Origin of the sequence: Mesorhizobium sp. M7A.F.Ca.CA.001.04.2.1, assembly GCF_003998485.1 — a bacterium.
Lineage (GTDB): Bacteria > Pseudomonadota > Alphaproteobacteria > Rhizobiales > Rhizobiaceae > Mesorhizobium > Mesorhizobium ciceri.
In genome coordinates, this window is record NZ_RZQT01000004.1 from 57,986 (window position 1) to 114,395 (window position 56,410).

Genomic DNA, 56,410 nt, shown 5'->3' on the forward strand with positions numbered 1-56,410 from the left:
GCGGATTTGGCCATGACAGGTCCTCGATCGATACTGGAAGGTTGAAGTGGCAAGCCATCAAACTGCCGGTGAACGGCTTTGTTCCCGTAAAAAAGCGGACGCTGTTAGATACCACTGTCGAAGGAGGCGTCGCTGCTGCGGCGATGGTATGCGCCGATCGCATGACAGACATCTCCGCCCGCGAAGAATTATGAAGAGTTGTCTCCAGCAAGAGGAACGAACCAAACTTCCATGCATTTAGCTGAGGCTGCGTTCACACACTCTTTCTGCTGGGAGCTGGACCATTGTCATCCGGAGGCTGCCTTTTGGCCGACCAGGAAACCAATGAAGTTTCCATCGTTGACCTGATACCCGCCCTGCGGGCATTCGCGCGCACCTTCTGCCGCGTCCCCGACGATGCTGACGATCTCGTGCAGGAGACACTGACCAAGGGTCTCGCCAACATCGACAAGTTCGAACCCGGTACGCGAATGAAGTCGTGGCTCTTCACCATCATGCGCAACACCTATTATACCCGGGTCAAGATCGCTGCCCGGGAGGCGCCAGGCCTGCTCGACTGCGCCTCTTCGAGACCAATTTCGGAAGCCACCCAGGAATGGACTGTTCAGAGCAGGGAAGTTCACGGCGCCATTCAAAGACTGCCTGAACACCAACGCGAGGTGCTGATGCTGATCGGCGTTTTGGGAGTGAGCTACGAGGAAACCGCCGATATATGCGGTTGCGCGGTCGGGACGGTCAAAAGCCGCCTGAACCGTGCGCGCGCCAACATCCTTGAACTCCTAGGGGAGAGTTCGCTGGAGACATTGATGGAGAGGAGAAACCAGCTGTCGGACGGTCAGCTCGACGTCGAGGTCGACAGCCGCAGATAGTCAGTTGTTCACGTCGCGCCGACGCTTCTCGACGAGCGCGTTCTGCAATTCGATCGCCAGCTTGGTGAGGCGGTCCGGAATCTTTTCCTGCTCTATGGCTGCCAGCAGGGAGGCAATCTCCCGATCCACCGCCATCTCGACATGCGGATCCGCGGTATCGTCGCTCGAACGAGACATCACATTCTCTTGATAGCGGTCCCTTGATCGTAGTGTGGTGATAAGCGCCCGGCATTACAAGCCTGTGTCCACCGCCGAGAAGCTGACCGGCGGACCCTTGCACAGGTTTATTTCCTTGCTCCTTCGTCGCCCCGCGGACCACAGGCCCGCGCGCTGGCGTTCAGTCCTTCGGCAATCGATTAGCGGCGTAATCCTTCGGACTTGATCCGATTGCCGTCCAGCCCGCGCTCCTCCTTCGAATCGAGGACACTCGTTGGTGCCCTTTGCTCGACGTCCGAACTGGCATCGTGCTGTAATGTTCCGTCTCACCGAGCGAGCAAAAAAGCGTTGCCATCCCATGATCGAAACGGCTTCTCACCGTCGATGAGGACCCGCAATTGATGAGCTTGCGCCAGACGGCCGATATCGTCGCGGTCTGAGAAAAGCGATCCGCGATAGGAATAGTTCAGCAAGGCGAGCCAGCCCGGCCGTTTCAGAACGCGGGCAATTTCTTCGAAATGCCGCTCTGCCATGCCGGCCAGAACCAGATAGGGAAAGCTGTCGACCGCCAGCACGCAATCGAAACTGGCATCGTCGAAATCGGCCAGATCGAGACCGGAGGTTTGTCGTAACTCGACATTGCCGAGTGCGGCGCATTGCTCTGAGGCGATGGAGATCATTCGCGACGATATATCGATACCGACCATCCGCTTGAAGGATTTGCACAGCGCACGCTCGAAACGGCCGATGCCGCAACCGATGTCGAGAATGCTCCGTTCCCTTCCGGTGAATTCTCGCGCTTCCAGCCATGCGACGATTTCGTTGGTCGTGGCTGTGAGCCTTTCCTCATCGCCGAAGGATGCCAGTTGGACACTCGCGGCTCCCGAAATCGCTGCCGCGGCATCGAAGCTGGAGGCCAGCCGCATGACGACAGCGGCATTCGTTTCGTCCTCATTGCGCTCATGGCGAACGGCGCCGCCCGTCGCTCGCAACATGGCAAAGACGTCTGGTTTGCAGCGCAGCAGTCCGGCGACCTTCCGCAATCTTGCCGCGTCGCCGGTATCCGCCGGACGGACTTTCAGCACGACCTCCGCCAATTCCGCTGCCCCAATTGTGGGCGGCAGGTGGAGCGCCAGCCTGACGAGAACACCTTCGGCGCAAATACCGTCGGCCATGCAGTCTTCAACCGCCAGCCTGACCGATGTCCGGCGCTGGGCGCCTTTCGGTGCGGTTACACTCATGGGTCAACTCCGCGTCCAGACCCTGCGCATCGTCCACCTGTCGGCGGCGCCCCAGCCATATTTGTAGGCCTCCTGGCCGCGCAGGAAATCGAACTCGCGCGCATCTTCGCGGATCGACTCCACGATTGCATGGCCAATCAGGATCGCGCCCGGGCTCTCCTCGGCATAAGCAGGGTCGAACCCACCCAGATAAGCGTAGGCACGGCCGCGGTGGTAAAATCCGTAATAGGCACCGATGGTCCTGTCATCGATCGCGAGCAGCCAGCATCGCACCAGACCATGAGCATCGAGCAAGGGAAGCGAGAGCCGATGGAATTGCTCGACGGCGGGGTTGGCCAACACCCCCCCTCCGTGTTCGGCCCATCGCACATTGTGCAGGCGGATCAATTGATCGAGGAAGGTTTGCGGACTGCCGCTTGCCGATGACAGCGCAATCCGGCCGCATCTTGATGCGGCCTGGCGCGCCCGACGCAACTGGCGTCTGCGTCTTGCGGGGACGCAGCCTGCCAGCGTTTCGTCGCCGGCGATGGCGAGCACGGGGCAGGCGGCATGGGCGGTCGGCCGATCCATCTCGGGATGCTTCATCGCAAGGGCGACGCTGTCCTGCGGCAAGTCCGACAAGATCCACTGCGCCCACCCGATCGAGAAGATCGACTCGGCGATAACGCCGACAACCTCGGCTTCGATCCCAGGGACAGCCAGGATGTCCAGATAATCGCTGAGCGAAATGCCGACCGGAAGCAGCTTCGAACCAGCCGTCCCATGCTCCAGGTAACACGGCGCCAGCCCGACCAGATCCCCGCCGCGCCAGACCGCGACTGTCGCCAGTTCACCGGGTGCGAATGCGTGCCACCATGGCACCAGCCAGGCGGGAGATTGAAACGGCGTCGCCGAGGGACTCTGCTGCCACAGTTTCCACCAGTGCGGCGTCAAGGCGTCGAACTGCGCGGGGTCACCGATGATTTCGCAGCGCAGCACCGCTTTGCTCACGGCGTCGCAGCCAAGCGCCGGCGACCAGTGCCAAGCTGTGCCAGCGCCTGATAGGCATCCATGTAAGACGAGATCATCCGTTCCAGCGAAAATCGCCGTCGCGCCTCCGCCCTGCATGTCTCGGCATCCAAGCTGGGCGCCGCAAGAATGGCTTGGGCCATCTCGTCGACCGTGTCGACGAGAAAGCCCGTTCTGCCGTGCTCTATGACGTCGGGAAGCGCACCATTTGGAAAGGCGACTACCGGGGTCCCGCAGGCGAGGGCCTCCATGGCCACAAGCGAGCTGGTCTCGGCTGCGAGGCTCGGAATGACCAGACAGCGCGCTGCGTTGAGAAAGCGTCGCTTGGCGGTGAAGCCGAGCGGACCAAGGAAGCGGCGGCGGCCATCGAGGCGAGATTGGACCTCGTCGCGAAAGTACCGCGTATGCGTTTCGTAGGGATAGACCTTACCGCCGACGACGAGCGGAACGCCTGCCAGTTTGGCTGCATCGAGCGCCAGGTGAATGCCCTTCTCCGGGCAAATCCGGCTCAGAACCAGGGCAAAGTCGCGCTTCGGTTGCGGCAGGTTCAGTGCTTGGATGTCGACGCCGTTCGGAATCGGCGCCGTCAGCCTGGCGCCTGACGGCGCGGTTTTCTGCTGGCTGGGCGAGACCGCATGAAGCCAGAGGTCGCCACGCGTCGGGCGCAATGCCGCGGCCGGATACCAATCCAACGGCAGGTGGAGGGTCACCAAGGTCGGACCATCGTCAGGCAGATAAGCGTCGAAATCGATGCCGTGCAGATGAACCACATCGATGGGCCATCGGGCGCGGGCAGTGGCGATCGCTTTGCGATGGGCCTCTTGCGCGCGGCGCTTCGCCGCCTCGTCGAGCATGCCGTTTTCGGCCGGTATTTCCACAAGCGTGCCGCTCGTGCTGGAGCCACGGCAAGCAATGACGATAGATCGATGGCCGGCGTGAACCAATGCCCGATCGAGCATCGACAGAACCTGTTCGGCACCGCCGACAGCGTCGGGTCCGACGGGCGCGAGAGGGTAGGCGACATTGAGGACGGCGAGTGTCGCGGCCGGTTGCGTCCCGGTGCCCTGCGCCGCATCCCCACCTGTCAGTGGTGTCGCGAAGTCCGGCATCTGATGCATGGGCAGCATGACGATTTCACGCGGCCGAGGCCCGCCGCGTGGGGAGCGAGGCGGATGTCATGCCAGGCGCATAGCGGCGGATCATGGTTGAGCAGAAATCCGCGAACTCCTCCGGCACCAGTGGCGGGCTGGTGTGGTGGGGCATCATTCCGCGATGCTGAGGTGTGAAGCAGAAGGTGACCGTCACGTCGAAATCGGCGAGTGCTTCCATCTGCCGGTCAAACCAGTCCAGCGCATTCGGCCGAAAACTGTCCGCCCAGGAAAGCCCGGTACGCATATTGGTGACACCCAGCCGCTTCATCCAGGCGACAGCGTCGTCCAGCCGCGGATCTTCGAAATGAAACCACTGCACCAGTCCCATTGCGGGTGTATAGCGCAGGAATTCCTCCAGCGCGGGCTTTGGCGTGCCGTCCTGGCGCAGCAGCCCCATATGGAAATGACGGTAATAAGAGGAGCCTTCGGCTTCGCGGTGACGCGTCGTTGCTTCCCATTCACGCGGAAGATCGTAGAGGCTGTACCACTGGACGCGTGGTGCATTGCCGAGCAGCAATTCAGCTGTTCGCTTGAGCCCCCAGACCTGGATTTCCTCGGCGCCGAAGGTCGATACGCCGACTTCGCTGACCCAGATGGGAAGGTCGGTGACGGTCGCGATCTCGCCGATCTTCTGCGGCCATTCCTGGATTTGCCACAGGTTCCAGTCGAGCGGAAAGCCGTGCACGGCGACGGCGTCGACATGATCCAGCACGCCGAATTCCTTCATGCGAGTGATGAATCCCGGGTCTATCGGCGAGATGCCACCGAGCACTTTGGTCAAAGCCGGGTTTTCAGATGCGATTGCGTCCGCCGCCAGGATTGCCATCCTGGCGAAGCGGCTCCAGTCGGGGTCGAGCTCGGGATCCCAATGCGATTTGTTGTTGGGCTCGTTCCAGATCATCGCGGCTTCAATCATGGCGCTGTCCTTTCGAGGGGTAGACGGGACCGCCACTGGCCGGGTCGCCTGCGGCCCGGCAGAAATAGACCTCCTGCTCAGGGTGCAGAACGATCTCGAAACCGGCGCTGCGCAGCATCGCTTCGGTGCAGGCTCGATTGGGTATCCACCAGTTGGTCGGGTCGTCGGCATAGCGGTGCTCGATGAAATGGAGCTTGGGAAATTCCGGCCGGTCGAACAGGTCATGCGTCCAGAAATGATAGTTCTCTTCCATCTCGGGAAGATCGGTGCTGCCGCGCTGCATGGACTGGAAGATCATCAGATCACCGGCGACATGCTCACGGATAAGGTCGAGCGCAAGCAACGGGTGGCGCAAGTGATAAAGCACCCCCATGAACAGCACGATATCGAATGTTTCGCGCAGGGCGCCGACGTCGTAGACCGACAGTTTCTGGAATTCGATCTCGCAATTGGCGATCTCGGCGGCAAAGCGGGCCTGCGCCAGATAAGCCTCATCGAAATCAATGCCGAGGACACGGGCAGCACCTCGCCGTTTCATCTCGATGGAATAGAAGCCGGCATTGCAGCCGATATCCAACACCGTCTTGCCTGTCAGATCCGCGGGAATGGCCTCGGCGAATTTGCGCCATTTGATCAGCGGGTAATTGCCGAGAAAATGGTTGGGAGCGGTTTCGACACCGGCCAGTTCCATGTTGTGGAACCATGGGCCGAGAGCATCGATACGGCGGCGGATTTCGGCATGGGAATGCAGCATGGTCAGGCTCCTTCGCCGGGAACGACAGGCACATGCGGGTGTGCTCCACCCACAAGCATGGCGGTTTGGCGTTGTTCGGATGCGACGCCCTCTTCGAGCAGCCGAAGAGCCGTGCGATAGCCGTTGAAGGTGCCGACATCGACGTAGGAGACTCCGGCCCTGACACCGTAGGCTTCACCGCCGGCAGCCAGATAGGCATTGATCAGGGTGCCGATATATTCGTCACGCCGGTCCCGTTCACGCCAGAGTGCAGCGAGTTGGTGCAAGATCCGGCCCGGCATCTTGAACGCCCCCCAGATCCAGTTCGTGGCAGCGTCTTGCCGCTTGACCTGAATTTCCTTCACCCGATCTCCCTCGTCGAGAACCACGGCATCGAAAAATTCCGGGCGGTCCACCGGGAAGAGCAGAAACGATAGGGAACTATCCGGCAGGCAGGAGAAGCCGTCCTCGGGGAACCAGATCGTATCGGGCAAACCAATCAAAACCGTCTCGTCGGGCGCGACGAGAGGCGCTGCCCGAAAAATCGCATCGCAAAGTCCAACAGGGTTGGGCTGCACCACGAACAGAGCGGCAGCGTCACCATAGCCGGCGGCGTAATATTCGAGAATGTCGGATTTGCCCGATCCGATGATGAAACAGATCTTGTCGACGCCGGCGCGCACCATCCGCCGCACCAGGTACTCGCTCACCGCGCAGGGACGCTCCGTCTGTCCATCGATCCGACTGCCTACCGGCAGCAGCTCTTTCGAGAAGCCGAGCGGTTGAATGCGGCTGCCGCGCCCGGCAGCGGGCACGATGCCCAACATCAGACTGCTTCCATCATCGGTTCGCGGGGAGATCTTTGAAAGGCGTCGTTTAGAATGTGGTCCAGCTCCGCCGCGCGCCGGGCAGAAGTGTGTTCGTCCAGAACCCGTTCGCGCGCACGGGTTCTGATGGCATCGAGTTCATCTGCCGGCAAGGCGAGCGCCGCGACCACGTCATCGGTGTCGTGGGCCAGCAGGATCTCGCTGCCGGGTTCGAAGAAGCTGCTCAGGCCAGGCCAGGTGTCGGTTATGATCGGCACCCCGCATGCCGCCGCTTCGAACAACCGGCCCGAAGGACACCAGCCTTTTTGCACCATCGCCTCGCGGGTGACATTCAGCGTCAGTCGGGAGGATGAGAAAAACGCCGGATGATCGGCCGGTGGCAGATGCCTGACGAAGAAGATGTTGTCGCCCCACGGGAATTCCTGCGGATACTGTGCGCCGCCGATGATGAAGCGCTGATCCGGTAGACGCGCGGCGGTGCGGACCAGCAGCTTTTCGACGCCGGCCTGGCGATCCGCCGCGTAGGTCCCGAGATAGGACAGATCACCGGCGAATTCGGCCCGCTTCTCTGCCGGCCGGTGTTGGTCGGGATCGACGTGCCCATAGAGCGGCACCACATGGCGCGCACCCAGAACCGTCTTCAGCGCGTCGACCGCCGAGCCGCCGGTGTAACTCAGGACGAGGTCGAAATCGGCAAGACCCTCAGGGCCGAAATAGGGTGGACGCTCACCTTGTTCGATGCGGGCAAGCGTGACCGGAGTGTCCAGATCGTAGAACACACGCAGTCCGCGGCCTGCCTGCTGCGCCAGCCGCGAGGCGTCCACGGCGTCGGGACAATAAGAGGTGACGATAACGACATCCGATTGTTTGACTGTTTGCTCCGCGACCCGGCGGATGTCCTCCCAGTCCGGGTAGAGCACGACGTTGCCGCCGTTCAGGCGATCAAGATCGCGCGCTCCGGCATAGTAGGGCGTGTCGCGTTCGAAGAAGGTAACTGACCAGCCGCGCCGGGCGAGGGCTCGGATCAGTCCCCTCCATAAGGTGGCATGGCCGTTGCCCCATGAAGACGTGACGGTAAGACCGAAAATGACCATCTGCATCCGGCAAATCCTCGTCAGGCAACTTCGTTCAATCGGATCAGCTTCGCCCCCCAGTCCCCCGACACGATCGTCGTGATCGAAGCGGGATCGATGTCGAAGCGAAAGCAGTCGCCGGCCGGCAAGCCAAGGACCTTGCAGACGGCGGCCTTGATCACATCGGCGTGGCTGACGAGGGCGACACACTGATTCTGATGCTTCTCGTGGACAGCATTCATCACCGCGACGACGCGCTGCTGGACATCGTGCATGGTCTCGCCACTCGGTGTCCTTGCCACTTGCCGCTGATCATTCCAGGCTCGCCAGCTGGCGTCGCCATTCAGTTCATCGAAAGTCTTTCCCGACCAGTCGCCGAAGTCGATCTCGTCAAGTTCGGCGCAGATCGCGATTTCTCCGACACCGCAGGCGAGCGCAACTGGCAGCGCCGTCTCTCGGGTACGCTCGCGCGGGCTGCACAAGATCGCGACGATGGGCTCCCGGGCCATGCGGCAGCCAAGCTGCGTTGCCTGCGCCTTACCGGCATCGCCGAGGCAAACGCCGTCCATACGGCCTGCCAGATAGGAGCCGACATTTTCGTGTGCCGCATGGCGGATCAGAAAGAAGGTCGTCGTCATTCTGCGGCATCGAGCAAAGGCTCGTCCTTGCCTGCGATAAAAGCGAGCGTGCGCTGCCGCGCTTCGGCGTCGGTGAACTGTTCGGGAGGCGACTTCATGAAATAACTGCAGGGACCGGTCAGCGCGCCGGCTATGCCGCGATCGAGCGCCAGCTTGGCGCAGCGTACCGCATCGATCACCACGCCGGCCGAGTTGGGCGAATCCCAGACCTCCAGCTTGAGCTCGGCATTGAGCGGCACGCCGCCGAAGGTCGTGCCTTCGACCCTTATATAGGCCCACTTGCGATCGGTGAGCCAAGGCACATGGTCGCTCGGGCCGACATGGATGTTGCCCGGCTCCAGGGGAACATCGAACTGGCTGGCCACGGACTGTGTCTTGGAGATTTTCTTCGATTCCAGCCGCTCGCGTTCCAGCATGTTGAGAAAATCGGTGTTGCCGCCGAAATTCAGTTGATAGGTGCGGTCGATGCGTACGCCGCGTTCACGGAAGAGATTGGCTAGCAACCGATGCACGATGGTCGCGCCGACCTGGCTCTTGATGTCGTCGCCGACCAGCGGCAGCCCGCGCTGCTCAAAGCGCCGTCGCCATTCCGGACGTGAGGCGATAAAGACCGGTATGCAATTGACGAAGGCGCAGCCGGCCTCGAGTGCGCATTCGGCATAGAAGCAGGTCGCCTCCTCGGAACCCACCGGCAGGTAGGAAACCAGCACGTCAGCGCTGCTGTCACGCAGGATCTCGGTGACATTGGCAACCGGCTCGGGAGCTTCTTCAATCTCGTCGCGCAAATATTTGCCGATCCCGTCCAGCGTCGGTCCGCGCTCGACGCGAACGCCGGTTGTCATGGCGTCGGCAAAGCGGAACGTGTTGTTGGGGGCGGCGTAGATCGCTTCCGCGACGTCGAGGCCAACCTTGCTCTTGGCGACATCGAATGCGCAGACAATCTCGATGTCGTCGACATGGTAACCGCCGAGGTCGGCATGCATCAGCCCAGGGATTGGTTCGTTGCTTTTAGCGTGACGATAGAACGAGAGGCCCTGCACCAGGGAGGATGCGCAATTGCCGACCCCAACGATACCAACACGAACCTTTTTCGATCCCACGAAACCGCCACCCTATGTTGTTCAAAGGTAAGTTCCTGGCGCCGAACCATCAGCTTGCCGGAATGTTCCTCCGCCCATCGAAAAATTGCGCGAGACAGCATGGATCGAAGCCGCATCCGATGCGTTCCCGCACGGCAAGCATTGGAAACCGATCGATGATCGTCTACGGCGACCACAAGCGGACGCAGGACGCACAACAGCTTCGCGAAGCAGCAGGCGAAATGGCCATAAGACTTGATCGGATGTCTCATGGCATCCGACGCCATGCTGCATTGGTCGGACTGTTCATCAGCGTGTCGGAGCTGGTTCAGGCGCTTGCCGACGTCGATTTCGGAACCGGCGGCATCGACATTTTTTCGCCACGGCAACAGCAAGGCGCCAGGCTGCTGGTCGGACTTGCGGCAGAGGTAGCGAAGTCGTGGCGAAGCGGTTTCAACGTTGGCGGTGGCATCGATCCGGGACTTCTCAAGCTGCTGGCCGGGCTCGACTGTCAGGCCGAGGTTCTGACCGGCTCCGCCGAGGGTTATGCGCATTATGCGCTTTATCCCGAAAGCTATTTGGACGCGGCGCAGAAGTCGGGGCTCGATGCGAACACATGCGTTATCGGTGTCCGCAGCATTGGCCTTGGGCTCGCAGCTATGGTGGCGGCCTCGATTGGCGCGCCGGCGCCATTCAGCGTTCGTCCGATCGGCCATCCCTTCCACAGGCACATCAACGCCGATCCGCGGTCGATCACCGCCTGGAAGAACAATCCATCGGCGCGTTTCGCCGTTGTCGACGAGGGTCCCGGCCTGTCCGGCAGTTCGATGCATGCCGTTGTCGTTTGGCTGCGTGAACTGGATGTCGATACGGACCGCATTCACCTGTTTCCCAGCCATTCAGGCGGCCCGGGCAGCGAAGCGTCGCCGGAGGCTCGGGAAACGTGGTCGCGCTGTCCGAAACATGTGGCGACGGCGTTTGAATCCACCTTCTCCGAAAGCTCGAAAATTCCCACGCTGCGCGATTGGGTGGCCGAGGCGGTCGGCAGGCCGGAATTAAACCTGACCGAACTATCTGGTGGCGAGTGGCGGGCCGCCCACTATGCCGACGAAGGACGCTGGCCGCCGAGCCCACGCGGTACCGAGCGGCGTAAATTCCTGGCGTCCGCAGGGCGTGACCGCTGGCTCGTCAAATTCGCCGGCCTCGGCGAAACCGGACTGCGCAAGAAACGAGCCGCGGCGATGTTGCACGAAGCCGGGTTCGGATCGCAAGTTGTCGCGCTTTGCCATGGCTTTCTGGTTGAACGGTGGATTGATGGCAGCACGATGGATCAGGCGCCGCTGCCCAGGGAAAAACTGATCGCGGAGCTCACAAACTACCTGACCTGGCGTGCGCTCAATCTTCGAACTTGCGAACCGGGTGCATCATTGCTTGCGCTCGCGGAGATGGCTGTTTCCAATGCCTCGGAAGCCTTGGGCGAGAAACGCGCAGCGACGTTGCGCGGTTGGCTCTCGAAACCGACCTCCGCGCATGTGCTGCAGCGCGTTGAAATCGACGGAAAGCTTCAACCGTGGGAGTTTCTCGTTCGTGCAGATGGCACGGTGCTCAAGACAGATGCTGTTGACCACTGCCGGGCACATGATTTGATCGGCTGCCAACCGATTGAGTGGGACATTGCCGGCGCCCGCGTCGAGTATGGACTGTCCGACAGCGATGTGAGGACCTTGGTCGAGGGAATGGAACTTGCCATCGACCGTGACCACATCGGCTTTTTCGAACCATGCTATTTGGCATTCCAACTCGGGCTCTGGAGCACGGCTGCGCAATCCGAAAACGGCGGGGAAAAAACAAGACTGGCCGAGATGGCAGACCGATATAGGATGCCGCTGATACGGTTCCTGGACGAATGCCGGATATGATCGTTCCGATCAGTCCAGCCTTCGCAGCATGTCTGCTTCCTGCTCGAGAATAGTGGCCACTTCCTCGCGCTGCAGATGCGTCATCATCAGGCTGACGCAGCACTCGAGATAGGTAATCGAGGCGCGCCGCAGATAGGCAGCGGTCTCGCGTTCGGCCATCTGGTCGATATCCCTCGAGGGGCGCTTGGGTTGCATGAGGGTGATCCTCCGTATCGGGTCCTCCTGCCAAACCACAAGCCTGGGCGGATGTTCCGCACGATCTCGGGAAAGGTTCGGTACCATCTCGCATCACGCCGGAAGGTTCTGCAGCCCTCCGGGTGCGGGCCTCGCTCTTTTGGCAAAGCCCGTCATCTGATCGCCGATGCGGCTGCCTTCGAGAGCTGCGAAATAATCGATCGTCAGCTTGAGCCCTTCGTTGAGGGGCACCTTCGGCGTCCAGCCGAGCAGCGCTTTTGCACGCGAAATATCGGGCTGCCTGCGCCGAGGATCGTCTTGCGGCAGCGGTAGAAATCTCAGATCCGATTTGGTACCCGTCATCGCCTTCACCAACGCAGCCAGTCGCACGATGGTGAATTCTCCGGGATTGCCCAGATTGACCGGCTTGCCTGGATTGGGATCGATATCCATCAGGCGCCTCAATCCATCGATCTGATCGGAGACATAGCAGAAGGATCGCGTCTGCAAGCCGTCGCCGAAGATCGTCAGGGGACGTTTCTCGAGCGCCTGCATGATCAGGTTCGAGACGATGCGGCCGTCCGCCGGATCCATTCTCGGACCGTAGGTGTTGAAGATGCGCGCGACGCGCACGTCGGCTTTGCCGGCTCTCAGATAGTCGAAGCAAAGCGTTTCGGCGGTGCGTTTGCCCTCGTCGTAGCAGGCGCGCGGACCGGTGCAGTTCACGTGGCCGACATAATCCTCCCTCTGGGGATGCTGTTCCGGATCGCCATACACTTCGCTCGTCGAGGCCTGTAGCAGCCGCGCGTCATATCGGACAGCGAGTTCGAGCAGGTTGAGCGTTCCAATCACGCAGGTTCGCGTGGTGTGGATAGGGTCGGCCTGGTAACGCGGCGGCGAGGCAGCGCATGCCAGGTTGAAGATACGCTCCACGGGCTCGCCGAGATCCAATGGCCGGCAGATATCCTGCTCGATCAACCGGAAACCCGGATGGTCCATGATCGAGATGATGTTCTCCATGCGCCCAGTCAGAAAATTGTCGGCGCAGATCACGCGCCAGCCGTTGCGGAGCAATGCTTCGCAAAGATGCGAACCGAGGAATCCCGCACCGCCGGCAACAAGCACTGCCTTTGCCCTTCGCGCGTTTCGTGTTTGTCGCATCGCCGTTTTCTCCTGTCTGCTGGTCATGCTGCGCTTCCGATGTCGAAATCGAGGGCCGCCGCCCTTGGCTGTGTCAACGCCGCCACGAATTCGCGGGCCCTGGCCGCACCGGTGTGGGATGCGAGGACGCGTTCGCGGGCCCGGCGGGCCATGGCGAGGCGTGTGCGCTCGGACTCGCCGAAAAGGATCTCGACGACATCGTCCGTTTCCCCGGCGGTGTGGATCGCGGAAGCGGGAAAGAAGCTGTCGAGCCCTGGCCAGCGATCGCTGATGATGGGCGTGCCGCAAGCAGCCGCTTCGAACAGGCGCACACTGGGCGACCATCCCGCGGCGATCATTGAACTGCGTGTGACGTTCAGCGTGTAGCGCTGACGGTTGTAGAACGCGGCATGATCGGCGGGCGGCAGATGTTCGATACGTTCGACATTGTCCGGCCAGATGATGTCGGATGGGTATTGCGAACCGGCCACGACGAAACGCCGGTCCCGCATATGCCGTGCGGGCTCGAGCAGCAGCGCGTTCAGCGTTGCCTGCCGGTCGGCACTGTAGGTGCCGAGATAGCCGAGATCCCAGCGGATCGGATCGCCGGTCCGGTGGTGCCGTTCCGGGTCGACCGAGCAGTAGAGCGGTTCGGCGCGGCGCGCACCGAAGTCCTCCACCAGACGGCCAAGCATCGGCCCGCCGGTGAACGAGAAGTAGACGTCGAAGTAAGGAATCTGCCGCCAGCTCAGATAATCGCAATCGTCGGCTGAAAGCTGCGCCACGGTCACCGGCGTGTCGATGTCGTAAAAGCAGAAGCGCCCTTTGCAAAGCGAAGCGACGATGTCGATGACCACGCGCCCTTCCGGCACAAACGAGCCGATGACGACGATGTCGGCCTGCTCCAGGCACCGGGCGTAGTCGCGTTGCAACTCCGCAGTGGTTTCGTAGTAGCGCAAGGCGCAGAAATCCGGATCGCGCAGATCGCGGTGGTTTGCGTACCACGGCACCTCGCGCTCCAGAAAGGTCACGCGGTGGCCGAGTTCGTGCAGACCTTTCAGCAGGCCTCGAAACGTCGTGGCGTGGCCGTTTCCCCAGGACGAGGACAGCGACAGGCCAAGAAAGACGATGTCCAATTGCTTGGTCATTCCGCTGCCTCCACGGTCCCCTGCTCGAAGTGACGTTTGAAGACTGCATCGGCCACGTCCGCCCGCAACGCGTAGGTGTGATCGGCCAGCACGCGGCAAAGTGCGGCCTGGCCGATTGCCTTTGCCCGACTGGAGGTCAGCGAGCACATGATCTCGGCGACATCGCCGCCGTCGCGCGCCACCAGGATCTCCTCGCCTGGCTTCAGGAACAGTTCCACGCCCAGCCACGCATCGGTGATGAGGCAGGCGCCGGCGCCGGCCGCCTCGAAGACACGCGTGGCCGGTGAAAAACCGTTTACGGCCATGCTGTCGCGGCTGATGTTCAGAACCGCCTTGGGTGTGACGTTGAAGGCATTGTGATCGCGGGTGCCGACGTGACCGAGCCAGCCGACATTGGCGGGAAGCGGCTTGTCCCCCCAGCCCGATCCACCGAGCAGAAAACGCTGTTTCGGCAGCTGGCATGCGGGATCGAGGAAAAACGCTTCGACCCGTGCCTCACGATCCGGCAGCCTGTTGCCAAGGAACGCCAGATCGCAAGCGAAACGCGCATTGCTGGTGACCGGATAATGCGTTTGGGGATCGAGCGCATTGTAGATCGGCACGCATTCGTTCGCCCCCATGGCACGGTAGGCCCATACCACGGGGTCGCCGCCTCCATAGGTCAGCACAAGGTCGATTTCTTGCAGGGCGCTATGGAGCGGATGGTCCGGTTCGTCGCGCAACTGGGCAAGGGTTGCCGGAGCGTCCACGTCCCAGAATACCACCAGCGCGTCGCTGCGGGCGTGGTCGAGAACGGCGCGCAGCAGCGCCTCGTCCTCGAAACCGACGCCACTCGCCTTGACGACGATGTCGGCGCTGGCGGCACGTGCCGCGACCTGCATCAGCGCGTGCTGGGTCGCTTCATAAACGACGACAGTGCACCAGTCGGGCGCCTCGATGTCGCGATTCTTCTGCCGGTCGTAGACGTCGGGTTCATAGAAGGTGATTTCGTAGCCCAATTGGGAAAGCGCCTTCAGCAACCCGCGATAGTAAGTCGCGGCACCGTTCCAGTAGGACGACAAAAGACTCGATCCGTAGAATGCCATCTTCATGCGGCGGCTTCCTTTGCGGTGGTGTTGTTGATGGTATGTTCGGTCGTGCATGCCGTGAGCACGCGGAACAGCTCGTCAACGCGGTGCTGGCAGGTATGCCGGGAGCGAATGGTCTCGAGGCCCGAAGTCACCAGGGAAGCCGCGAAATCCGCATCGGCCAATACCGCCCGCAAGTGTTGCCGCATCTGAGAGCCGTTCTCCGCAAACAGGAAGTCGACGCCGGGCCTGAACAACTGCTCGACATCGGACCAGGGTGCTGAAATCAGCGGAATGCCGCAGGCGAGCGCCTCGAACATCCGGATCGTCGGAATTCCAGGCAATCCCTCACGATAGGGGCGCCGTGGGATGTGAACGGTGACACGATGCGCGGCGAACGCCTTCGGCACATCGGCATTGGCGATCCATCCATCATAGCGCAGTCCGGCGGCGGCCAGGTCCGCAAGTGCGGGCTTGGGATAGCGTACGCCATGAACTGTGGCCTCGAGACCGAGATCGTGTACTGGCTCGATCAGAAATTCCTTGAGTTCGGCAGTCCGCTCATCGTCGCCCCAGTTTCCAATCCAGACCAGATCGGACATGGGATGGATCTCTGGGTGCGGCTTGAACAGGCGATCGTCCGCGGCTTCATGCCAGGTGAAGACGCGCTTGCCCCAGCCGGCGCGCAGATAGCTCTCGCGCAAGGTCTCGCCAAAGGCGAGGACGCCGTCATAGTGCTCCAACCGTAGCGCCGAGATTGCCTCGGTCGCCGATACGGCCCGGTGATGGGTGTCATGAAACAGAAGGATGAAGTTGCCGCCAGCGGCCCGGGCACGGCCGATGCGTGCGACAAGCTCCGGATCCGTCCACTCATGAACGATCACAACGTCGGCCTCGGCGATCCAGGCCTCGTGATCGAACCCGGCATTGTAGGTCACCGGCATCAACTCTGGGAAATCCTTGCGGAAGCGTTCGATGGCGAAGGATCCCTTCTCGGCCAACAGGTTCGAACGGCTCCAGCCGTCGGACGGCTCCAGCGCGACTGCCTGGTGCTGGCGCGCGATCAGATCCCGCATGATACCGCGCAGGAAATGGGCATTGCCGTGGTTCCAGTCGGATACGACCGAGTGGGTGTAGAACAAAAAGCGCATGGTCAACGCCCCGCCATAGCCAGGGCCGCCTTGTCGTAGACGCCTCGCATGGCTGCCGCTTGCCTGGCCAGTGTAAACCGGCGGCTCCGTCGCATCGCTGCCTGGCCGAGCTCTCGCCTGAGTTCGGCATCGCTGGAAAGACGATTGAGGCCGGCAGCGAGGTCGTGCGGATTGCGCGCGTCAAAGAACATCGCGGCCCCGTCCCATAGTTCGCGATAGGTTGCGATGTCGGAAAGCACCAGGGGCGTCGCCGACATGGCAGCTTCCAGCGCGGCCAGACCGAATGGCTCATAGATCGACGGCGACACGAAAATGCCGGCGCGCGCCATCAAGGAGCGCACCTCGTGAGACGGCAGTGCTCCCAGAGGAACAGCATAGCTGAAGCTGGTACGCCCGCCGTTCGGACCGTGCATCGAACCGGCGGCAAAGACGGGCCATTGCGTCAGCGACGCGGCCTGGTCGATCACCGCCGCATTCTTCCCCTCGTCCCACCAGCGGGCAGCGGCGAAGACGAGCGGTTGGCGCTTTTCGGCCTTCGGCACCGGACTGGCACTATTTCCCACCACACTCAGACGCGCGATCGGGCCGTAGCAGGTCTCAAGCATGTCGGCGTGGCTGCGGCTCGGCACGATGACTGCGTCGGCCCGATTGAAGCCACGCCTGTTGCGCTCCTTCTGCCAGGCCCATGCGCCATCCACTGCCTGTTTCCTGACGGCGTGGAACCATGTCGTCACGCAGGAATGGGAGACCGCCACGGCTGGGCACGGCGCATCGAATCCCGCCGCCTGCGTCGGCGCGTTGAAATGGACTAGGTCGATGGCGTGGTCGCGCATGGGCGCAAGCAATTCTCGCGGTAGCGCATCCAGGTCGCCGCCGTTGTGGGTCATCCAATCCGGCGGCGTGTTCAACCAGATCAGCGTGGTGAAAGCCTCTGCCTCCGCAGCCTGCTGCCTCGTCGGCTGGGGACCGAGCCCGGCAAGCACCACACTGTCGCCGCCGTTCACAAGTTCCCTTGCCAGATCAAGCGCATAGCGCCATACGCCGCCCACGGCATCGACGGTCATCAGGATGCGCCACGAGCGCGGCGTCAGTGTCCGCAACATGTCGCCTCCAGTTCCGCCAGCGGCCGGGGCCGCTTCTCCTGGATGTCACTGAATTTCTGGAAGGATGCGAGATAGTGGTCATGGGCGCGCTCCCAGGCAAGGTCGTCGGGTTCGCCCCAAAGCTCGCGATAGCTGGGCGAACTCGGATACGGATAAAGCGGAACAGGTTCATTGGCCCATACGCCGTGGTCGATCAGGTGGGTTCGCCAGTGCTCGACCAGGGCGGGATCATCCTCGACCACGCCGATCAGATTGGCTTGAACGAATGGAACGTGACGTCTAGCATCGACGAGCAGCGCGGCAAGTTCCTCGGTGCCCAGCCGGCAGCGCTTGGCCAGCATCGCCCGGCCTTCAACCGTCAGGCTTTCGAGCCCTGCTTCAATGGAGACGCAGCCTGCGGCGCCCAGCAATTCCAGCAGCTCGGGCTTCCACAGATCGATGCGGGTCTGCACGCCGAATTTCACATTGCGATCGACCAAGGCTTCCAGCAACGCTTTTTGCGGCAGGAAGATTTCGTCGATGAAGTAGATGTAGCCGACACCTTGGGCAATCAGCCGATCGATCTCCGCGACCACCGCTTCGTGGTTTCGACGGCGATAGGCATCACGGAAATCGATCTTGGCGCAGAAGCTGCAATTGTAGGGACAGCCGCGCGATGCCTCGACTTCCGCGCCGAACCCGACCTGATTGTCATCGAACCTGTGATGGTGGTGCGAATGGGCTGCGATCCAGTCCGCAGGCCATTCGAGGGGTGGATGATCGACAAACGAGCTGGCGTGGACGCCGCCGTTCGAAACCACCCTGGCATCCCGCAGATAAGCGGTTGAGGGCATTGCGCTCCAATCGTCGCGCCGGGCAAGTTGCTCGACGACTTCTTCGCATTCGCCGCGCACGACGATGTCGACGCCGAGCTTGCGCAAGGTTGGCGCCGGCGTGGCCGAGCCGTGCGGCCCGACGGCGACCGTGCGTCCACCGCGCCCGGCGAGAAGGTTGAGGAAATCGGCCGGCACGCGCAATTCCGGCGGTGCGCAGCGCCAGAACAGATAGGTCGGCGCGGTACTGACGACAGTCATTGCCGGGGCGAAATCGGCCACCCGCTCGCAAAGACCGGAATTGTCGAGCTTCTGCAACTGCCCATCCAGCATCAGCACCTCATGTCCGGCGGCTTCGAGCAGGGCCTTCGAATAGCCGAGTTCCAGCGGCAGATGTGGTTGGCGGCAGCCGAAATAGATGCTGTCATCGTAGGTCCAGAATGGGTTTACCAGAGCGATTTTCATGCGACGTACCTCACGGCTTCGGGGTGAGGCTCGAGCCGGTGGCGCTGCAGCCAGTCGGCCAGGTCGCGGACGCCTTCGCGCCATGAAACCTGGGCCATCCAGCCAAGCGCGGTTTTGATCTTGCGGGTGTCGGCGACGAAGAAGGGCTGGTCGCCGGTGCGTTCGCCATCATGGCGGATTGAAAGCTCATGGCCGGTCAGGCCACGGATCTCGCTCAACAGCGTGCGCAGGCTGAGCGCATTTTCCGGGCCGCCGCCAAGATTGAATGCCTGGCCTTTGGTCGTCTCGATGTGGTCGAGTACGGCCCTGTAGGCGGCGACGGCATCGGAAACATGCAGGATATCGCGCACTTGCCTGCCGTCACCGTAAATGGTGATGGGGCGTCCCGTCAGCGCGCTGAGCAGGAAGTGCGCGACCCAGCCCTGGTCCTCGGTTCCGAACTGGCGCGGTCCATAGATGCAGCTCATCCGCAGCACCGCCGTCGGCATGCCGTAGGATTTGGCGTAGTCGAGCACATACTGGTCCGCCGCGCCTTTGGAGCAACCGTAGGGCGTGCAGAAGTCCAGGCCCCGAGCCTCATCGATGCCGTTCGCTTGGATGACGCTGTCGCAAGGCACATAGCGATCGCCGTCCTCGCGGACCGCGACGTCGGGCAGGCTGCCATAGACCTTGTTGGTGCTGGCGAAGACAACAGGAATACGCTCACCGCTCAGTCGCGCCGCCTCCAGTACGTTGAATGTTCCGCGAAGGTTGATGTCGAAATCCTCGCCCGGCTGGACCAGGCTTGTGGTGACGGCGGTTTGCGCGGCCAGATGGAAAATTGCCTTTGAACCCGTCAGAGCCGGCGCCAAGGCGTTGGCGTCCCGCACGTCGATGGTCTCCACGGTGAGGCGACTGGCGTGTTTTTGTGCCAGCCATTCAAGGTTCTGCTGGACGCCCGGACGGCTGAGATTGTCGATCACCAGCACCGGTTCGCCATCCGACAACAGGCTGTCGGCGAGGTTCGATCCTATGAAGCCGCTGCCGCCGACGATGGCGACCGGCGCGTCGCGTCGATTGCGTGTGTTCATGACACCAGCCCGCGTTCTTCGAGCTCGCGTTTCATGTCGGCGCCGCGGTCGACGGCGGACGTGTTACGCACCCAGGAAACGAAATCGCCGAGCGAATTCTCCAGTTGCCGCACCGGCTCGAAACCGAGCAGCTCACGGGCCTTGGAAATATCGGCGAAGCAGTTGCGGATATCGCCGGAGCGCGCTTTGCCGAGCAGTTCGGGCGAGCGGTTCGGTGTCCCCATGGCCTCGGCCAGCAATCGTGCGACTTCGCTGATCGCGTAGGCTCGGCCGCTGCCGATGTTGATGACATGACCCTTTGCCTGGCGTTGCTGCAGTGCAAGGCGAAAGGCGCGGGCGACGTCATGCACATGGACGAAATCGCGCTTCTGTTCGCCATCCTCGAAGATCATTGGCCGTTGGCCGTTGGCGAGACGCGAAGCGAAGTTGGCCAGCACGCCGGTATAGGGGTTCGACAATGCCTGGCCGGCGCCGAAGACATTGAACAGGCGCAACGCGACAGCATCGATGCCATAGGCTTCGCCGAAGATCAGCACAGCGCGTTCTTGTGCGTATTTTGTCAGCGCATAGATTGAGGCGAGATCGACCGGCTTTTCTTCGTCCGTCGGCAGCGGCGAGAGGGGGGCTCCCTCTGGCGATAGCGGATTCCATTGCCCGCTTTTGATGTCGCTCGCCTTGCGCCGGGCATTGTCGATGCGCCGGCCGTCTGGCGTTGCATAGAGCCCTTCGCCATAGACGCTCATCGACGAGGCGACGACGATCCGTTCGACCGGGTGCTTGATCAGTGCTTCAAGTAGCGTTGCGGTGCCGAGATCATTGGCGCCGACATAGCGCGCGATCTCGTACATCGATTGTCCGACGCCGACTTCCGCCGCCAGGTGAATGACCGCGTCAACACCTTCCAGCGCACTGGCGACCGCCTCCCGGTCTCGGACATCACCCTTGATCAGTTCGGTCCCGGCGGGAAGCGCGACGGCTTCGCCTGCATGCACCTGCTCCAGCAGCGCATCGAGGATGCGAACCGAATAATCCTGCTCGACGAGTTCCTGTGCGACATGCCGGCCGATGAAGCCGCAGCCTCCTGTAACCAATATGCGTTTCACGACGACTCCTCAGACAAGTAACCTCGGCGCCCCGAACTTTTCGGCAAAAGGTTTGTTCCCTTGCTTCAACAAAGTTCCTTTGGCGGACTTCGTTGGGAGCCGGCATCGCGATCACGGCGCGGTGCTGGAACATTGACGCCCTTGTGCTGTTAGGGCGCCCGACAGCCCGCGTGTCCCATGGGGCAACGCCGATCAAAGGAGATTTCAATGTCTCAGTCGCAAACGACCACCGACCACGACGAAATTCGCAAGTGGGCCGAGGAGCGGGACGGCCGGCCGGCAGTGGTGCGCACAAAAGGCGAGGGCGGCATCCTGCGGATCGACTTCGGTGAGCCTGAGGAAGCATTCGAGCCCATCGAATGGGACGAGTTCTTCCGGATATTCGACGAGAACGATCTGGCCTTTCTGTATCAGGCCAAGACCGGGGAGGGGAAAGCCAGCCGTTTCAACAAATTCGTCGAGCGCGATCAGAAGGACTGATGACACAAGCCAAGCGGCTGATCTGTACGGCCCAGTTTTCGAGATGTGGTCAACAATGACGGCCCCGCGGCTTACCACTTCAGCCTGAGAGGGAGGGTAAAACTAATGCATCAGGTTTGCGCCGCGGGTTTTCGCCATCTCTCGCATGATGCCGTTGAGCCAGTTTTCAGTGGATTGACCAAGCTGTCTGCGGTCGACATCCCGGATCGCTTGCTCGAGCGTCCTCTCGACGAGCCGATCCGATGCGTCGACGTCTCCCAGCAAAAGGCGAGCCGCAAGTCGCAGTTTAGGCAAAAGCGCGAAGACATCGTCGGACGGGTCCGGCATGGAACTCGCCCGCCCCGGTGCCTGCGGGGGAAAAAGTGCGTTGAACACCGCCTGGCTGCCCGAGGATTTCCGCAAATTGCTGGCGTAGCGGAGATGATCGGGAATGGCGATGTCGTCATCGCCACTGAAGAACACGAAGGGGATACCCCGGCGCATCAACTCATCGGCGATTGGAAACACACGTCGGCCATTGAGATTGACATCGAGGATTGCAGCTTCGGCCGTTTCGGTATGTTTGGATGCCTGTTCGACGGTTGCGGCGGGCCCGAGAATGATGGCGCCCATATTGCTGAAGAACCGCGCAAGATCTCCCGCCAGCGTCCATTCGTCTTCGACTATCAGAATATGCAGCCCCCGCAGGTCGCGCACATCGTCATCCTTTCTTGCAACGGAGGTTAGCATGCAGCGCATTCGCTTCCCGAATTCTGTCATCCAGGGCCGCCTGCAACCGCTTCGCAAGCATCAGCATGCGATCCGGGACGGGCCCCGCATCGGAATCTGCTAGCGATCCAGGCGCCCCTGACACCACTGGCGCTCGGAGTTTTATGTCAGCAGAGCGTTTCGTCATTGAACCACCATTGATATCGGGTTCAACGTCATCCCTGACGTCTTGTTCCATACGTCTTGCGCGCTATATGGTTGTGTCCTGTTCGATCCGGCCTTGAGGAGACTTCATGTCGGGTCGGCGAAAGGGGGACATGCCGTGACTGCCCGATCGACTAGATTTCCCATCGTTGGCATCGGCGCGTCCGCGGGTGGCATTCCCGCGATGGAAGGCTTGTTCAAAGGCGTTACCAGCCAGCCCGGCATGGCGTTCATCATCATCACGCATCTCAGCCCGAAGCGAGAAAGTCTGTTGCATGAAGTTGTCAGCCGCTACACCGAGATGCCTGTCGTTGTGGCCGAGGATGGCATAGCTGTTGTACCTGACCACGTCTACGTGATGCCACAAAACGTCACTCTGGCGATCGCCAACGGTGTGCTGCGCCTGCGGCGGCCCAACGGGCTTACCCAAGAGCGCAAACCCGTCGACATCTTCTTTAGTGCGCTCGCTGAAGACCAGGGCGAATATGCCGTGGGCGTCATTCTGTCGGGCGGTGATTCCGATGGAACGCTGGGCGCCAAGGCGATCAAGGAGCGGGGTGGCCTCACTGTCGCGCAAGCGCACGACGGCTACGGGCCGCGCAATCCCGACATGCCACAGAGCGCTATTGCCAGCGGGCTCGTCGACGTCGCTGTGCCCGCCGAGGAGATCGGGGCGAAGCTGGAGGCTTTCGCCCGCGGCTTCGACACGCTGGAAGGGCTGGCGGAAGAAGATGGCGACCATACGGCCGACATCGATAAGGTGCGAGAACAGATATACGCCATTCTGCGCAGCCACTCCGGCCACGACTTCTCGGGCTACAAGACCAAGACATTTCTGCGCCGCGTGAAGCGACGCATGCAGATCGCCCAGGTCCATTCCATCAGCGCCTATATAGACTGGCTGAAGAAAGATGCTCGCGAGGTGATGAACCTTTTTCGCGATCTGCTGATCAATGTCACCAACTTCTTTCGCGACCCCGATGCCTTCGAGTTGCTCGAGCGAAAGATCATACCGCAGTTGTTCGAAGGCAAGACCGCCAGCGACACCGTCAGGGTCTGGGTTCCCGGATGCGCCACGGGCGAGGAGGTGTTCTCCATCGGCATCCTGCTGCGCGAACACATGGAGAAGCTTACGGTCGTTCCGCGCGTCCAGATATTTGCCACCGACATAGACGAGCCTGCGCTGGCGGTGGCCCGGGCGGCACGCTATCCCGAAGCCTTGCTGCAAGGGCTTTCACCCGAACGCCGACAGCGGTTCTTCAACGGCGACGGAGAGAGCTATGTCATTAGCAACGAGATACGGGAACTGTGCATCTTCTCGCCGCACAGCGTCATTCGCGATCCGCCTTTCTCGCGCATGGATCTGGTCTCCTGCCGCAATCTGCTGATCTATTTCGGCCCGAGCATCCAGAGCCGTGTCATCCCTGTCTTTCACTATGCATTGAAGCCCGGCGGTTACCTGTTCCTCGGCACCTCCGAAAGCGTTGGGCAGCACGACAATCTGTTTGCCACTGTCGACAAGAAACATCGTCTCTTCCAGGCGCGCGAGCATGCCTCGCCGCATATCAGGCTGCCCGCCTTGATCGGTGAGAGCCGTTCCGGCGTCTTTCCCTCTGAAAGCGCCGGCTTAAGGAAGGGAGCCGCCGGTTATCCGCTGCGCCAGGCTGTCGAGGCGCAGGTGCTGGAGCGCTTCGCTCCGCCGCATGTCCTGGTCAACGCCGAGGGCGATGTCGTCTATTATTCGGCCAGGACCGGCAGATATCTCGAAGCGCCGCAAGGGATTCCCAGCCGGCAGTTGCTGACGATGGCTAGGCGTGGGCTGCGACTGGACCTCCGCGCCGCGTTGCGGGAAGCGACGACGACGCGCCGCACAGTGGTGCGGGAAAACCTCATCGTAGAGGAAGACGACGAACGGGTCCAGCCGATCAAGCTCACGATCGAACCGCTCACCGAACGTGGCAATGGCGAGCCGCTTTATCTCGTCCTGTTCGAACCGTCGGGGCCGACCCAGGCCCGCTCAGAGGAAGACGGCGGCGGCCGTGACAGTGACAGCACCGCCGATCTCGAGCGGGAGCTGCGCGACACCAGGGAGCGCCTGCAATCGACGATCGAGGAATACGAGACCGCGCTGGAGGAGGTCAAATCGTCGAACGAGGAACTCGTCTCCGTCAATGAGGAGGCGCAGTCCACCAATGAGGAACTCGAAGCCTCGAAGGAGGAGATGCAGTCGCTCAACGAGGAGCTCAACACGATCAACGCCGAGTTGACGGCCAAGATAGAGGAGCTCGACCACGTCAACGGCGATCTGCGCAACCTGTTCGAAAGCACCGACATCGCGACCATTTTCCTCGACCGCAGCCTTGTGGTCCGTACCTTCACGCCGGCGGCGTCATCCTTCTTCAGCCTGCGTCCCTCCGATGTCGGCCGGCCGCTGACGGATCTGTCTAGCCAGCTCGACTACCCCGAGTTGAAGCAGCACATCGACAAGGTCTTCGAGACAGGCGAGATCCTGAATCACCATCTGGCACGCGATGCCAGGGGCCTGTTCCACATGGTCCGCATCAATCCCTATCGCGACAAGGGCAACAGGATCCAGGGCGTGGTGGTGACACTTGTCGATGTCACCACTCTGGCACAGGCGGAAGAGCATCAGCAGGTGCTCATCTCGGAACTCAACCATAGGGTCAAGAACATGCTTGCGGTGATCGCCAGCATTGCAAGCCGCACGCGGGAAAGTTCTGATACGAAGGAGGAGTTCGCGGATGCGCTGATCGGCCGCCTGCATGCCATGTCGCGGGCCTACGGCCTGCTGACCCGGGAGAGATGGAAGGAAGCCTCGGTCAGGGAAATGCTCCAGCAGGAGCTCGAACCATTCGGCATCGATCGGATCGAACTCGATGGCAAGGATGTCAAACTAGGTCCGCAACAGGGGCTCTCCCTGAGTATGGCCATCCATGAACTGGCCACCAACGCGGCCAAGTATGGCGCTTTGTCAAAAACCGACGGCAAGGTCAGTGTGCAATGGTCGATCGACGATGACAGTTTCACATTTGGCTGGCGAGAAAAGGACGGCCCTCCTGTCAAGGCGCCGTTGGACAATGGCTTTGGGCTGACCTTGTTGCAGGGTGAAATTGATTACAGGCTGGGCGGCCATGTCGAGACCGCGTTCCACAAGGACGGCCTCAGCGTCCAGATTGCGTTTCCGGCAAACCACAAGGAGGCGCCGTGAGCGACGACAGGCCGCGCGTTCTGGTGGTCGAGGACGAATGGCTGATCGCCGAATACGTCGCGTCTCGCCTGCGTGCGGCGGGTTATCCCGTGATCGGCCCGGTCTCGTCGGTCGCCGCGGCTCGTCAACTTATCGATGCAGGCAAAGTCGACGTGGCGCTGCTGGACATTCAATTGAACGGTGAAACAAGTCTGCCCGTGGCCGAAACACTGTTGGCTCGCGGTATCCCCTTCGCCTTCATGACCGGATTTGGCCCCCGTGACGTTCCCAAACCCTTCCGAAACTGCAAATTCGTGCCGAAGCCGGCAGGCGACGCTGCCCTTCTCAACACCCTGGCCGACCTGGCATCGCTTCGTCCCGACACGCATTCTTCGTGATTTCAGGCAGTGCTGGCCTCGATCGATCCGGTGACTCCGGCCCGCCCGATTTAGGGTTCATTCGACTGTGAACACCTCAGGGACCGCGAAGTGGAACAACTCAAGCCCGTGCGAGTTCGGTAGCCGTGCAGCGTCATCGCTCCCCTCGTTTGATGCTGGACGATCGGGTCCCCCTCAGCCTGATCCGCTCGCGCTTTCTGTTGGAAAGCGCGAGCCTTTAATGATCTCGACGATCATGTTTTTGGACCGGGGTGGGAACAACGTACCGGTTCGGCAGTTCGGCGTGCAGGAGGAACAAAATGCAATTCGCCGAAGAAATCGCGCTCAGGCGCGTAAAAATGCTGGTCGAACAATATGTTGTAGCCAGGAGCAGGAGATATGATTTCGTCTCGACGGAACTTGCCTGCAAAGCCATCCGCCAGGTCGTACGAAGTCCGATTGAAGATGCCGAACTGGACCATCTGCTGGCCAGAAGCGCCGTCAAGCAAGGGCTTTCGGTGCGGTTCGACCGAATAGGTCATTGGCAGGCGGCTTCGCCCGAACTCCAGGAGAAGTCAGCATGAGAGCAGTGCTATTGATGTCGGCGGCATTGCTCGCCTTGGCGGGGTGCAACGATAATGCCGATCCAGCCAAGTCCAAGACGGATACTACGAACAGCCAACCGGTCGACAAGAATCCCACGACCGACACCAACCCGACACCGCAGACCAGCACCGGCGGCGAGCAGCAAGGTACGCAGCCAACCCAGCCGGCATCTCCAAAGCCAAGTGGCGGCTAGGCCAAGTGGCGGCTACGGCCGCTTCTGTGCCCAACGGCGCGGTCGCCGGACACGTCTCTCCGGCCGGAACCGAGGCCTCCGGCCTCAGCAAACAATTCTTACGGGAACGGACTTGACGGCCGGAACGTGGGCCTCCTTGGCGCGATGCCATAGGGGCACCAGGGGATTGAGTTCCGGATAATAGCCGGCGCAGTTGCCTTGCGGCACGGAATAGGGTGTCACACGAAGGCCGCGCACACGCCGCTCCACACCGTCATCGGCATGCGTTTCGAGATCGATCTGCTGCCCCGCGGTCAGTCCGAACCGCTGGATGTCGGCCTCATTCATCAGCAACACCATGCGTGTACCGTGGATGCCGCGCAACCTGTCATCATAACCGTAGACGGTCGTGTTGAACTGGTCGTTGGATCGCACTGTGATCAGCGTCAGCACCTTTTGGCCCGAGACATCGATATCGGGATCTGTCTCCAGCGTGGTGGGCGGCTTGAAATTGGCCTTCTTGTTCGGCGTCTCCCAAATTCGCTTCGATGCCTTGATGTCGCGATGGAAGCCTCCGGGTGTCAGGAACCGCTTGTTGAACTGGCGGAAATGCTGTGGAAAGCAGCGCTCGATCTCATCACGGATGCGAGAATAGTCGGCAATCCACTTATCCCACGGGATCGAACTCATGTCTGGCACGGTGGCCTTGGCCAGCTCCGCGACGATCTTCGGTTCCGAAAGCAGGTTTGGCGAAACCGGCGGGCGCGATCCAAAGGACCCATGGATGCAGGCGGTCGAATCCTCCATGGAAACGGTCTGATCGCCGCTTGCCTGGCGATCTCTTTCCAACCGGGACAGGCAGGGCAACAGATAGGTTACTGCCCCCGGCAGGAGATGACTTCGGTTGAGCTTGGTCGCGATTTCGACATGCAGGCCAAGTCTGCGCCAGGCTTTCTCAACGAGGCCGGTTTCGGGCACGGCGCGGACGAAATTACCACCCAGGCCGACAAAGCCTTTCACCGAGCCGGCGATGACGCCTTCGCAAGTCTCGACCGTATCGAGGCCCTTCTCGCGCGGGGGCTCGAATGCATAGAACTCGGCGAATTTGTCGAGCGGAACGAGTTCAGGTTTTTCGGATATGCCGACGGTGCGCTGGCCCTGGACGTTGGAATGACCCCGCAGGGGCGAAATGCCGGCGCCGGGTTTTCCCATATTGCCCCGCATCAGCAGCAGATTGCACAACATCTGCACGTTTTCGGTGCCATGCCTGTGCTGTGTCAGACCCATGCCATAGTTGCCGATCACCGCATTGGACCGGCTGTAGACTTCGGCGACATGCTCCAGATCCGGTCGCGCAATGCCCGACCGGGCGACGATGTCATCCCACGCGGCAGCGCGCAGATAGGCCTCGAATTCGGCGAAACCATGCGTATGTTCCGCGATGAACCCGATATCGAGGATACGCGAGCTTCCCTGCTCGCGGGCCGCATCGTCGAGCGCGAGCACAGCCTTGGCGATGCCGGTCATGGCGGCGATATCGCCGCCGCCGCGGACCTGGAAGAAGTCGCTGGACATTTTCGTGCCGGGCCCCGGCGACAGCATGTCAACGGGATTCTGCGGGTTCTTGAAGCGCTTGAGCCCTCGCTCCGGCAAGGGGTTGAAGGTGAACACCGGCACATTGCGTTCACGGGCCTCCTGCAGCGGGTGCAACAGCCGCGGCGCCGTCACCCCGGTGTTGTGGCCGAAGAAGAACATCATGTCGCATTGCGAAAAGTCTTCGAGTTGTACGGTTCCAACCGGCGAGCCGATTGATCTGGGAAGCCCGACCGAGGTCGATTCGTGACACATGTTGGAAGAATCGGGCAGGTTCGACGAACCGTAGATGCGCGCGAACAGCTGATACATGAAGGAAGCCTCCAAAGAGGCCCGGCCGGACGTATAGAAAACCACCGATTTCGGATCGAGGCGCCGAAGTTCCATGCCGATCTCGGCGAAGGCTTCATTCCAGGACACCGGCTCGTAGCGGTCGGTGACGGCATTGTAGCGCAACGGATCGGTCAGTCGGCCCTGCTTTTCCAGCTCGCAATCCGGCCAATCGAGCAGTTCGGTGACGGAATGTCGTGCAAAGAAATCGGGGCCGCAGCGCAGCTTCGTCTGATCCCACAGCGTGGCCTTGGCGCCATTTTCGCAAAACTCGAAAGGCCGCGGCTCTGCCGGCTTGGCCCATGAGCATGAAACGCACATATAGCCGTCTGCCTTGTTCTGCTTGAGCAGAGTGCTCCATATCCCAGACATCAGAAGGCCTTCGCCATAGGCTTTACGGATCAAGGAAGACAGGGATCCCCAGCCGCCCGTCGGGTGGTCGTATTTCTTGATTTCGACATGATCGGTAACGGCAGGTTTCATGGCAGAACCTCGCAAGTGCGACTACCAAACCTCGCCGCTCGTTGATTGTTCCCCGCTGCCGGGATGGGAACGTCGCTGGTTCAATCCAATCCCGCCAATCCCGGATCGCCCCACCGCTGGAGGCCAGGCCGGCAAGCGCCAGACCCGGTCCTCACTGAGGGCGCTTGCCTGTGGAACTATTTCCGTCATGGGCTGTTCGGCGATGGAAGGAGCCGGAAAATGGAGCGACGCAACGCAATAATCTCGCTGGTGATAGCGGCGGTCATCATTGTCGGTTTCGTCGTCGGCTTTTTCTACGTTGACATGGGATGGCAGACCTCGCCGCTGAAACGCGCGCCGGAGCAGAACCAGGGCGGCAATGCCCCGGCGGATACCGCCCCGGCTGCCGGCGTCCAGAAAAATCCCAGGGAAAACACGGAAATGCCGGGGCAACAGTGATCGATGGCTGGCAGCAACAGGGGAGGGTGACCTGGCAGTAACGCTGTCGAACTGAGATCAACACAGTACCGATCTGGAGTGCGGATGATGGGCATCCTTTCCGACCTCGACAAGAAGCTGACGGACAATATGTACGAGCATGGCAGCGAACTCACCGATGCGGTTTCGGATCTGCCGGAAGCGGTTGTGGAAGCGGTCGAACGGCTGATGTTTTTCATCCAGCCCGACGCGCGCGACACAGTCAGAAGTCAGGTTCTCGGCCTCATTCACGAATACGGAATCCAAGACGCTTCGAGCGGGGATCGCCCCGATTGACGTTCAGCACCCCACTAGCAATCGAAACCTGATGAGATCGCCTCGTGCTCCGGATCGGGAGGCGCGGTTGTTGACGGACTCGTCGAGTGCTCTAGATCAGATTCAAGCCGGCCGCGGTTTGTTGCGTCGGGGAGACTATCCTGTGGCGCACCAAACGCCTGATTTGATCGTTAGCCGCCGCTATCTCAGGCTCGATTGCCTGTGCCTGCTTTTGCTGATGCTCTCGGCATGCTCATCTTCCGATCAGATCGAGCAGCAATCACGAACCGTGGCGTCCGCATCGCAGACCGTGTTGATGGCGCTGGACGCCTGGGCGGCAGGGGCGGCGCCGACCGCATACACGGTGGACACGCTGCAATCGATCGGCAAGACGCTTGCCGATGTCGGGGCGCAAATCCGGTCCGCCGAAACCAGTGAACCCACCGAGCAAGCTTCTCTGACAAAAGCAGTCAATGATTTGTCGGTCGCGGTGACGCGTGCCGAGGCCGGACTGCAGGCAGATGACCGGCTGGAAGTCCAAGACGCGCAACAGGATTTACGGCTGGCGTCGCGTGCACTCGCTACCGCCTACGCCAAATATTTCGCGCCGAAGCCATGAAAAAGCTCATGGAAATATCCCTCGGCGTCGTCACCAGCGTCGGCGGCTTCCTCGAAGTTGGGTCCATGGCGACGGCGGCGCAGGCAGGCGCGATGTTTGGCTTCCAGTTGATCTGGGCGGTGGTGCTTGGCACCGTCTGCATCATCTTCCTTGTCGAAATGTCCGGCCGGTTCGCGGCCGTGAGCCATCACACGATCTCCGACGGCATCCGCGAAAGGTTCGGTTTCAACGTCTTTCTATGGCCGTTGCTTGCCGCCTTGCTGGTCAATTTCCTGGTGCTGTCCGCCGAGATCGGCGGCGTTGCCATTGCGCTCGAACTGGCCACCGGCATAGGCTTCCGGTGGTGGGCACTGCCGGTGGCTTTGCTGGCGTGGCTGCTGCTCTGGAAAGGCACGTTCGGCGTCATCGAGAAGGGCGTGTCGTTTCTCGGTCTGGTGACGCTGTGTTTCGTCGTCGGAGCGGTGATGCTGAGACCTGATTGGACGGCAGTCGCAAGGGGCGCCGTGCCTTCGCTGCCGGTCCACGATGCCGCCAATTACTGGTTCATGGCGGTCAGCATTCTGGGCGCCTCGATATCGCCCTACCTGTTCATGTTCTATTCTTCGGGGGCCATCGAGGACCGGTGGGACAAAAGCTATCTCGGCGCCAATCGGGCCATAGCGGGGTTGGGCATGACCTTCGGGGGCACCATCTCGATCGGCGTGTTGATCGTGGCCGCTCTCGTGCTCGCCACGCATGGCGTCACCCAGGTGGACGACTATCACCAACTGCCGTTGATGCTGATCCCCATATTCGGCTTCTGGGGCTTCGTGCTGTTTGTTGCTTCTCTCGCCATCGCCTGCTTCGGCGCCGCGCTCGAGGTCGGGTTGCAACAGGCCTATCTTGTGGCCCAAGGGTTCGGCTGGAATTGGGGCGAGGATCGCAAGCCGCGCGACGATCCGGGTTTCAGCGCCATCTACACGATATCATTGCTGTTGGCGGCTATTCCCATCGCGCTTGGTCTTGACCCGCTGAGGCTCACCATCTTTTCCATGGCGCTGACGGCTGCCAGCCTTCCGCTGACCGTCGTTCCGTTCCTGTTTCTGCTGAACGACAAACGTTATGTCGGCGAGCATCGCAACGGCATTTTGTCAAATGCCGCCGTCATCTTCATCATCGCGCTTGGCTTCGTACTGGCGGTGGTGACCATCCCGCTGCAGATATTCGGAGGCACATGATGAAGTTGCTGCGTGATCTCCTGGACAAGCAGGTGGTCGACCGCGAGCAGGTCAAGGTCGGTAAGGTCGACGGTTTGGTGGCGCAGTTGCGGCCTGGCAAGCCGCCTCGGATCATTGCCATCGAACTCGGCTCCATCACCCTGGCGCGTCGCCTCGGCGCACGGCCCGGGCGCTGGATGGCGCGGCTCGCGGTCAAGCTGGGTGGCACGCAGCATGGCGAACCTCATCGGATCGCCTGGCGCAAGGTGAAAGATATCGGCATCGATATCGAGTTCGACATCGATGTGCGAGAAACGTCGATCTTCGCCTGGCAGGACTGGTTGCGCGACCATATCATCGGGCGCATTCCGGGAGCTTGATGATGATCACGGTCAATCTCGAGCATCTGGCGGGGCGGCGCGTACTCTCGCACCGCGGCAAGAATGTCGGTTATATCGAGGAGATCCGCGCCGAACGGGATGGTGACGATTTCGTCGTCACCGAATTCCACGTCGGGGTCTACGCTGCTTTCGAGCGTCTTTCGGCTTCGGCCATAGGCGTGGCGGTGCTGGATCTTTTCCGATTGCGCCGCCGCGACGGTCTATACCGCATTCCTTGGGACAAGCTCGACATCTCCGATCCCGCGCGACCGCGGCTGCTGTGCCCAATGACCGAACTCTCAGGCATGAAGGACGCGCCGGACCTCCAGGAATAGGTCGTGGGTGCTGCATCGTCGGGATTATTCTCATCGCAGCATGCTTGCCGCCAGGAAGACCACGGCTGCTGTCAAAACGACAGCTGCAATCACCAACACCGGCCAGTTGCCGCCAGGCCGCAGTTCCGGCTCGCCTTCGACCGGACGCATGGCATTGGCAAAGCTGGCATCGTTTTCGAATTTTGGACGAGTGCGCGGCGGACTTGTCTTAGCGACCGGATTTTGTGTGTCCGCGGCCTCTGCGTCTGTCTCAAGCGGGGCAATGGCGGGATCGAACCCCGGCGTCTTGTCGTGCGTTGCTCCTGCCTGAACTTCGCCTCTGGCCGCGGCAGGCGTGAGACCTGAAACCTTAGCCATAATCTCTCCCCTTCGAACCGATCTCGGCAGTATCGCACTTGCAGGCGCCAGCGGAACCAAGCTTGCATGCACTGAGGCGACCCGCCACGGTCAGACTTGCTCGCTCAGCAGAATCCTGGCGTCCTTGGCCGCAACGATGAACGCCTGTCGTGCCGCCCTTGTCGGCTTTTCGCCTCGCATGACGGCAAGGCACGCTCTGATCGCGGCAAGACGCCTCTCGGATGTCGGCTTTGGCCAGTCCCGCAGCAGCACTTCGGCTGCGTCCGACACCGAAACCACAACCCTGTCGCGGTCTATCCGGCCAGGTTGAATGACAATCGGCTTTCTGAAATGTCCAGTACGCACATGCCTCTCCAGCGGGATGCACTCTATTCGACACGCCGCTGCAAGAGTGCGCGTCGCGACGCGCTTTAACTCCGCAACCGTCGGTTTGTTCCAGAGCACCTGGCGTTTGAAACAACTAGCCGATGGCCATCCGTGCGCGCCCGTCCCAAGACTTACAACAGGTCCTTGCGAAGGAAGATGCGTGCGTGCCCTGGAATTCCGAATTCGACTTTGCCGAATTCCTCGAACCCATGCTGCATGTAGAATAGCGGCGCCTGGAAACTGCTTGTCTCGACCACGGCTTTTTTGCAGCCACGCTGGTTCATGGTGCCGGCGTTCCTGTCGCCTGTCACTTCTCCACATTTTCCGTCGATGTGGCAGATCTCACGCGAGATAATCCGGCAGCCTCATGCGTGGATCGTGGTGCTGCCGGGCCTGCAGGCATGTCGTCTGGGTATCGGAACAAAGCGCATCTTGGCCTGTTAGGGCGACGCATCCCAGGCAAGGACAAAGCCGATGAAAACACGACAATTTTTCGCATCGCTCGCCGCTGCTTCCATTCTTCTCGCCGTGCCTGCTTTTGCTGCCGACAGCGCCCAGGCCTTCGTCGACAAGGCTGCCATCGGCGGCAAGTTCGAAGTCGACTCGAGCCAGATTGCCTTGGGCAAGGTTCAGGACCAGAGCATCAAGGACTTCGCCCAGATGATGATCCGCGATCACGGCGCGGCCAATGCCAAGCTGGCAACGGTGGCCGGCGAACAAAAATTGAAAGTGCCGTCGGCGCTTGATGCCCAGCACCAGGGCGATCTCGACAAGCTCAAGAATGCGCAGGCACCGATCGATCCAGCCTATGTCGACATGCAGCGCAAGGCGCATGCCGACGCCGTCAAGCTGTTTGAAACCTATGCCAGCGGCGGCGACAACGCCGGGCTCAAGACATTCGCCCAGCAAACGGTCGATACGCTGAAGACGCACCAGCAGATGATCGAAAAGATCGCAGCCGGGCAGGACGCCATCACGGGAGCGACAACACCGGCGGTGAAGACCGACAATACCCCCAATGCCGCCGCTCTCGTTCCCGGCGCAAACAGCTTCACCGAAGCCCAGGCCAAGAGCCGCATCGAGGGTGCAGGCTATACCAACGTGTCGAAGCTTACCAAGGACGACCAGGGCATCTGGCGGGGCCATGCCACCAAGGCAGGCGAAGGCCTCGCCGTCGGCCTGGACTATCAGGGCAACGTCGTTGCCGCCAGCAAGTGAGCACGGATCAGGAGAAATCAATGAAAACGGTAACTGGACTGTTCGACAATTATGACGACGCGGCCGACGCGGTCCGCGAACTGGAAGCCACGGGCGTCCCGCATGCGAACATCAGCATCGTCGCCAACAACTCGGATGACTGGTACGAGGGCGACCGTTCGGAGGCTGCCGAGGATGCCGGGGCTGGCGCGGGGATTGGAGCCGTGATCGGCGGTGCCGGCGGATTGCTGACAGGGCTGGGGGTCATGGCCATCCCGGGCGTCGGACCTGTGGTCGCGGCGGGTTGGCTCGCCGCCACCGCGACAGGTGTCGTTGCCGGGGCGGTGGCAGGCGGTGCGGTCGGAGGCATTGTCGGCGCTCTGACGGAGTCCGGCGTGCCCGAGAACGATGCCCACGTGTATGCGGAGGGCGTACGCCGCGGCGGCACGTTGGTCACGGCCAGGGTGGACGATGAACTCATTGCAAATGCCGAGGAAATTCTGGGGCAATCCAGATCGGTCGATCTTGCCGAACGCCGCAGGGCTTACGAGGCTGGCGGCTGGACCGGCTTCGATGCCAATGCCGGCGAATATATCCCTGACGAGACCGATCGCGACAGCGCTCGGACGATCAATCGGCCTTGAACGAGGAGGTGTGGTCGCACGTACCGAACGACGAGGTTTCACGAAGTGTTACGGTTGGGAACATACCCGCAATTTTCCTAGCCTCTCAAGACGGTTTGCCGGCTTCAAGACGCAGGAAGTCAACTGCCCCTTCGAGGCGGTGGCGGGACTAGGCGAAACGAGATAAGACGGCTTCCGATCCTGACCCACGGAAACCTGGTCAAATCAATCGTTCCTGCGCCTCCGGACGTGGCCTGGCAGCTTGGCGTGACGGGCCATCGGCATACTGCCCGCTCAAAGGACCGTTACGGCCAATGAGGCTCGTGAGCGTGCATTTTTTGCTTTAAGATCTTGAATGTAAAAGTAATTCTCCGCGACGAGCTCTCGTAGCGCGGCGGCCCGCTAGCAAGGCCTCCTTTTCAAGTCGCCAGATCGCACATCTCTCGAAGCCACAGGCTCAGAGCAAAGGATGGGCAAGACTTACGATGTCCTCGACGTCCTGGCGGGTGCGCGCGAAGCGCTTGAGAACCAGCGGGTCATGACCTGGCACTATGTGAGCCGGGGAACTGGCGAGTTGTTGCATTCGCTCCACGCCGAAGATGACATCGCTTAGCCGATCGAAGACGGGAAACGGCGTCTGGCGTTCCATATTGGCGTAAAAATGGGCTGCATCGGACGCGATCACGACCGCGCCGTTCTCGGTTTCCACCCGCACCACCTGCAATCCGCGCGAGTGGCCGCCAACCCTGTGGAGCGTGATGCCTGGCGCGATCTGCGACTCCGAGTCGTGGAAGCAAACTTTTCCGGCAAAGACGCGCCGCACCATGGTGGTGACGTCTTCGGCCTCGAAGGGATGGCGCATGGCATGGTGGCACATGCAGCGGCTGGTCGCGAACTCCATCTCCGCATCCTGCAGGTGGAAGGTCGCGTTCGGAAACAGATGATGGTTCCCGCAATGGTCGTAATGCATGTGGGAGATGATGACGTCGCTGACATCCACATGGTTGATGCCGATTGCCGCCAAGCCGTCGTCGACGGGTCTGACGACACTGCGTCCGCGTTTGTCGCCGGTCGGCTTGTCGAAGCCGGTGTCGACGATGAAGGTGCGCTTCTGCCCGACGATCGCCCAGACGAAGTAGTCCAGCGGCATGGGAACGTCATGCGTATCGCCGCCGAGGAAATTCTCGCCCGAGCGGCGCTCGAAATGGCCGTAGCGAACGGCATGGATTTCATAGCGTTCGAATTGACCCATGATCAGCTCGCTTTGGCGACGTCTGGGGTCTGGGCTGAGCCGACCTCCACATGCGCCCATGTCTCAACCGTTTTGACCATACAGGTGAAATCGGAGTCCGGCCCGTAGAGCTGGTTCGTTACGCTCAGCAACTGGCGCACGGCACTGCCCACCACCATCGGCACGCCCATTGCCTCCGCCTCATCCACGCACAGCCGGACATCCTTGAAGGACAGGCCTGTGGCGAAACCGAAATCGAAGGTGCGCGGCAGGACGGATTTTGGGAACTTGTCCTCGGTGGCGCTGTTGCGGCCGCTCGAGGCATTGATGACGTCGATCATCACCTTGGGATCGAGGCCTGCCTTGACGCCCATTACGACCGCTTCGGAAGAGATCGCAAGTGCTGCCGCCGCAAGCAGGTTGTTGGCAAGCTTCATGGTCTGGGCGGAGCCCTGAACCTCGCCCATGAAGAATATCCGGCCGAAATTCTCGATCACCGGCCTTGCCGTTTCGAACGCAGGCTTCGGCCCCGAGACCATGACGGCGAGCGTGCCGTTGCGCGCGCCCTTCAATCCTCCACTGACGGGCGCGTCGATCATGGCGACGTTCCTTGCTGAAAGGCCTTCGGCAACCTTGGCGGCCATTCGCGGACCCGTCGTCGAGACGTCGACGAAGATGCGAACCGCCTTGCCCTCGGCGATGCCGCCTTCGCCGAGCACGACCTTTTCCAGGATCAGCGGGCTGGGCAGGCTGGCAAAGACGATCTCCGCAACATCGGCAACATCGCTCGCACCGGCGGCGGCTTTCGCGCCCGCACTGGTCAATTCCGCCACGGCTTTGCTGTCGACGTCGTAGACAGTCACTTCGTAACCAGCCTTGATGAGACGGGTCGCCATCGGCGTGCCCATTTTTCCGATGCCAACAAAGCCGATTTTCAGGGTCGACATGATCGCTCTCTCCTCTTTCAGGGCCGATGCCCATGCATGGCGTTTGGTCTCGATCTCCTGGATCGCATTCCGTCAGCTCGTTTCCACGGGGGGCATTTCGAGCGCCTGGCTTGTACGCGGCACGAGAAGTTCCGCTATGTCCACGGCCTTCAATCTGTCGGCGACGCCGAGCGCATCGATCGCGGCGGTGTACATCACCTTGTCCTTTGGGCAGGCGACGACGAAGTACGCGACGTCGCCCAGGCCCAGCGCTTCACGGATACGATTCTCGCTCGGCCGCTCGGTCACGCCGTCGTCGCCTTGCCAGATGCGGCCGCCGCCGGCGCCGCAACAAAAGGAGTTCTCGCGGCAGCGCGGCATGTCATGAAGCGTGTAGCCGGCAGCGCGGATCAGCTCGCGCGGCGCGTCGAAGCCGCCATTGTAGCGTCCAAGATAGCAGGGATCGTGATAGGTGACCCTGGCGCCGTCGGCGACATGCAGGTCGAGTTTTCCCGCCGCGATGAGTTCCGCCAGCAGCGCCGTATAGTGCAGCACCTCGAACGTCGCGCCGAAATGCTGATAGTCGTTCTTCAGCGCGTTCAGGCTATGCGGATCGGTGGTCATGATCCGGTTGAAGCTGCACGCCTTGATCTCATCGATGTTGGACTGAGCGAGCGTCTCGAACAGACCTTCTTCGCCGGCACGCCGCACATCATTGCCGCTGTTGCGCTCGGCATCGAAGAGAATGCCGAAGTCGACACCGGCTGCGGTCAGCAGTTCGGCAACCTTGCGGGTGATTTCCTGAACGCGCGGATCGTAGGAGGCGTAGTCCCCGACGAACCACAGCACGTCGACGGGTTCCTCGCGCGCGTCCTTGACCGGAAAGCCGAGCTCCCTGGTCCAGCGGGCCCGCATCTTGGAAGGCTTGCCCATGGAATTGCCGAGACGGGTCAGGTTCGACAACGCCTCCTGCAGACCGGGGCCGACACGGCCTTCGTCGACCAGATGACGGCGCATGTCGATGATCTTGGGTAGATGCTCGATCTCGACCGGGCATGCCTCCATGCAGGCGCGGCAGGTGGTGCAAGCCCACAGCGTCTCCTCGGAAATCACGCCGCCGACCAGCGGGGCCGCCGAAGATCCCACGGCAAGCGCGTCGCGCATGTCGGTGATCAGCAACTTCGGGCTGAGCGGCAGACCGGCCGCATAGGCCGGACAGACCGCCTGGCAACGGCCGCATTCGGTGCAGGACAGAAGGTCGAGCTGCTGTTTCCAGTCGAACTGTCCCAGGCTGTCGATGCCCGGAGCCTCGCGCGCTTCCGGGACCGCGGGCGCCAGGCCGCGCGGTTCGAGGCTGCGGAAGTAGATGTTGGGCGCGGCAAGAAACATGTGCCGGTGTTTCGAACCGGGGATATAGACAAGGAACGCCAGAATGGCGCCGACATGAGCCCAGTAGAACAGCTCTTCGCCCTGATGTGCCGGTATGCCGGCACGATCGAGCAAGCCAGCCAGCGCCGATGCGACCGGCCGCCACGAGCCGTCTGCGCCACCGGCAATGCGTGCCGCCGCCTCAAGCAACAGGGACGCCACGATCAGGACGATCAACACATAGATGATTGCCGCATCACTGCCGCTCGAGCCGTCGAAGCGGGCAGGCCGCAGCACGTAACGCTGATAGAGTGCAAGTCCGACGCCGACCAGCATCAGCACCGAAAAGACATCCTGCAGAGCGGCAATCCAGGTTTCGCCACCGATGGGCGCAAGTGAGAACCCGGGAAACAGCCGCGAGCCGAAGGTATCGATCGTGGCGGTGAACAGCACGAAGAACGAAATAAAGATGATAGCGTGAAGCACGCCGGAAAGCGGCTTGCGGAGCATTTTCCGGTGCATGCCGATGGCGACCATCACGCCCTGGAGACGCAGCATCGGGCGGTCGAAGCGAGCCGCTGCCGGTGCATTGGCAAGAGCAAACGCGTAACGGCGCGAGCGCCAGGCCGTCAACGCGAGTGCTGTGATGACCAGGATCCAGAGTGGCAGGGTCGATGCCATCTCAACGGCCAGAGCCGGCCCGCAGCCTGTCGCTCAGATTGGCGACGAGATCGAACAGGTCACAGGTCGCACCGTAATGCGCGACATTGAAGATAGGCGCCTTCGGATCAGTGTTGACGGCAATGATGAGGTCGGCCTGCGACATGCCCTCGAGATGTTCGGGCGCACCGGACACTCCGAGCGCCAGATAAAGCTTCGGCTTCACCTTCTGGCCGGATTTGCCCACTTGGCGCAGCTTCGGCAGCCAGCCATTGTCGACGACAGGACGGCTGCCGGCGATCTCCGCCCCCAGCATCGTCGCCAGATTGCGCGCAAGGTCGATGCTTGCCTCGTCGCCGATGCCGCGGCCCACGCACACGATCCTCTCGGCTGTCGTCAGATCGACGTCGGCATAATCCGGCACGTCGATGGCCACCATTCTCACCTTGCCGCTGGCGAGCGTGGGTTCGGCATCGATCGTCTGCACGCTCGCGGCGGCGATCGGGCCTGGCGCTGCCTCTGCGAAGGCCCCTGGGTTGATCATCAGAATGGCGGGCAGTTGCACTTCGCAGTCGGCGAGTATCTTGCCGCCATACATCTGCGCGACAACCGTCAGGCTTTCACCGTGCCGCTTGATTTCATTGACATAGGAGATGAGCGGCCAGCCGGTTCGCGCTGCGATGTCGGCTGCCACGTCCAGCCCGTTTGCCGAATAGGGTACCAGGACCAGGCCGGGGCTCTCGGCGGTGACGACATCGCGCAAAAGCACCGCATATGTCTCTGCGGGAATAACATCCGATTTTGTGGCGCGGGCCACTATCAGGCGATCGGCGGCGCCGAAGAGGGAGGATGCGGCTTCCGCTTCACCGCCGGCGAAAAAGGCGACGACCTCGTCGCCGGCCTGGGCGAGCGAGCGCGCCGCGGCGATCATTTCGAGGGAGAAGGCTTCGATCTTGCTGGAGTGGCCTTCGGTACAGGCAATCAATTTCATGGCTTAGTTCCTCGCCAGGCCCTTGGCTGCCAGGATGCTGACCAGCCGATCCGCGACTGTCTCGGCATCGCCGCCGAGATTCTCGCCGGAGCCGCCCTGGACTGGCAGGTGTAATGTGATGATCTCGGCGGAACGCTCGAAGCCTGAGGATTCGGGCGCGGCGCGGCCGATGGGCGTCTTGGATGCTTCGCGAAGCTTGCTGCCGGAGACATAGCGTGGCGCCTTCGACGCTGTCTGAACGCCCAGCACCGCCGGCGTGGCCAACTCATAGGTGACGGCGACACCGGCGCCGCGCTCTTGCGTGACCCGAAGCACGGCGCCGTTCGCAACGATACGGTTGGTTCCCGACACATGCGGCCAGTCGAGCAGCGCGCCGACATAGGGCGCGAGCTGGCCGAAGACATCCTCGCTCGATTGAACGCCGCACAGAACCAGGTCGGCCCACTTTGCCCGCGCCATCGCCGCGATGGAAGCCGCGATCTCACGTGAGGAGATCATGGCGTCCTCCTCGGCCTGAAGCGCGACGACTTCGTCGGCGCCGCGTGCGGCAGCCATCTGCAGGACACGGTTGGCGCCTTCGCCAACGGCCACCGCCGTTACCTTCGCGCCGCCGGCTTCCTTGAGCAGGATTGCTTCCTCGAGGGCATGATCGTCGAAATCGTTGAGCTGAAAATCCAGCCATTCCCGATCGATGCTGCGGCCGTCCTCGGCGAGCTGCAGCTCGCCCGCGGAATCCGGGATCATGCGCAAGACAACAAGAATATTCACGGCCTCTCCTCCGACGGAACGCACCTCAAGCGCCCGGCACCGGCTGCTAGATAAGTCGTATTCCTTGCCGCCCCCAATGGCGAAAAAGGTAATAGCAGCTATTACAAGACGGCAGATTGACGATCGTGGGTAATCGACTGCTAATTTGCGTCAAATCGCTTTCAGTCGAATTTTTCTGAATTGGAGGTTGTCAGGAAAATAGTCGTGCGATTTGCCCGGGATAAAAACATCTATTGTTTGTTTATACTGTCTCGTGTGCGCGATATCTGAGGAGAATTTTAGGCGTTCTGTCGAGCGTTCAGGAGGAGGAACCAATGTCAATAAAGAGCATACTAGACCACAAGATCTCGCGTAAGAGCTTCATCCGCGGCATGCCGGCCGTGGCGGCAGCCATGGCCGCCGCACCGGCCATCCAGCTCGCCCAGACCAGCGCAGCCGTCGCTTCAGAGCCGGAAACGAGGCCCGGCTACTATGGCGCGCCGCGCACCTGGATGTGGAACCCTAATGCCAACACCATGGTCGACACCTCAAAATGGAAGAAGGCGGGTCCGTATACGATCGGGTTCTCCAATGCTTCGATTTCCAATGCTTGGCGCGTCGCCTTCCAGCATGGCGTCCTCTGGTCCGCCGGCCAGCATCGCGACGAGATCGCCCATCTTCTCGTCACCGACGCCAACGACGACCCCTCCAAGCAGATCGCGGATATCCAGGATCTGATCAGCCAGGGCGTCGACATTTTGCTCATTGCGGCCTCGACCGAGGACGCGCTCGATTCCGTCGTCGGACGCGCAACCGAACAAGGCATCCCCGTTGTCATGGTCGATCGCAAGGTGAAGACGCCGGCCAACTACATCAGCTACGTCACGGCATCCGACTGGGCATTGGGCCGTCTCGAGGCGCAGTGGTTGTGCGAGACACTGGGCGGCAAGGGCAACATCGTGATGCTGCCCGGCATCGCCGGGTCGAGCGTCGCGGAAATCCGCATCAAGGCGAACGAGGAAGTGTTCTCGAAATTTCCCGACATCAAGGTGCTGGAGAAGCAGTATTGCGATTGGAACCCGGCAACCGGCAAGTCGGTGATGGCAGCGCTGATCCAGAAGCACGGCAAGGCCATCAACGGCGTCCTGGCCGACAGTGCGCTTCAGGGCTACGGCGCGATCGAAGCGTTTCTTGACGCCGGCTACAAGGACGGCGAATTTCCACCGATGACCGGCGGCGACGTTGCCCGGATGTATCAGCTGGCCAACCAGCACAACATCAAGATGGTCGGCATCGACTATCCGACGTCGATGGGCATCACCGGCATCGAGACCGCGCTCGACGTGCTCAAGGGCATCTCGGTCCCGGACAAGGTCGAGGTGAGCTTCCAGGTCGTCACGTCGCCGGGTGCGGATACGATCTCGGTCAAGGGCGACAGGCATCTGCTCGACCATGTCAGCATGAGCGATCCGGGTGATCTGTCGCCAAGCAACGGGCTGCCCGCCGGCTATAATCCGAGTACATTCAATCCCGACTATCCGAAGTAAGCTTCCCAAGCGAGCCGGTGCGCGCCCATCCTGGACGCGCGCCGGACGTGCATTGAACAGTTCGAGCACCGGATATGTCAGCGTCTGTTATTGAGCTCAGCCAGATCGAGAAGGACTATCCTGGAGTCAAACCCCTGGACAAGGTCGATTTCGCCGTGCAGCCAGGCGAAATTCACGCCCTTCTCGGCGAGAATGGCGCAGGCAAGTCGACGCTGATCCGCGTTATGGGCGGCGTGACCAAACCGAATTCCGGGACCATGACCTATCTCGGCAAGCCGGTTTCCTGGCAGTCGCCGAAGGAAGCACGCGCTGCCGGCATCCACGTGATCCATCAAGAGCTTGCGCTTTTTCCCGAACTTTCGGTCGCCGAGAACATTCTGGTCGATACGCAGCCCCGCGGCAGGTTTGGTCTCATTTCGAACCGCGCCCGCCACGTCCGCGCCGCTGAAATCCTCGCACAACTCGGCGTGGATATTCCAACCCACGCCAGGATTGACGAATTGCCGCTTGCCGATCAGCAAATGGTCGAGATCGCGAAAGCCCTGGTCGGCAGGGTGCGGCTTCTCATCCTGGACGAGCCGACAGCGGTCATCGCTGGCCGCGAGGTCGATCTTTTGTTCGAGAACATGCGCAGGCTGCGCAACGAAGGCGTCGGCATCGTCTACGTCTCCCACAGGCTTGAGGAGATATTCGAAATCGCCGACACGGTGACCATACTCAAGGACGGCCAGCTCGTCGGCACCAGCCCGGTAAGCGCGCTCACGCGTGAAGAGATGATCACTCGAATGGTTGGTCGCCGGCTCAGCCAGATCTATCCGCCGCGGCGTACGGCACCGGCGGGCGGCCCGGATGTGCTCACAGTTCGCAATCTCAAGGCCGGTCCGCGCGTCCGCGACGTCAGCCTCAACGTCAAGGTTGGCGAAATCGTCGCCGTGGCCGGCATGGTCGGTTCGGGGCGCACGGAGGTTGCCGAGGCTATCTTCGGCACGCGCGCCGTCGAGAGCGGCGTGATCGAATTTGATGGCAAGCCATTCGAGACAATGCTTCCGAAGGGTTCGATAGGGCATGGGCTCGGTTTTCTAACCGAGAGCCGCAAGGACGACGGCCTGTTTCTCGGTCTGCCGATTTCCGCCAACATAGTGGCGCCCGACCTCGACGGCATAACGAAACATGGCCTGATCGACAGAAAGCAGGAACGTGCTGTGGCGATGCAGCAGATCCAGGATTTTTCGGTCGCGACGCCGTCGCCTGACGTGAAGATCGGCAATCTCTCTGGGGGAAACCAGCAGAAGGTGCTGTTCAGCCGCTGGTCGCGGATCGCCAGCAGGCTGCTTATCCTCGACGAACCGACGCGCGGGGTTGATATCGGGGCCAAGGTGGAGATTTACCGTATCGTGCGCCGCCTGGCGGATTCTGGCGTCGGTGTGCTGATGATCAGTTCAGAGCTGCCCGAAATCGTCGGTCTCTCCGACAGGGTCTTCGTCATGGCGCAAGGCCACGTCGTCGGCGAAATCAAAGGCGATGCACTCGGCGAGGAGGCGATCATGGATCTCGCCGTGCGATCTGTCGGGCACCGCGAGGCGGAAACGGATCAGCGAGCGGAGCCGGTCGGATGAGCGCGATCACGGTGGATCTTCGCCGCAACCGGCTGTTGCTTTCCTATCTGATCGTGGCAGTGCTGCTGGTACTGCTTGCCGTCGCCGGCGGCTTGTTGTCCGATCGGTTCCTGACCTGGCGCAACATCGGCAATCTGTTCCAGCAGCTCATCGTGCTGGGCATGGTCAGCCTGGGTCAGACGTTCGTCGTGCTGATGGGCGGCATCGATCTGGCGATCGGCTCGCTGGTCGGTGCGCTCACCGTCTTTCTGGCAAACTTCCTCGAATGGCGTCCGGATCTGGTCTGGCTTGCACTGCCGCTGGCATTGCTCGCCGCGACCGCTGTCGGCGCGCTCAACGGATTGCTGACGGTCGTGTTGCGCGTCCATCCCCTGATCGTCACGCTCGGCATGTCCTCGATCATCTTCGGCGCAACGCTGATGTACCGCAAGGAGCCCGGCGGCTCCGTACCGCGCGCCTTCGCGGATATTGCCTATGCAAAGGTCGGCGGTATTCCATTCAGCGCCATCGTGCTCGTGGCGATTTTCGCGCTCGCCGGGCTTTGGCTGCAGCGCACGCGTACGGGCCGCAGCATCTACTTCGTCGGCGGCGATCGGGAAGCGGCGCGGCTGAATGGGTTGCCGGTCGATCGTATCGTGGTGCTTGCCTACGCGCTGTCGGGCCTGTGCGCCGGCATAGCGGCGATTTTCCTGACCGCCCGCACCGGCGTTGGCGACCCGCGCATCGGCGCCGCGCTGACGCTGCAGTCGGTCACGCCAGTCGTGGTCGGAGGCACTATTCTGGCCGGCGGCAGAGGCGGCGTGCTCGGTACTTTCCTCGGCGTGCTGCTCGTCACCATGCTCAACAGCCTGCTGAACTTCGTCAATGTCTCGTCCTACTACCAGTGGGTCATCCAGGGTCTCATCATCATCATCGCGGTCGGCATCCACACCACAAGGCGGAGATAGTGATGGCGCCTCTCGATACCCCGATGCCGCGATCGCAAGGCATGTCCATGGCGTCAGTCTTCGAGCGCTACGGACTGATGATCTTCCTGGCCGTGCTGATGATCGTTGCGGCTCTCGCTTCACCGACCTTTCTGCGGCCGGCCAACCTGGTCAATGTGCTGACGATCGCCGCACCGCTTGGCATGGTCGTGGTCGGCCAGACCTTTGTCATCCTGGTGCGCGGATTGGACCTGTCCGTGGCCTCGCTGATGGCGACAGTGGCCGTGCTGGCGACCGCTTTCAAAGCCACGACCAATGAGGCGATTCCGATGATCTTCATCGCCGCGATCGCCCTGTCGGCCGCGGTGGGTCTGGTGAATGGCTGGCTCGTCGCCAAGCGCAATGTCAGCCCGTTTCTGGCAACGCTGGCGATGATGATCATCCTGCAGGGCATCCGTTTCGCCTATACTGGTGGGGCGCCGATCAGCACCTTGCCGCCAGGCATGGGCTTTCTGGCCTCCGGACGGATTTTTGGCGTTCCCGTCAATCTGATCACCCTGGCATTTCTGGCCACCGCGTTCGGCATCGTGCTGCACCGGTCACGCCTCGGCCGTGAGATATTCATGGTCGGAAGCAATCCGAAGGCCGCGTTCCTCAACGGCGTCGCGCCCAATCGCGTGGTCATCCTCTGCTACGTCATCTGCTCGGTCTGCGCGGGAATAGGCGGACTGTTTCTGCTCGGCTATGTCGGCACCGTTTCGAACTGGGTCGGCCAAGGCTACGAACTGGACTCCATCGTTGCCGCCGTGATGGGCGGGGTCGCGCTTACCGGTGGGCGCGGCAACATCTTTGCGGCGCTGCTTGGCGTGGCCGTTCTGGTGGTGATCAACAATCTCGTGCTGCTGCTCGGATTTCCGATCGAGATGCAGCTCATAATCAAGGGTGTCATCATCATCGGTGCGGCGGCGTTTTACCGGACGCGGCTCGCCTGACCAGATGCTGCCGTTGGACCCAAAGGGAGGAAGAGAATGACCGTTGAAGTTCTGGCGGATCGCGGTGCACGGGCAAGGCGCGACGAGGAAGTGGACGTCGTGATCGTCGGGGCCGGCCCATCCGGCTCGGTCGCCGCACTTCATCTGGCGCGCGCCGGCATTTCCGTCGTCGTGCTCGAGCAGGGCGAATGGCCGGACTATGCCGACTATACCGGCGCGCGTCCGGAACACGAGCTTGTCAGCACCAAGCTCTGGCATCCCAATCCCAACGTCCGCGACAATCCCAACGACTATCCCGTCGACACGTCGACGACGGATATCAACCCGCTGATGTTTGCCGGCGTCGGTGGCAGCGCGACCCTCTACGGCGCGCAGTGGATGCATTTCCTGCCGTCCGACTTCCGCGTGCGGTCGATGGATGGCGTGGCCGAGGACTGGCCGTTTACCTATGAAGACCTGCTGCCCTACCAGCTCGAGATCGAACGCGAGGTGGGCGTCTCCGGTCTCGCTGGCGATCCGGCCTATCCGCCGCGTGGGGCCTATCCCTTTCCGGCGCTGCCGATGGGCTCCGTTGGTCAGCGCGGTGCGCTGGGTATGGAGAAGATGGGCTGGCACTGGTGGCCGGGTAGCAATGCCATCCCGTCGGAGAAGTTCGGCGAACTCAATCCGTGCGTACGCCGTGGAACCTGTCTGACCGGCTGTCCGGAGGGCGCGAAATCCACGACCGACCGGTCGCATTGGCCGCTGGCACTGAAGGCCGGCGCGCGGCTCGTCACCCGTGCCCGCGTGAAAGAAATCGAGACGAACGAGCAGGGGCTGGCGACCGGTGTCGTCTATGTCGACGCGAACGGGCGCGACCGGCGCCAGCGCGCCAAGGTGGTCATCCTGTGCGCCAATGGCGTCGGCACGCCCCGACTGCTGCTGATGTCGGGAGGGTCCAGAACTCCAGACGGTCTCGCCAATTCCTCCGGCCTGGTCGGCAAGCGGCTGATGATGCATCCCTTCGCAAGCGTACTCGCATCCTATGAGGACCCGCTCGATTCCTGGCGCGGTCCCTTCGGCCAGCAGGTCTATTCGCTGGAGTTCTACGAGACCGATGAAAGCCGCGGCTTTGTACGCGGATCGAAATGGAATTGCATGCCGTCAGGCGGACCGGTCGGCGTGTCCGGCGCGACCGGGTCCAAAGTCTATGTCGCCGAAAGCGGCCGGTTCCAGGATTTCTGGGGGGCCAACCTGCATGTAAATGTGGCCCGCCGCTTCGGCCACTCGCTGATCTGGGGCATCGTCGGCGAAGATCTTCCGGAGGAGAGCAACCAGGTGGTGCTGTCGAAGGATCTGGTGGATTCCGATGGCCTGCCAGCGCCGCAGATCGTCTACAAGGTCAACGAGAATTCCAACCGGCTGCTCAAGTTCAACATTGACCGCTGCCTGGAATCGGTGCGCGCCGCCGGTGCCATCGAGACGCTGGTTTCGACGCCGGTGCGTGAATCGGGTTGGCATCTCATCGGCACCACCGTTATGGGCGACGATCCAAAGCGGTCGGTCGTCGATCAATGGGGCGCCTGCCACGATGTGCCGAACCTCTACGTCATGGACGCCTCGACCTTCCCGACCTCGGGCGCCACCAATCCGACAGCGACCATCATGGCCGTCGCGCTGCGCAATACACGCCGCATGATCGGCGAGCGCCGCAACCAGAAGGTGGCCTGACATGTCGAACGAGAGAACGTTCCTTGCGCTCGCAGACTTCCTGATCCCCGCGCATGGCAAGATGCCGAAGTTCAGCGACGTCTGCGGCTACGCCGATGTCGAGAAGTCGCTGGATTTTCGTGTTGATCTGAAGCCGGGCTTTGCGCGCGGCATCGCAGTCGATCCGGGCACCGGCGCTGAAGCTCGCCTGGAAAGCCTCAACAAGGAGGACGGCGAAGCCTTCTCGGCGACCACAACGATTGCCATAGCCACCTACTATATGAGCCCGCGCGTGCGCGAGCTGATCGGCTACCCCGGCCAGGAGAACGTCCCCTACGATTCCAAGGCGACGCAGATCTACCTGACCAACGGCTCGCTCGGCCACGTGATCGCGCGCGGCCGCAAGTACCGGCCGACTCCCGGCCTTTGATCTCCCAAGCAACTGGAAAGGACCATCCAATGGGCAAGGACGTATTCGATAAGGGTTTTGAAATCCGCAAATCGGTTCTGGGCGCCGAGTTCGTCGAGAAATCCTTCGCCAGCGCCGACGATTTCAATCGCCCGATGCAGGAACTCGTGACGGAATATTGCTGGGGCGCCGTTTGGGGCCGCGACACGCTCGACAAGAAGACGCGCAGCATGCTGAACCTCGCCATGCTTTCCGCGCTCAATCGTCCGCACGAGCTGAAGATGCATGTGAAGGGCGCGCTGACCAACGGCGTGACCAAGGACGAGATCCGCGAAGTCCTTCTGCAGGTCGCGATCTATGCCGGCGTGCCGGCCGGCGTCGATGCCTTCCGGCTCGCTCGCGAAGCCATGCAGGAAGTCGGAGCATGACGACCCGTCCGCCGCTCGCCACGGAAAAGCTCTCGATGCTGATCGGCGGCCGCCCGGCCGCCGCGCAGTCGGGGGATTTTTTCGAATCCTTCGATCCCTTCACAGGCAAGGCCTGGGCGCTCGTTCCGCGCGCTGGCGTAGCCGATGTCGATGCGGCCGTTCAGGCAGCCGCGGCCGCCTTTCGCGGCGAGTGGCGCACGATGACCCCAAGCGCACGTGGGCAGATCATGACGCGCTTTGCCGATCTCGTGGCGGAGGAGGCCGAAAACCTGGCCGTTCTCGAAACCCGCGACAACGGCAAGCTGATCAATGAAATGCGGATGCAGTGCAAATACATTCCGCAATGGTTCCGCTTCTTTGGCGGCCTTGCCGACAAGATCGAGGGCCGTGTCATCCCGATCGATAAGCCCGGCGTGTTCAACTACACGCGCCGCGAGCCGCTCGGGGTTGTGGCCGCAATCACACCGTGGAACTCGCCCCTGATGCTGGCGACGTGGAAGCTTGCTCCAGCGCTCGCGGCCGGCAACACGATCGTCTGGAAACCGTCGGAATTCTCGTCGGTCTCGGCGTTGTTCTTCGGCCGGCTTTTCGAGAAAGCGGGCTTTCCCAAGGGCGTCGTCAACATCGTCACCGGCTTCGGCCATGAAATCGGTGACCGCCTCGTCACGCATCCAGATGTAGCGAAAGTGGCATTCACCGGTGGTGATGCAACCGGCCGCCGCGTCTATCAGGCTGCCGCCGGCGGGCTCAAGAAGGTCACGCTCGAGCTCGGCGGCAAATCCGCCAACATCGTCTTTGCTGACGCCAAGATGGAAGCCGCCATACCCGGTCTCGTTTCCGGCATCTTCGCCGCAACCGGCCAGACCTGCATCGCCGGCTCGCGCGCACTCGTGCAGCGCTCGGTCTACGACCAGGTGACGGAGAAGCTGGTCGCCTTCGCCAGGACCGCGAAGATCGGAGATCCGCTCGACCCCGAGACCCAGGTCGGTCCGATCACCACCCTGCCGCAGCGCGCCAAAGTGCTCGACTACATCGGTATCGCCAACGGTGAGGGCGCTGCGCAATTGCTCGGCGGCAAGATACCCGAGGACACATCGATCGCCGACGGCTGGTTCGTGGAGCCGACGATCTTCGGCAACGTGAAGTCGTCCATGCGCATCGCCCAGGAAGAGGTCTTCGGACCGGTGCTGTCGATCATTCCCTTCGATGACGAGGACGAGGCGGTGGCCATCGCCAACGACACCATCTACGGGCTTGCGGCCGGGATGTGGACGCAGGATCTGGGGCGCGCCATGCGCCTACCGGAACGGCTCGAGGCTGGCATGGTCTGGGTCAACATGTATCGCGCCACCAGTCCTCTCTCCCCGTTCGGCGGCTACAAGCAGTCGGGCATTGGCCGCGAGAACGGCCAGACCGCCATCTACGAATATCTTCAGGAAAAAAGCATCTGGATCGATGCCGGGAATTCCATTCCCGCGCCGTTCGTCCAGCGCTGATTGAAGAGACCGTTCGGAGGAAATCATGAACATACGTTTCGATGCCGTGCCACCACTCGATCCCAAAGTGGCGGCGTTCGTTGGTGGCAAGCATGCGATGCTGATCGGCAGCGCATGGCTGCCGGCGGCCTCCGGACAGGCGCTCGACGTCATCGACCCCTCGAATGGCCGGGTCATTGCGCAGGTGCCGTCCGGTGACGGCGCCGATGTCGATCTGGCGGTCAAGGCCGCTCGGACGGCGATCGACGGTCCATGGTCGAAAATGGTCCCGGCCGAGCGCGCCAGGCTGATCTGGAAACTCGCCGATCTGATCGATGCCAATGTCGGTATGCTGGCAACGCTCAATTCTTATGAAAGCGGCAAGCCGATCGGCGATTCCCGTAACGGCGAGGTGCCGTTCACGGCCGAGACGTTCCGCTACTATGCGGGGTGGGCCACCAAGATCAATGGCGAGACGATGACCGTCAACGCACCGGGTGACTGGCATGCCTACACCCGCCGCGAGCCGGTCGGCGTCGTTGGCCAGATCATCCCATGGAACTTCCCGCTCAGCATGCTCGCCTGGAAGGTGGCGCCGGCGCTGGCGGCCGGCTGCACCATCGTGCTCAAGCCGGCCGAGCAGACGCCGCTCGGCGCGCTCTATTTCGGCAAGCTGGTTCAGGACGCCGGCTTTCCGGAAGGCGTGGTCAACGTCCTGACCGGCTTTGGCGAAACGGTTGGCGCGGCGATGGCGGCCCATCCCGATATCGACAAGGTGGCTTTCACCGGTTCGACCGAAGTCGGCCGGTTGATCGCCCGCGCCGCGACCGGCAATCTCAAGAAGGTCAGCCTGGAACTGGGCGGCAAAGCGCCAACCATCGTGCTGGGCGATGCCGATATCGATATGGCGGTGGCGGGCGCCTCGAGCGCGGCATTTTTCAATGCCGGCCAGAGCTGCGGCGCTGGAACGCGTTTCTTCGTTCACAAGAAGATCTACGACAAGGTCATGTCCGGGATCGCGGCGCGTGCCGAAAAGCTGAAGCTCGGCGCAGGGCTCGATCCTGCGACCGAGCTCGGCCCCGTCGTCTCTCAGCAGCAGATGGAACGCATCACCCGACTGATCTCGGAAGGCAGGAGTGACGGCGCCGAGATCGTCACCGGCGGCACACGGGCCGGTGACACCGGCTATTTCGTCAAGCCGACGGTCATTTCCCGGACGCGGCCGGACATGTCGGTGATCCGCGAAGAGATATTCGGGCCGGTGGCCTGCGCGATGCCCTTCGACGACGAGGATCTGGACAAACTCGCCAAGGACGCCAACGACACGGAATATGGCCTTGCCGCATCGATCTGGACCAACAATCTGGGCGCCGCGCATCGGCTGGCCGCGAAGATCAAATCCGGCACGGTCTGGGTGAACTGCCACAACGTCAATGACGTCACCATGCCGTTCGGCGGTTTCAAGCAGTCGGGCTGGGGGCGCGAACTTGGCGAGCAGGCGCTCCAGCTCTACACCGAGACCAAGACCGTCGCGATCCGGCTGCCATAGGCGAGGCGGTCGATGTCCTGCTACGAAATGATCGACGCGCGGTTTGGGGACCTGATCGATCCGGTCGCATTCCTCGAAACCATCCATACGGGAAATCGCTGGGCGGAGGGGCCGGTCTATTTCGCCGATCTTCGCTCCCTGATCTGGAGCGATATCCCCAACGACAGGATGCTGCGCTGGGACGAGGAGACAGGGGCGGTTTCGCTTTTCCGCGGCCATGTCTCCAACCCGAACGGCAATACACGCGACCGCAACGGCAGGCTGGTCACCTGCATGCAGGGGGAGCGCCGCGTTGTGCGCACCGAATGGGATGGTGCGATCACCGTGCTGGCTGATTCCTTCGATGGCAAGCCGTTGAATTCGCCGAACGATGTGGTCGTCAAATCCGACGGCAGCGTCTGGTCACCGACCCCAACTACGGGATCATTTCAGACTATGTCGGGCGCAAGGGTCTGCAGGAGCAACCGGGCTGCCGCGTCTACAGGATCGATCCCGGCTCGGGAGCAATCACCGTCGTTGCCGATGATTTCTCCATGCCGAACGGGCTCGCCTTCTCGCTTGACGAGAAGCGTCTTTATATTTCGGACTCCGGCTTCCTCACCGACCGCAGCGCCCCGCATCATGTCAGGCAATTTGACGTTGACGGTGACAGATTGGTAAATTCCCGCATCTTCGCCGATATATCGCCTGGCATTCCGGATGGTTTTCGCCTTGATGTTACGGGCAATCTCTGGATCAGCGCATGGGATGGCGTACAGTGCCATACGCCCGAAGGTGAGCTCATCGGGAAAATTCAGGTGCCGGAAATGGTTGCGAACCTGGCCTTTGGTGGGCCGCGCAACAATCGGCTGTTCATCACGGCGACAACGTCTGTCTATGCCGTGTTCTTGAATGTCCGAGGCCAGAAGTACCCGTTCGGCATGTGACACGGACGCCGCCGGGTCAGCCTGGAGGCTCTGCAGCAGCGGACGGTTGGGGTGAGAGTTGGACACGAAGCAGCTACAGGTATTCATCGCCGTCGGTGCGGCCGGCAGCTTCTCGAAAGCCGCGCTCGACCTCAACGTTACCCAGCCGATGGTCACGCGTCATGTTCGCGGACTTGAGGAGGAGCTCGGCGTCGAATTGTTCTATCGCAACGGCCGCGGTGTTGTGCTGACCGAGGCGGGCGTGCTCTTGAAGGCCCACGCCGACGAGATCGTCGAGCGGATGCGGCTGGCGCAGAATGCGGTCTCAAACCTCAAATCCTCGCCGAAGGGGAGGTTGGTGCTGGCCGTGCCGCCTTCGGTCGGCACCGTGCTGACGGTGCCGCTGGTCAAGAAGATCAAGAACGAGTTTCCCAATGTCGCGCTGCAAGTGATCGAAGGCTTCAGCGGCCATATCCTGGAATGGCTGATTGCTGGTCGCATCGATGCCGCAGTGCTCTACAATTCGCCGAACCATCCTTCCGTGCTGACCGAACCGCTGGCCGATGACGAGCTGTTTCTGATCGGACCGGTGTTGTCCGAGCGCGTGCTGCCGCGCGGGCCGGTCGGCCTCAACATTTTCGCCGAGCTGCCGATGATCCTGCCCAGCCGCCCACACGGGCTGCGGCGACTTATCGACAACACCTTGGCGGAGCATGGCATCTATCCGCGTGTCGAGATGGAACTGGAGGCAATGCCTTCAACCTTGCTTCTGGTCGAGGAGGGCACAGGATATACGGTTCTGCCCTATGCCTCCGTCCATCTCCTTGTTGAGGCTGGCCGCATCCAGGTCTGGCCATTCGACCCGCCGATTACCCGACAGCTGATCCTCGCGACCTCGTCGCAGCGACCGATGTCCTCGAACTTTCGCCCACTCTTCCGTGCGGTGCGCACGGAACTGCGGGACATCATTTCCACCCACATCTGGAAGCCGACAACTTATCCTGAATGAGTATGCGAAAAGACTGCATGGCTCCAAGTCGGCTGGCGGTTTGCACGCCCAAGGCTGGTCGCGAGCTCCGGTCTGGGCTAGCCGACCACATAAGTTTATTCGTTTTTGACCAATACGCGCGGGCGGATTCCTGTAATCTTCAAAAAAACACCGGGCTAACCGGGCCAACCAGAAAGGTCGGGGAATGAAATACGTCGTCGATACGATCGGCGGTCCCGCAGGCGGTGATGCCTGGCAAGCCGCTGTTACCGAAGCCTATTTTCCGCTCGACACCGAGTATCGGAACCGTCGCGAATTTTCAGGCACGCTGGAAACCTTCTCGCTTGGGCTCGTCAGCGTGTCTAAAATGCGCTGCGATGCCGTAAGCTATCGTCGCCACCGCCGCCACTTCCTCAACGAGCGTGACGCCAGCCTGCTCATCACGATCCCGGAGATGTCGGAGGTGAATTTCTCGCAAGGGTCGAGAACCGTCAATTGCAGGCCGGGGGGCTTTCTCGTCGAGCGGGGAGATGCGCCTTACGAATTCTGGCACGGCAAGCCAAACGCGCTGTGGGTCCTCAAGGTACCATCATCGAGCGTTCGGGCACGGATCGGATCCGCCGAACGGCTCAGTGCGCTCAGTTTCGACGCGACCCAAGGCATCGCCGCGCTCTTCCTCGACACGGTGCGAACCACGATCGGCCATCTCGATGAGATTACTGAAGTCGCTCGTGAGATGATGGGCAGGCACATCCTGGAAATGCTGTGCCTGTCGATCGTGAGCGACGATCGCGTGCTGGACAGCAGCATCTCGTCGATCCGGGCCGGCCATTTGCATCGTGCCGAGCAGTATATTCGCGACAACCTGAAGAATTCCGACCTCGGCCCGCAGGCGGTGGCTGATGCCTGCGGCATCTCCCTGCGTTACCTGCAGGTCCTTTTTCAGGACAGCAACCAGTCGATCAACGGCTTCATCCGCGACGCCCGGCTTGAACTTTGCGCCGAGGAGCTGATGTCGGTGACCAACATCAGCAGCGTAGCCGAGATCGCTTACCGCTGGGGCTTCGCCGACCAGTCCCAGTTCTGCAAGCACTACCGGACGCGGTTCGGCTGCGCACCGACGGATACCCGTCGCGAAGCAGCGAACCGGGCGGGCGGCTCTTCGGCCTCGCGAGAGCGCCACTAGTCCCGACGAAATCCGGGCCAATTCCACCATTCATGCAACGTCTCCCCGGCAAGGGGCGACGAAGGCGGGGCTTTGCCCGCAAGACCTTGCGAAGGAACTGTCATGAGCCGAATCAGAGTTGCCGTCGATGTCGGAGGGACTTTCACCGACATCTGCATCATGGACGAAGACAGCGGAGCGATCCGCATCGAAAAAACCGCCTCCACGCCTGACGATCCCATGCAGGCCATCATGAATGGCGTGGAGCAGGGGCGCATCGATCTTTCGGAGGTAACGATGTTCTCTCATGGTACGACGGTCGCCACCAATGCGCTGATCACCCGCCGTCTGCCGCGCACCGCAATGGTCTGCAGCGAGGGTTTTCGTGACGTTGTAGAGATCCGTCGCGCCAACAAGGAAGATCTCTGGGACACCTACAAAGATGTCGCCAAGCCCTATATCCCGCGCCGCGACCGGCTGACCGTCCGGGAACGGGTCAGTGCCGAGGGCACGATCCTGGAAGCGTTGGACGAAGAGGCCGCGCGTCGTGTCGCGGAGATTCTCAAGAAACGGCAGGTCAAGTCGATCGCCGTCTGCTTCATGAACTCCTATGTCAACGGCGCCAACGAGCGCCGCATGCGTGAGATCCTGAAGGAGGCAATGCCGGATCTGCCGGTCTCGATCTCCTCGGAGGTGATGCCGGAAATCTTCGAGCACGAACGTTTTTCCACCACCATGGCGAACGCCGTCTGCGCCCCGGTCGTCGTCGACTACGTGTCGCGTCTCGGAGAAAGGCTTGCCGACGCCGGATACAAGCGAGATCTCCTGTTGCTGCACAGCGGTGGCGGGGTCATGACGCCCGCGAGCGTCAGGGATTTCTCGGCTCGGCTCGCGGGATCCGGCATCGCCGCCGGCGCGATCGCAAGCCGCTTTATCGGAAATCTCTGTGGCTTCCCGAACTCGATCGGCTTCGATATGGGCGGCACCAGCACCGACGTCTCGCTGGCCTGGAACGGGGAGTCGCGCATCACGAAAGACTGGTACATCGAATTCGGATATCCGATCCGCTTCCCCTCCATCGAGGTGCTGACCATCGGTGCGGGCGGCGGATCGTTGGCATGGCAGGACGAGGGCGGCAGCTTGCGCAACGGACCGCAGTCCGCTGGGGCTTTTCGAGGTCCGGCCTGCTACAAGAATGGCAACCGCACCGCCACCAACACCGACGCCAATGTCGTGCTCGGCCGTCTCGGCACCAGCCTTGCGGGCGGCAAGATCACGCTCGACCCCGCTCTGGCCACCCAGGCGGTTCAGGAGACGGTGGCGGAACCCTTCGGCATGGAACTCCACCAGGCGGCCGAGGCGATCATCGCCGTCGCCAACGCCAATATGGGCAATGCCGTCCGGCTTCTCTCCATCAGCCGAGGCTACGACCCGCGCGACTTTGCGCTGGTCGCATTCGGCGGTGCTGGCGCTTTGCACGGAGCGGCCGTGGCCAAGGAGCTTTCGATTCCAACCGTGATCGTACCGCCCAATCCCGGCGTCACCTCCGCGCTCGGTTGCCTTCTCGTCGACGTGCAGCACGATTTCTCCGAAAGCTTCATGGCCGATGCTTCGACTGTCTCGCCCGCCGAGATGCAGGCAGCCTTCGTTCTGATGGAAAAACAGGCGGTTGAGCGTCTGGGCCATGAGGGCGTGGCGCAGGAAGACATGGCGCTGCAGCGCACGGTCGAGATGATGTACCAGGGCCAATGGCGCTCGCTCGCGGTGTCAGCCCCGGCGCGGATCGAGAGCATCTGCCCGCTGATCGAGGCATTCCACAACGAACACGAACGCGAGTTCAACTACCGCCGCGAAGACGCGCCGGTGTCGATCTTCCGCATCGCGGTCAAGGCGATCGGCATCGTCCCGAAAGCCGAGATACCGCGACACGAAGTCTTGCCTCATGTGCCCGAGCCGCTTGGCCGCCGCGGCGTCTGGTTCGACGGCGTA

At 61.7% G+C, this 56,410-nt stretch carries 57 protein-coding genes and 1 pseudogene (2 of these 58 cut by a window edge); 28 read left to right on the plus strand and 30 right to left on the minus strand.

Features of this window, described 5'->3' with window-relative positions; genetic code table 11:
- A protein-coding gene (locus tag EN955_RS02470; RefSeq protein WP_024502352.1) for a catalase crosses the window boundary here: on the minus strand, positions 1-14 show its beginning. 2,098 nt of this gene lie to the left of the window's left edge; only the first 14 of its 2,112 coding nucleotides appear in the window; the start codon lies at positions 12-14; the stop codon falls past the left edge of the window.
- Positions 15-305: 291 nt separating this feature from the next.
- Here EN955_RS02470 and EN955_RS02475 point away from each other — a divergent pair, with 291 nt between their 5' ends.
- Complete coding sequence (locus EN955_RS02475; protein ID WP_013533212.1) at positions 306-869, plus strand: sigma-70 family RNA polymerase sigma factor; 564 nt, start codon at positions 306-308, stop codon at positions 867-869.
- Here the strand turns inward: EN955_RS02475 and EN955_RS02480 are convergent, their stop codons facing one another.
- The 10 genes from EN955_RS02480 to EN955_RS02525 all read right to left on the minus strand — a co-directional run bounded on the left by EN955_RS02480 (position 870) and on the right by EN955_RS02525 (position 9,712).
- Positions 870-1,046 carry a hypothetical protein gene (locus EN955_RS02480; RefSeq protein WP_081714227.1) on the minus strand — a complete coding sequence of 59 codons (177 nt, stop codon included), beginning with the start codon at positions 1,044-1,046 and terminating at the stop codon, positions 870-872.
- 305 nt (positions 1,047-1,351) lie between these two features.
- Positions 1,352-2,266 (minus strand): class I SAM-dependent methyltransferase, encoded by a 915-nt coding sequence (locus tag EN955_RS02485; RefSeq protein ID WP_032898868.1) that lies wholly within the window; start codon positions 2,264-2,266, stop codon positions 1,352-1,354.
- 3 nt (positions 2,267-2,269) lie between these two features.
- Positions 2,270-3,256, minus strand: a complete 987-nt coding sequence (locus tag EN955_RS02490) for a GNAT family N-acetyltransferase (protein WP_024502354.1) — start codon at positions 3,254-3,256, stop codon at positions 2,270-2,272.
- On the minus strand, positions 3,253-4,383 hold the full coding sequence (locus EN955_RS02495) for a glycosyltransferase family 4 protein (RefSeq protein ID WP_245477012.1): 1,131 nt from the start codon (positions 4,381-4,383) through the stop codon (positions 3,253-3,255). The genes EN955_RS02490 and EN955_RS02495 overlap by 4 nt, the downstream gene beginning before the upstream one ends.
- 25 nt (positions 4,384-4,408) lie before the next feature.
- The gene (locus EN955_RS02500) at positions 4,409-5,341 is read right to left on the minus strand and encodes a beta-xylosidase (RefSeq protein WP_024502356.1); all 933 of its coding nucleotides are present in this window, start codon (positions 5,339-5,341) and stop codon (positions 4,409-4,411) included.
- Entirely contained in the window at positions 5,334-6,095 is a 762-nt protein-coding gene (locus tag EN955_RS02505; RefSeq protein ID WP_013533206.1) for a TIGR04290 family methyltransferase, read from the minus strand. Before EN955_RS02505 ends, EN955_RS02500 begins: the two co-directional genes overlap by 8 nt.
- Positions 6,096-6,097: 2 nt before the next feature.
- Positions 6,098-6,901 carry a sugar phosphate nucleotidyltransferase gene (locus EN955_RS02510; RefSeq protein ID WP_024502357.1) on the minus strand — a complete coding sequence of 268 codons (804 nt, stop codon included), beginning with the start codon at positions 6,899-6,901 and terminating at the stop codon, positions 6,098-6,100.
- The gene (locus tag EN955_RS02515) at positions 6,901-8,001 is read right to left on the minus strand and encodes a glycosyltransferase (RefSeq protein WP_024502358.1); all 1,101 of its coding nucleotides are present in this window, start codon (positions 7,999-8,001) and stop codon (positions 6,901-6,903) included. Before EN955_RS02515 ends, EN955_RS02510 begins: the two co-directional genes overlap by 1 nt.
- Positions 8,002-8,015: 14 nt before the next feature.
- Positions 8,016-8,612, minus strand: a complete 597-nt coding sequence (locus EN955_RS02520; protein WP_024502359.1) for a histidine phosphatase family protein — start codon at positions 8,610-8,612, stop codon at positions 8,016-8,018.
- On the minus strand, positions 8,609-9,712 hold the full coding sequence (locus EN955_RS02525) for a myo-inositol-1-phosphate synthase (protein ID WP_013533202.1): 1,104 nt from the start codon (positions 9,710-9,712) through the stop codon (positions 8,609-8,611). Before EN955_RS02525 ends, EN955_RS02520 begins: the two co-directional genes overlap by 4 nt.
- A gap of 155 nt (positions 9,713-9,867) precedes the next feature.
- On the opposite strand from EN955_RS02525, the gene EN955_RS02530 reads away from it, so the two are divergent.
- Positions 9,868-11,610 carry a hypothetical protein gene (locus tag EN955_RS02530; protein ID WP_024502360.1) on the plus strand — a complete coding sequence of 581 codons (1,743 nt, stop codon included), beginning with the start codon at positions 9,868-9,870 and terminating at the stop codon, positions 11,608-11,610.
- 9 nt (positions 11,611-11,619) lie between these two features.
- On the opposite strand, the gene EN955_RS02535 is transcribed toward EN955_RS02530, so the two are convergent.
- From EN955_RS02535 to EN955_RS02575, 9 genes are all read right to left on the minus strand, one after another.
- The gene (locus EN955_RS02535; RefSeq protein ID WP_013533200.1) at positions 11,620-11,805 is read right to left on the minus strand and encodes a hypothetical protein; all 186 of its coding nucleotides are present in this window, start codon (positions 11,803-11,805) and stop codon (positions 11,620-11,622) included.
- 93 nt (positions 11,806-11,898) lie between these two features.
- Entirely contained in the window at positions 11,899-12,945 is a 1,047-nt protein-coding gene (locus tag EN955_RS02540; protein ID WP_024502361.1) for a UDP-glucuronic acid decarboxylase family protein, read from the minus strand.
- Positions 12,946-12,968: 23 nt separating this feature from the next.
- On the minus strand, positions 12,969-14,072 hold the full coding sequence (locus EN955_RS02545; protein WP_024502362.1) for a glycosyltransferase: 1,104 nt from the start codon (positions 14,070-14,072) through the stop codon (positions 12,969-12,971).
- On the minus strand, positions 14,069-15,163 hold the full coding sequence (locus EN955_RS02550) for a glycosyltransferase (RefSeq protein ID WP_013533197.1): 1,095 nt from the start codon (positions 15,161-15,163) through the stop codon (positions 14,069-14,071). The genes EN955_RS02545 and EN955_RS02550 overlap by 4 nt, the downstream gene beginning before the upstream one ends.
- Positions 15,160-16,290 carry a glycosyltransferase gene (locus EN955_RS02555; RefSeq protein ID WP_024502363.1) on the minus strand — a complete coding sequence of 377 codons (1,131 nt, stop codon included), beginning with the start codon at positions 16,288-16,290 and terminating at the stop codon, positions 15,160-15,162. Before EN955_RS02555 ends, EN955_RS02550 begins: the two co-directional genes overlap by 4 nt.
- Positions 16,291-16,292: 2 nt before the next feature.
- Positions 16,293-17,393: a glycosyltransferase family 4 protein gene (locus EN955_RS02560; protein WP_024502364.1), complete on the minus strand. Its 1,101-nt coding sequence runs from the start codon at positions 17,391-17,393 to the stop codon at positions 16,293-16,295.
- The gene (locus tag EN955_RS02565) at positions 17,378-18,670 is read right to left on the minus strand and encodes a TIGR04295 family B12-binding domain-containing radical SAM protein (RefSeq protein WP_024502365.1); all 1,293 of its coding nucleotides are present in this window, start codon (positions 18,668-18,670) and stop codon (positions 17,378-17,380) included. Before EN955_RS02565 ends, EN955_RS02560 begins: the two co-directional genes overlap by 16 nt.
- Positions 18,667-19,740 (minus strand): NAD-dependent epimerase/dehydratase family protein, encoded by a 1,074-nt coding sequence (locus tag EN955_RS02570; RefSeq protein WP_024502366.1) that lies wholly within the window; start codon positions 19,738-19,740, stop codon positions 18,667-18,669. The genes EN955_RS02565 and EN955_RS02570 overlap by 4 nt, the downstream gene beginning before the upstream one ends.
- Entirely contained in the window at positions 19,737-20,843 is a 1,107-nt protein-coding gene (locus EN955_RS02575) for an SDR family NAD(P)-dependent oxidoreductase (RefSeq protein WP_024502367.1), read from the minus strand. Before EN955_RS02575 ends, EN955_RS02570 begins: the two co-directional genes overlap by 4 nt.
- A gap of 207 nt (positions 20,844-21,050) precedes the next feature.
- Between EN955_RS02575 and EN955_RS02580 the strand changes: the two genes are divergently transcribed.
- Complete coding sequence (locus EN955_RS02580; protein WP_013533191.1) at positions 21,051-21,323, plus strand: hypothetical protein; 273 nt, start codon at positions 21,051-21,053, stop codon at positions 21,321-21,323.
- Positions 21,324-21,425: 102 nt separating this feature from the next.
- Here the strand turns inward: EN955_RS02580 and EN955_RS02585 are convergent, their stop codons facing one another.
- Positions 21,426-22,082, minus strand: a complete 657-nt coding sequence (locus tag EN955_RS02585; protein ID WP_081714228.1) for a response regulator — start codon at positions 22,080-22,082, stop codon at positions 21,426-21,428.
- 271 nt (positions 22,083-22,353) lie between these two features.
- Here EN955_RS02585 and EN955_RS02590 point away from each other — a divergent pair, with 271 nt between their 5' ends.
- From EN955_RS02590 to EN955_RS02605, 4 genes are all read left to right on the plus strand, one after another.
- A complete protein-coding gene (locus EN955_RS02590) occupies positions 22,354-25,464 on the plus strand; it encodes a CheR family methyltransferase (RefSeq protein WP_024502369.1) in 3,111 nt (1,036 codons plus the stop codon).
- Positions 25,461-25,841: a response regulator gene (locus EN955_RS02595; protein ID WP_024502370.1), complete on the plus strand. Its 381-nt coding sequence runs from the start codon at positions 25,461-25,463 to the stop codon at positions 25,839-25,841. The genes EN955_RS02590 and EN955_RS02595 overlap by 4 nt, the downstream gene beginning before the upstream one ends.
- Before the next feature lie 299 nt (positions 25,842-26,140).
- Positions 26,141-26,404: a hypothetical protein gene (locus EN955_RS02600; RefSeq protein WP_013533187.1), complete on the plus strand. Its 264-nt coding sequence runs from the start codon at positions 26,141-26,143 to the stop codon at positions 26,402-26,404.
- The gene (locus EN955_RS02605) at positions 26,401-26,619 is read left to right on the plus strand and encodes a hypothetical protein (RefSeq protein ID WP_013533186.1); all 219 of its coding nucleotides are present in this window, start codon (positions 26,401-26,403) and stop codon (positions 26,617-26,619) included. The genes EN955_RS02600 and EN955_RS02605 overlap by 4 nt, the downstream gene beginning before the upstream one ends.
- Positions 26,620-26,703: 84 nt before the next feature.
- On the opposite strand, the gene EN955_RS02610 is transcribed toward EN955_RS02605, so the two are convergent.
- A complete protein-coding gene (locus EN955_RS02610) occupies positions 26,704-29,004 on the minus strand; it encodes an FdhF/YdeP family oxidoreductase (RefSeq protein WP_024502371.1) in 2,301 nt (766 codons plus the stop codon).
- 219 nt (positions 29,005-29,223) lie between these two features.
- Between EN955_RS02610 and EN955_RS02615 the strand changes: the two genes are divergently transcribed.
- The 6 genes from EN955_RS02615 to EN955_RS02640 all read left to right on the plus strand — a co-directional run bounded on the left by EN955_RS02615 (position 29,224) and on the right by EN955_RS02640 (position 32,266).
- Positions 29,224-29,442, plus strand: a complete 219-nt coding sequence (locus EN955_RS02615) for a hypothetical protein (RefSeq protein WP_013533184.1) — start codon at positions 29,224-29,226, stop codon at positions 29,440-29,442.
- Between the two features lie 84 nt (positions 29,443-29,526).
- Positions 29,527-29,757, plus strand: a complete 231-nt coding sequence (locus EN955_RS02620) for a hypothetical protein (protein WP_013533183.1) — start codon at positions 29,527-29,529, stop codon at positions 29,755-29,757.
- Between the two features lie 142 nt (positions 29,758-29,899).
- The gene (locus tag EN955_RS02625; protein ID WP_024502373.1) at positions 29,900-30,355 is read left to right on the plus strand and encodes a hypothetical protein; all 456 of its coding nucleotides are present in this window, start codon (positions 29,900-29,902) and stop codon (positions 30,353-30,355) included.
- The gene (locus EN955_RS02630) at positions 30,352-31,572 is read left to right on the plus strand and encodes an Nramp family divalent metal transporter (RefSeq protein ID WP_024502374.1); all 1,221 of its coding nucleotides are present in this window, start codon (positions 30,352-30,354) and stop codon (positions 31,570-31,572) included. Before EN955_RS02625 ends, EN955_RS02630 begins: the two co-directional genes overlap by 4 nt.
- A complete protein-coding gene (locus tag EN955_RS02635) occupies positions 31,572-31,931 on the plus strand; it encodes a hypothetical protein (RefSeq protein WP_013533180.1) in 360 nt (119 codons plus the stop codon). The genes EN955_RS02630 and EN955_RS02635 overlap by 1 nt, the downstream gene beginning before the upstream one ends.
- Positions 31,932-31,933: 2 nt before the next feature.
- The gene (locus EN955_RS02640) at positions 31,934-32,266 is read left to right on the plus strand and encodes a hypothetical protein (protein ID WP_024502375.1); all 333 of its coding nucleotides are present in this window, start codon (positions 31,934-31,936) and stop codon (positions 32,264-32,266) included.
- 30 nt (positions 32,267-32,296) lie between these two features.
- On the opposite strand, the gene EN955_RS02645 is transcribed toward EN955_RS02640, so the two are convergent.
- From EN955_RS02645 to EN955_RS02655, 3 genes are all read right to left on the minus strand, one after another.
- Positions 32,297-32,623 carry a hypothetical protein gene (locus EN955_RS02645; protein WP_024502376.1) on the minus strand — a complete coding sequence of 109 codons (327 nt, stop codon included), beginning with the start codon at positions 32,621-32,623 and terminating at the stop codon, positions 32,297-32,299.
- A gap of 90 nt (positions 32,624-32,713) precedes the next feature.
- Positions 32,714-32,968: a DUF982 domain-containing protein gene (locus tag EN955_RS02650; protein ID WP_013533177.1), complete on the minus strand. Its 255-nt coding sequence runs from the start codon at positions 32,966-32,968 to the stop codon at positions 32,714-32,716.
- A 152-nt stretch (positions 32,969-33,120) separates the two neighbouring features.
- Positions 33,121-33,300, minus strand: a complete 180-nt coding sequence (locus tag EN955_RS02655) for a hypothetical protein (RefSeq protein ID WP_024502377.1) — start codon at positions 33,298-33,300, stop codon at positions 33,121-33,123.
- Positions 33,301-33,463: 163 nt separating this feature from the next.
- Here EN955_RS02655 and EN955_RS02660 point away from each other — a divergent pair, with 163 nt between their 5' ends.
- Entirely contained in the window at positions 33,464-34,207 is a 744-nt protein-coding gene (locus tag EN955_RS02660) for a DUF4142 domain-containing protein (protein ID WP_024502378.1), read from the plus strand.
- A 20-nt stretch (positions 34,208-34,227) separates the two neighbouring features.
- Positions 34,228-34,830 (plus strand): general stress protein, encoded by a 603-nt coding sequence (locus EN955_RS02665; RefSeq protein ID WP_024502379.1) that lies wholly within the window; start codon positions 34,228-34,230, stop codon positions 34,828-34,830.
- Between the two features lie 436 nt (positions 34,831-35,266).
- On the opposite strand, the gene EN955_RS02670 is transcribed toward EN955_RS02665, so the two are convergent.
- The 5 genes from EN955_RS02670 to EN955_RS02690 form a co-directional block, all read right to left on the minus strand.
- The gene (locus EN955_RS02670) at positions 35,267-36,061 is read right to left on the minus strand and encodes an N-acyl homoserine lactonase family protein (protein WP_024502380.1); all 795 of its coding nucleotides are present in this window, start codon (positions 36,059-36,061) and stop codon (positions 35,267-35,269) included.
- 2 nt (positions 36,062-36,063) lie between these two features.
- Complete coding sequence (locus EN955_RS02675) at positions 36,064-36,987, minus strand: NAD(P)-dependent oxidoreductase (RefSeq protein WP_024502381.1); 924 nt, start codon at positions 36,985-36,987, stop codon at positions 36,064-36,066.
- 72 nt (positions 36,988-37,059) lie between these two features.
- A complete protein-coding gene (locus EN955_RS02680; protein ID WP_024502382.1) occupies positions 37,060-39,015 on the minus strand; it encodes a (Fe-S)-binding protein in 1,956 nt (651 codons plus the stop codon).
- Position 39,016: 1 nt separating this feature from the next.
- Positions 39,017-39,985 (minus strand): electron transfer flavoprotein subunit alpha/FixB family protein, encoded by a 969-nt coding sequence (locus EN955_RS02685; RefSeq protein WP_024502383.1) that lies wholly within the window; start codon positions 39,983-39,985, stop codon positions 39,017-39,019.
- Between the two features lie 3 nt (positions 39,986-39,988).
- Complete coding sequence (locus tag EN955_RS02690; protein ID WP_024502384.1) at positions 39,989-40,753, minus strand: hypothetical protein; 765 nt, start codon at positions 40,751-40,753, stop codon at positions 39,989-39,991.
- A 314-nt stretch (positions 40,754-41,067) separates the two neighbouring features.
- On the opposite strand from EN955_RS02690, the gene EN955_RS02695 reads away from it, so the two are divergent.
- From EN955_RS02695 to EN955_RS02755, 13 genes and pseudogenes are all read left to right on the plus strand, one after another.
- On the plus strand, positions 41,068-42,279 hold the full coding sequence (locus EN955_RS02695; RefSeq protein WP_024502385.1) for a substrate-binding domain-containing protein: 1,212 nt from the start codon (positions 41,068-41,070) through the stop codon (positions 42,277-42,279).
- A 74-nt stretch (positions 42,280-42,353) separates the two neighbouring features.
- Positions 42,354-43,895 carry a sugar ABC transporter ATP-binding protein gene (locus tag EN955_RS02700; RefSeq protein ID WP_024502386.1) on the plus strand — a complete coding sequence of 514 codons (1,542 nt, stop codon included), beginning with the start codon at positions 42,354-42,356 and terminating at the stop codon, positions 43,893-43,895.
- Positions 43,892-44,842 carry an ABC transporter permease gene (locus tag EN955_RS02705; protein ID WP_050580433.1) on the plus strand — a complete coding sequence of 317 codons (951 nt, stop codon included), beginning with the start codon at positions 43,892-43,894 and terminating at the stop codon, positions 44,840-44,842. The genes EN955_RS02700 and EN955_RS02705 overlap by 4 nt, the downstream gene beginning before the upstream one ends.
- Positions 44,843-44,844: 2 nt before the next feature.
- Positions 44,845-45,813 (plus strand): ABC transporter permease, encoded by a 969-nt coding sequence (locus EN955_RS02710; protein ID WP_050580434.1) that lies wholly within the window; start codon positions 44,845-44,847, stop codon positions 45,811-45,813.
- 36 nt (positions 45,814-45,849) lie between these two features.
- Positions 45,850-47,523 carry a GMC family oxidoreductase gene (locus EN955_RS02715; protein WP_024502388.1) on the plus strand — a complete coding sequence of 558 codons (1,674 nt, stop codon included), beginning with the start codon at positions 45,850-45,852 and terminating at the stop codon, positions 47,521-47,523.
- A gap of 1 nt (position 47,524) precedes the next feature.
- Positions 47,525-47,932, plus strand: a complete 408-nt coding sequence (locus tag EN955_RS02720) for a hypothetical protein (protein WP_024502389.1) — start codon at positions 47,525-47,527, stop codon at positions 47,930-47,932.
- 29 nt (positions 47,933-47,961) lie between these two features.
- Complete coding sequence (locus EN955_RS02725; RefSeq protein WP_024502390.1) at positions 47,962-48,339, plus strand: carboxymuconolactone decarboxylase family protein; 378 nt, start codon at positions 47,962-47,964, stop codon at positions 48,337-48,339.
- 35 nt (positions 48,340-48,374) lie between these two features.
- Positions 48,375-49,835: an aldehyde dehydrogenase gene (locus tag EN955_RS02730; protein WP_027164003.1), complete on the plus strand. Its 1,461-nt coding sequence runs from the start codon at positions 48,375-48,377 to the stop codon at positions 49,833-49,835.
- A gap of 25 nt (positions 49,836-49,860) precedes the next feature.
- Complete coding sequence (locus EN955_RS02735; protein WP_024502392.1) at positions 49,861-51,363, plus strand: aldehyde dehydrogenase family protein; 1,503 nt, start codon at positions 49,861-49,863, stop codon at positions 51,361-51,363.
- Between the two features lie 12 nt (positions 51,364-51,375).
- Positions 51,376-52,289, plus strand: a pseudogene (locus EN955_RS02740) (SMP-30/gluconolactonase/LRE family protein).
- Positions 52,290-52,347: 58 nt separating this feature from the next.
- Positions 52,348-53,277, plus strand: a complete 930-nt coding sequence (locus EN955_RS02745; protein WP_024502393.1) for a LysR substrate-binding domain-containing protein — start codon at positions 52,348-52,350, stop codon at positions 53,275-53,277.
- 184 nt (positions 53,278-53,461) lie between these two features.
- The gene (locus EN955_RS02750) at positions 53,462-54,442 is read left to right on the plus strand and encodes a helix-turn-helix domain-containing protein (protein ID WP_013533169.1); all 981 of its coding nucleotides are present in this window, start codon (positions 53,462-53,464) and stop codon (positions 54,440-54,442) included.
- A 102-nt stretch (positions 54,443-54,544) separates the two neighbouring features.
- Positions 54,545-56,410, plus strand: the 5' portion of a protein-coding gene (locus EN955_RS02755; protein WP_024502394.1) for a hydantoinase/oxoprolinase family protein. It continues 162 nt past the right edge of the window; only the first 1,866 of its 2,028 coding nucleotides appear in the window; the start codon lies at positions 54,545-54,547; the stop codon falls past the right edge of the window.

What these genes read in the sequence shown, in the direction of transcription:
- EN955_RS02530 (WP_024502360.1), top strand. Translation starts at nt 9,868, where the DNA reads ATGATCGTCTACGGCGACCACAAGCGGACGCAGGACGCACAACAGCTT.
- EN955_RS02480 (WP_081714227.1), bottom strand. Translation starts at nt 1,046, where the DNA reads ATGTCTCGTTCGAGCGACGATACCGCGGATCCGCATGTCGAGATGGCG.
- EN955_RS02505 (WP_013533206.1), bottom strand. Translation starts at nt 6,095, where the DNA reads ATGCTGCATTCCCATGCCGAAATCCGCCGCCGTATCGATGCTCTCGGC.
- EN955_RS02580 (WP_013533191.1), top strand. Translation starts at nt 21,051, where the DNA reads ATGTCTCAGTCGCAAACGACCACCGACCACGACGAAATTCGCAAGTGG.
- EN955_RS02700 (WP_024502386.1), top strand. Translation starts at nt 42,354, where the DNA reads ATGTCAGCGTCTGTTATTGAGCTCAGCCAGATCGAGAAGGACTATCCT.
- EN955_RS02485 (WP_032898868.1), bottom strand. Translation starts at nt 2,266, where the DNA reads ATGAGTGTAACCGCACCGAAAGGCGCCCAGCGCCGGACATCGGTCAGG.
- EN955_RS02720 (WP_024502389.1), top strand. Translation starts at nt 47,525, where the DNA reads ATGTCGAACGAGAGAACGTTCCTTGCGCTCGCAGACTTCCTGATCCCC.
- EN955_RS02735 (WP_024502392.1), top strand. Translation starts at nt 49,861, where the DNA reads ATGAACATACGTTTCGATGCCGTGCCACCACTCGATCCCAAAGTGGCG.
- EN955_RS02630 (WP_024502374.1), top strand. Translation starts at nt 30,352, where the DNA reads ATGAAAAAGCTCATGGAAATATCCCTCGGCGTCGTCACCAGCGTCGGC.
- EN955_RS02645 (WP_024502376.1), bottom strand. Translation starts at nt 32,623, where the DNA reads ATGGCTAAGGTTTCAGGTCTCACGCCTGCCGCGGCCAGAGGCGAAGTT.
- EN955_RS02615 (WP_013533184.1), top strand. Translation starts at nt 29,224, where the DNA reads ATGGAGCGACGCAACGCAATAATCTCGCTGGTGATAGCGGCGGTCATC.
- EN955_RS02715 (WP_024502388.1), top strand. Translation starts at nt 45,850, where the DNA reads ATGACCGTTGAAGTTCTGGCGGATCGCGGTGCACGGGCAAGGCGCGAC.
- EN955_RS02675 (WP_024502381.1), bottom strand. Translation starts at nt 36,987, where the DNA reads ATGTCGACCCTGAAAATCGGCTTTGTTGGCATCGGAAAAATGGGCACG.
- EN955_RS02495 (WP_245477012.1), bottom strand. Translation starts at nt 4,383, where the DNA reads ATGCCGGACTTCGCGACACCACTGACAGGTGGGGATGCGGCGCAGGGC.
- EN955_RS02515 (WP_024502358.1), bottom strand. Translation starts at nt 8,001, where the DNA reads ATGCAGATGGTCATTTTCGGTCTTACCGTCACGTCTTCATGGGGCAAC.
- EN955_RS02560 (WP_024502364.1), bottom strand. Translation starts at nt 17,393, where the DNA reads ATGTTGCGGACACTGACGCCGCGCTCGTGGCGCATCCTGATGACCGTC.
- EN955_RS02685 (WP_024502383.1), bottom strand. Translation starts at nt 39,985, where the DNA reads ATGAAATTGATTGCCTGTACCGAAGGCCACTCCAGCAAGATCGAAGCC.
- EN955_RS02750 (WP_013533169.1), top strand. Translation starts at nt 53,462, where the DNA reads ATGAAATACGTCGTCGATACGATCGGCGGTCCCGCAGGCGGTGATGCC.
- EN955_RS02570 (WP_024502366.1), bottom strand. Translation starts at nt 19,740, where the DNA reads ATGAACACACGCAATCGACGCGACGCGCCGGTCGCCATCGTCGGCGGC.
- EN955_RS02520 (WP_024502359.1), bottom strand. Translation starts at nt 8,612, where the DNA reads ATGACGACGACCTTCTTTCTGATCCGCCATGCGGCACACGAAAATGTC.
- EN955_RS02565 (WP_024502365.1), bottom strand. Translation starts at nt 18,670, where the DNA reads ATGAAAATCGCTCTGGTAAACCCATTCTGGACCTACGATGACAGCATC.
- EN955_RS02550 (WP_013533197.1), bottom strand. Translation starts at nt 15,163, where the DNA reads ATGAAGATGGCATTCTACGGATCGAGTCTTTTGTCGTCCTACTGGAAC.
- EN955_RS02710 (WP_050580434.1), top strand. Translation starts at nt 44,845, where the DNA reads ATGGCGCCTCTCGATACCCCGATGCCGCGATCGCAAGGCATGTCCATG.
- EN955_RS02670 (WP_024502380.1), bottom strand. Translation starts at nt 36,061, where the DNA reads ATGGGTCAATTCGAACGCTATGAAATCCATGCCGTTCGCTACGGCCAT.
- EN955_RS02640 (WP_024502375.1), top strand. Translation starts at nt 31,934, where the DNA reads ATGATCACGGTCAATCTCGAGCATCTGGCGGGGCGGCGCGTACTCTCG.
- EN955_RS02680 (WP_024502382.1), bottom strand. Translation starts at nt 39,015, where the DNA reads ATGGCATCGACCCTGCCACTCTGGATCCTGGTCATCACAGCACTCGCG.
- EN955_RS02610 (WP_024502371.1), bottom strand. Translation starts at nt 29,004, where the DNA reads ATGAAACCTGCCGTTACCGATCATGTCGAAATCAAGAAATACGACCAC.
- EN955_RS02510 (WP_024502357.1), bottom strand. Translation starts at nt 6,901, where the DNA reads ATGTTGGGCATCGTGCCCGCTGCCGGGCGCGGCAGCCGCATTCAACCG.
- EN955_RS02600 (WP_013533187.1), top strand. Translation starts at nt 26,141, where the DNA reads ATGCAATTCGCCGAAGAAATCGCGCTCAGGCGCGTAAAAATGCTGGTC.
- EN955_RS02555 (WP_024502363.1), bottom strand. Translation starts at nt 16,290, where the DNA reads ATGCGCTTTTTGTTCTACACCCACTCGGTCGTATCCGACTGGAACCAC.
- EN955_RS02545 (WP_024502362.1), bottom strand. Translation starts at nt 14,072, where the DNA reads ATGACCAAGCAATTGGACATCGTCTTTCTTGGCCTGTCGCTGTCCTCG.
- EN955_RS02535 (WP_013533200.1), bottom strand. Translation starts at nt 11,805, where the DNA reads ATGCAACCCAAGCGCCCCTCGAGGGATATCGACCAGATGGCCGAACGC.
- EN955_RS02695 (WP_024502385.1), top strand. Translation starts at nt 41,068, where the DNA reads ATGTCAATAAAGAGCATACTAGACCACAAGATCTCGCGTAAGAGCTTC.
- EN955_RS02540 (WP_024502361.1), bottom strand. Translation starts at nt 12,945, where the DNA reads ATGCGACAAACACGAAACGCGCGAAGGGCAAAGGCAGTGCTTGTTGCC.
- EN955_RS02665 (WP_024502379.1), top strand. Translation starts at nt 34,228, where the DNA reads ATGAAAACGGTAACTGGACTGTTCGACAATTATGACGACGCGGCCGAC.
- EN955_RS02585 (WP_081714228.1), bottom strand. Translation starts at nt 22,082, where the DNA reads ATGACAGAATTCGGGAAGCGAATGCGCTGCATGCTAACCTCCGTTGCA.
- EN955_RS02730 (WP_027164003.1), top strand. Translation starts at nt 48,375, where the DNA reads ATGCTGATCGGCGGCCGCCCGGCCGCCGCGCAGTCGGGGGATTTTTTC.
- EN955_RS02605 (WP_013533186.1), top strand. Translation starts at nt 26,401, where the DNA reads ATGAGAGCAGTGCTATTGATGTCGGCGGCATTGCTCGCCTTGGCGGGG.
- EN955_RS02725 (WP_024502390.1), top strand. Translation starts at nt 47,962, where the DNA reads ATGGGCAAGGACGTATTCGATAAGGGTTTTGAAATCCGCAAATCGGTT.
- EN955_RS02705 (WP_050580433.1), top strand. Translation starts at nt 43,892, where the DNA reads ATGAGCGCGATCACGGTGGATCTTCGCCGCAACCGGCTGTTGCTTTCC.
- EN955_RS02635 (WP_013533180.1), top strand. Translation starts at nt 31,572, where the DNA reads ATGAAGTTGCTGCGTGATCTCCTGGACAAGCAGGTGGTCGACCGCGAG.
- EN955_RS02620 (WP_013533183.1), top strand. Translation starts at nt 29,527, where the DNA reads ATGATGGGCATCCTTTCCGACCTCGACAAGAAGCTGACGGACAATATG.
- EN955_RS02660 (WP_024502378.1), top strand. Translation starts at nt 33,464, where the DNA reads ATGAAAACACGACAATTTTTCGCATCGCTCGCCGCTGCTTCCATTCTT.
- EN955_RS02500 (WP_024502356.1), bottom strand. Translation starts at nt 5,341, where the DNA reads ATGATTGAAGCCGCGATGATCTGGAACGAGCCCAACAACAAATCGCAT.